Annotated in this window: 42 protein-coding genes and 2 pseudogenes; 19 read left to right on the top strand and 25 right to left on the bottom strand. The window is 73.8% G+C overall.

Annotation, left to right across the window (positions count from 1 at the left end; genetic code table 11):
• Window positions 1-49: 49 nt before the first annotated feature.
• Window positions 50-922 carry a polysaccharide deacetylase family protein gene (locus ACFVU3_RS38000; RefSeq protein ID WP_390073357.1) on the bottom strand — a complete coding sequence of 291 codons (873 nt, stop codon included), beginning with the start codon at window positions 920-922 and terminating at the stop codon, window positions 50-52.
• A 69-nt stretch (window positions 923-991) separates the two neighbouring features.
• On the opposite strand from ACFVU3_RS38000, the gene ACFVU3_RS38005 reads away from it, so the two are divergent.
• Entirely contained in the window at window positions 992-1,474 is a 483-nt protein-coding gene (locus ACFVU3_RS38005; protein ID WP_390073358.1) for a universal stress protein, read from the top strand.
• A gap of 13 nt (window positions 1,475-1,487) precedes the next feature.
• On the opposite strand, the gene ACFVU3_RS38010 is transcribed toward ACFVU3_RS38005, so the two are convergent.
• Window positions 1,488-2,696 carry a CapA family protein gene (locus ACFVU3_RS38010; protein ID WP_390073359.1) on the bottom strand — a complete coding sequence of 403 codons (1,209 nt, stop codon included), beginning with the start codon at window positions 2,694-2,696 and terminating at the stop codon, window positions 1,488-1,490.
• A 279-nt stretch (window positions 2,697-2,975) separates the two neighbouring features.
• Between ACFVU3_RS38010 and ACFVU3_RS38015 the strand changes: the two genes are divergently transcribed.
• From ACFVU3_RS38015 to ACFVU3_RS38030, 4 genes are all read left to right on the top strand, one after another.
• Window positions 2,976-3,545, top strand: a complete 570-nt coding sequence (locus tag ACFVU3_RS38015) for a sigma-70 family RNA polymerase sigma factor (protein WP_390073360.1) — start codon at window positions 2,976-2,978, stop codon at window positions 3,543-3,545.
• Between the two features lie 22 nt (window positions 3,546-3,567).
• On the top strand, window positions 3,568-3,981 hold the full coding sequence (locus tag ACFVU3_RS38020) for a PaaI family thioesterase (RefSeq protein ID WP_390073395.1): 414 nt from the start codon (window positions 3,568-3,570) through the stop codon (window positions 3,979-3,981).
• A 181-nt stretch (window positions 3,982-4,162) separates the two neighbouring features.
• Complete coding sequence (locus tag ACFVU3_RS38025; RefSeq protein ID WP_390073361.1) at window positions 4,163-4,666, top strand: hypothetical protein; 504 nt, start codon at window positions 4,163-4,165, stop codon at window positions 4,664-4,666.
• Between the two features lie 94 nt (window positions 4,667-4,760).
• Window positions 4,761-5,234, top strand: a complete 474-nt coding sequence (locus ACFVU3_RS38030) for a hypothetical protein (protein WP_390073362.1) — start codon at window positions 4,761-4,763, stop codon at window positions 5,232-5,234.
• Window positions 5,235-5,238: 4 nt separating this feature from the next.
• On the opposite strand, the gene ACFVU3_RS38035 is transcribed toward ACFVU3_RS38030, so the two are convergent.
• The 7 genes from ACFVU3_RS38035 to ACFVU3_RS38065 all read right to left on the bottom strand — a co-directional run bounded on the left by ACFVU3_RS38035 (window position 5,239) and on the right by ACFVU3_RS38065 (window position 13,770).
• Window positions 5,239-6,450: a histidine kinase gene (locus ACFVU3_RS38035; protein WP_390073363.1), complete on the bottom strand. Its 1,212-nt coding sequence runs from the start codon at window positions 6,448-6,450 to the stop codon at window positions 5,239-5,241.
• Window positions 6,447-8,198 (bottom strand): cation acetate symporter, encoded by a 1,752-nt coding sequence (locus ACFVU3_RS38040; protein ID WP_390073364.1) that lies wholly within the window; start codon window positions 8,196-8,198, stop codon window positions 6,447-6,449. Before ACFVU3_RS38040 ends, ACFVU3_RS38035 begins: the two co-directional genes overlap by 4 nt.
• 21 nt (window positions 8,199-8,219) lie before the next feature.
• Complete coding sequence (locus tag ACFVU3_RS38045) at window positions 8,220-8,603, bottom strand: hypothetical protein (RefSeq protein ID WP_390073365.1); 384 nt, start codon at window positions 8,601-8,603, stop codon at window positions 8,220-8,222.
• A gap of 77 nt (window positions 8,604-8,680) precedes the next feature.
• Window positions 8,681-9,436: a LytR/AlgR family response regulator transcription factor gene (locus tag ACFVU3_RS38050; protein WP_390073366.1), complete on the bottom strand. Its 756-nt coding sequence runs from the start codon at window positions 9,434-9,436 to the stop codon at window positions 8,681-8,683.
• A gap of 40 nt (window positions 9,437-9,476) precedes the next feature.
• Complete coding sequence (locus tag ACFVU3_RS38055) at window positions 9,477-10,349, bottom strand: Fpg/Nei family DNA glycosylase (RefSeq protein ID WP_390073367.1); 873 nt, start codon at window positions 10,347-10,349, stop codon at window positions 9,477-9,479.
• A gap of 46 nt (window positions 10,350-10,395) precedes the next feature.
• Window positions 10,396-12,480: a SpoIIE family protein phosphatase gene (locus tag ACFVU3_RS38060; protein ID WP_390073368.1), complete on the bottom strand. Its 2,085-nt coding sequence runs from the start codon at window positions 12,478-12,480 to the stop codon at window positions 10,396-10,398.
• Window positions 12,481-12,528: 48 nt separating this feature from the next.
• Complete coding sequence (locus tag ACFVU3_RS38065; RefSeq protein WP_390073369.1) at window positions 12,529-13,770, bottom strand: DUF6777 domain-containing protein; 1,242 nt, start codon at window positions 13,768-13,770, stop codon at window positions 12,529-12,531.
• Window positions 13,771-13,955: 185 nt separating this feature from the next.
• On the opposite strand from ACFVU3_RS38065, the gene ACFVU3_RS38070 reads away from it, so the two are divergent.
• Genes ACFVU3_RS38070 through ACFVU3_RS38080 form a run of 3 tightly spaced genes read left to right on the top strand, consistent with a single transcriptional unit; the run spans window position 13,956 to window position 16,844 of the window.
• Entirely contained in the window at window positions 13,956-14,861 is a 906-nt protein-coding gene (locus ACFVU3_RS38070; RefSeq protein ID WP_390073370.1) for a YndJ family protein, read from the top strand.
• Window positions 14,858-15,400, top strand: a complete 543-nt coding sequence (locus ACFVU3_RS38075; protein WP_390073371.1) for a DUF1990 family protein — start codon at window positions 14,858-14,860, stop codon at window positions 15,398-15,400. Before ACFVU3_RS38070 ends, ACFVU3_RS38075 begins: the two co-directional genes overlap by 4 nt.
• A gap of 25 nt (window positions 15,401-15,425) precedes the next feature.
• Window positions 15,426-16,844 carry a lipase maturation factor family protein gene (locus tag ACFVU3_RS38080; RefSeq protein WP_390073372.1) on the top strand — a complete coding sequence of 473 codons (1,419 nt, stop codon included), beginning with the start codon at window positions 15,426-15,428 and terminating at the stop codon, window positions 16,842-16,844.
• A 106-nt stretch (window positions 16,845-16,950) separates the two neighbouring features.
• On the opposite strand, the gene ACFVU3_RS38085 is transcribed toward ACFVU3_RS38080, so the two are convergent.
• The 3 genes from ACFVU3_RS38085 to ACFVU3_RS38095 form a co-directional block, all read right to left on the bottom strand.
• Window positions 16,951-17,121 (bottom strand): hypothetical protein, encoded by a 171-nt coding sequence (locus ACFVU3_RS38085; protein WP_390073373.1) that lies wholly within the window; start codon window positions 17,119-17,121, stop codon window positions 16,951-16,953.
• Window positions 17,122-17,467: 346 nt separating this feature from the next.
• Window positions 17,468-18,943 (bottom strand): SDR family NAD(P)-dependent oxidoreductase, encoded by a 1,476-nt coding sequence (locus ACFVU3_RS38090; RefSeq protein ID WP_390073374.1) that lies wholly within the window; start codon window positions 18,941-18,943, stop codon window positions 17,468-17,470.
• Window positions 18,944-19,006: 63 nt separating this feature from the next.
• Window positions 19,007-19,744: an IucA/IucC family C-terminal-domain containing protein gene (locus ACFVU3_RS38095; RefSeq protein WP_390073396.1), complete on the bottom strand. Its 738-nt coding sequence runs from the start codon at window positions 19,742-19,744 to the stop codon at window positions 19,007-19,009.
• 370 nt (window positions 19,745-20,114) lie between these two features.
• Here ACFVU3_RS38095 and ACFVU3_RS38100 point away from each other — a divergent pair, with 370 nt between their 5' ends.
• Window positions 20,115-21,110 carry a DMT family transporter gene (locus ACFVU3_RS38100; RefSeq protein WP_390073375.1) on the top strand — a complete coding sequence of 332 codons (996 nt, stop codon included), beginning with the start codon at window positions 20,115-20,117 and terminating at the stop codon, window positions 21,108-21,110.
• Here ACFVU3_RS38100 and ACFVU3_RS38105 read toward each other — a convergent pair.
• The 3 genes from ACFVU3_RS38105 to panD form a co-directional block, all read right to left on the bottom strand.
• Complete coding sequence (locus ACFVU3_RS38105) at window positions 20,991-22,478, bottom strand: transglycosylase family protein (RefSeq protein WP_390073376.1); 1,488 nt, start codon at window positions 22,476-22,478, stop codon at window positions 20,991-20,993. The genes ACFVU3_RS38100 and ACFVU3_RS38105 overlap by 120 nt on opposite strands.
• 572 nt (window positions 22,479-23,050) lie before the next feature.
• The gene (locus tag ACFVU3_RS38110; protein ID WP_390073377.1) at window positions 23,051-23,410 is read right to left on the bottom strand and encodes a GNAT family N-acetyltransferase; all 360 of its coding nucleotides are present in this window, start codon (window positions 23,408-23,410) and stop codon (window positions 23,051-23,053) included.
• A 17-nt stretch (window positions 23,411-23,427) separates the two neighbouring features.
• The gene (gene panD / locus ACFVU3_RS38115) at window positions 23,428-23,853 is read right to left on the bottom strand and encodes an aspartate 1-decarboxylase (RefSeq protein ID WP_390073378.1); all 426 of its coding nucleotides are present in this window, start codon (window positions 23,851-23,853) and stop codon (window positions 23,428-23,430) included.
• A 367-nt stretch (window positions 23,854-24,220) separates the two neighbouring features.
• On the opposite strand from panD, the gene ACFVU3_RS38120 reads away from it, so the two are divergent.
• Genes ACFVU3_RS38120 through ACFVU3_RS38130 form a run of 3 tightly spaced genes read left to right on the top strand, consistent with a single transcriptional unit; the run spans window position 24,221 to window position 25,739 of the window.
• A complete protein-coding gene (locus ACFVU3_RS38120) occupies window positions 24,221-24,619 on the top strand; it encodes a hypothetical protein (RefSeq protein WP_390073379.1) in 399 nt (132 codons plus the stop codon).
• Window positions 24,620-24,670: 51 nt separating this feature from the next.
• On the top strand, window positions 24,671-25,099 hold the full coding sequence (locus ACFVU3_RS38125) for a hypothetical protein (RefSeq protein ID WP_390073380.1): 429 nt from the start codon (window positions 24,671-24,673) through the stop codon (window positions 25,097-25,099).
• Between the two features lie 10 nt (window positions 25,100-25,109).
• Window positions 25,110-25,739 carry a hypothetical protein gene (locus ACFVU3_RS38130; protein WP_390073381.1) on the top strand — a complete coding sequence of 210 codons (630 nt, stop codon included), beginning with the start codon at window positions 25,110-25,112 and terminating at the stop codon, window positions 25,737-25,739.
• 244 nt (window positions 25,740-25,983) lie between these two features.
• Here ACFVU3_RS38130 and ACFVU3_RS38135 read toward each other — a convergent pair.
• Window positions 25,984-26,775, bottom strand: a pseudogene (locus tag ACFVU3_RS38135) (APC family permease); the annotation flags it as partial.
• 192 nt (window positions 26,776-26,967) lie between these two features.
• Between ACFVU3_RS38135 and ACFVU3_RS38140 the strand changes: the two are divergent.
• Window positions 26,968-27,150 carry a hypothetical protein gene (locus ACFVU3_RS38140; RefSeq protein ID WP_390073382.1) on the top strand — a complete coding sequence of 61 codons (183 nt, stop codon included), beginning with the start codon at window positions 26,968-26,970 and terminating at the stop codon, window positions 27,148-27,150.
• A 105-nt stretch (window positions 27,151-27,255) separates the two neighbouring features.
• On the opposite strand, the gene ACFVU3_RS38145 is transcribed toward ACFVU3_RS38140, so the two are convergent.
• The 5 genes from ACFVU3_RS38145 to ACFVU3_RS38165 form a co-directional block, all read right to left on the bottom strand.
• A complete protein-coding gene (locus ACFVU3_RS38145; RefSeq protein WP_390073383.1) occupies window positions 27,256-27,672 on the bottom strand; it encodes a universal stress protein in 417 nt (138 codons plus the stop codon).
• Window position 27,673: 1 nt separating this feature from the next.
• A complete protein-coding gene (locus ACFVU3_RS38150) occupies window positions 27,674-29,176 on the bottom strand; it encodes an APC family permease (protein WP_390073384.1) in 1,503 nt (500 codons plus the stop codon).
• Between the two features lie 149 nt (window positions 29,177-29,325).
• Window positions 29,326-30,408, bottom strand: coding sequence for a PP2C family protein-serine/threonine phosphatase (locus ACFVU3_RS38155; protein ID WP_390073397.1), 1,083 nt, complete (start codon window positions 30,406-30,408; stop codon window positions 29,326-29,328).
• 165 nt (window positions 30,409-30,573) lie between these two features.
• Window positions 30,574-30,798, bottom strand: coding sequence for a hypothetical protein (locus tag ACFVU3_RS38160; protein ID WP_390073385.1), 225 nt, complete (start codon window positions 30,796-30,798; stop codon window positions 30,574-30,576).
• Window positions 30,799-31,187: 389 nt separating this feature from the next.
• Window positions 31,188-31,433: a hypothetical protein gene (locus ACFVU3_RS38165; protein WP_390073398.1), complete on the bottom strand. Its 246-nt coding sequence runs from the start codon at window positions 31,431-31,433 to the stop codon at window positions 31,188-31,190.
• On the opposite strand from ACFVU3_RS38165, the gene ACFVU3_RS38170 reads away from it, so the two are divergent.
• The 5 genes from ACFVU3_RS38170 (at window position 31,321) to ACFVU3_RS38190 (ending at window position 37,126) form a co-directional block, all read left to right on the top strand.
• The gene (locus ACFVU3_RS38170; protein ID WP_390073386.1) at window positions 31,321-32,451 is read left to right on the top strand and encodes an MFS transporter; all 1,131 of its coding nucleotides are present in this window, start codon (window positions 31,321-31,323) and stop codon (window positions 32,449-32,451) included. The two genes, ACFVU3_RS38165 and ACFVU3_RS38170, sit on opposite strands and share 113 nt — an antisense overlap.
• A 170-nt stretch (window positions 32,452-32,621) precedes the next feature.
• Window positions 32,622-34,472 carry an asparagine synthase (glutamine-hydrolyzing) gene (gene asnB, locus ACFVU3_RS38175; RefSeq protein WP_390073387.1) on the top strand — a complete coding sequence of 617 codons (1,851 nt, stop codon included), beginning with the start codon at window positions 32,622-32,624 and terminating at the stop codon, window positions 34,470-34,472.
• A gap of 159 nt (window positions 34,473-34,631) precedes the next feature.
• Complete coding sequence (locus tag ACFVU3_RS38180; protein WP_390073388.1) at window positions 34,632-34,841, top strand: hypothetical protein; 210 nt, start codon at window positions 34,632-34,634, stop codon at window positions 34,839-34,841.
• On the top strand, window positions 34,828-36,309 hold the full coding sequence (locus ACFVU3_RS38185) for an amidase (RefSeq protein WP_390073389.1): 1,482 nt from the start codon (window positions 34,828-34,830) through the stop codon (window positions 36,307-36,309). Before ACFVU3_RS38180 ends, ACFVU3_RS38185 begins: the two co-directional genes overlap by 14 nt.
• Window positions 36,299-37,126 carry a thioesterase family protein gene (locus ACFVU3_RS38190; RefSeq protein WP_390073390.1) on the top strand — a complete coding sequence of 276 codons (828 nt, stop codon included), beginning with the start codon at window positions 36,299-36,301 and terminating at the stop codon, window positions 37,124-37,126. The genes ACFVU3_RS38185 and ACFVU3_RS38190 overlap by 11 nt, the downstream gene beginning before the upstream one ends.
• A gap of 77 nt (window positions 37,127-37,203) precedes the next feature.
• Here ACFVU3_RS38190 and ACFVU3_RS38195 read toward each other — a convergent pair whose 3' ends face one another.
• Window positions 37,204-38,418, bottom strand: coding sequence for a cytochrome P450 (locus ACFVU3_RS38195; protein ID WP_390073391.1), 1,215 nt, complete (start codon window positions 38,416-38,418; stop codon window positions 37,204-37,206).
• A gap of 125 nt (window positions 38,419-38,543) precedes the next feature.
• Between ACFVU3_RS38195 and ACFVU3_RS38200 the strand changes: the two genes are divergently transcribed.
• Window positions 38,544-39,458: a LysR substrate-binding domain-containing protein gene (locus ACFVU3_RS38200; protein WP_390073392.1), complete on the top strand. Its 915-nt coding sequence runs from the start codon at window positions 38,544-38,546 to the stop codon at window positions 39,456-39,458.
• A 139-nt stretch (window positions 39,459-39,597) separates the two neighbouring features.
• On the opposite strand, the gene serA is transcribed toward ACFVU3_RS38200, so the two are convergent.
• The 3 genes and pseudogenes from serA to ACFVU3_RS38215 all read right to left on the bottom strand — a co-directional run.
• Window positions 39,598-41,187 carry a phosphoglycerate dehydrogenase gene (gene serA, locus ACFVU3_RS38205; protein ID WP_390073393.1) on the bottom strand — a complete coding sequence of 530 codons (1,590 nt, stop codon included), beginning with the start codon at window positions 41,185-41,187 and terminating at the stop codon, window positions 39,598-39,600.
• A 77-nt stretch (window positions 41,188-41,264) separates the two neighbouring features.
• The gene (fdxA, locus tag ACFVU3_RS38210) at window positions 41,265-41,588 is read right to left on the bottom strand and encodes a ferredoxin (protein WP_390073394.1); all 324 of its coding nucleotides are present in this window, start codon (window positions 41,586-41,588) and stop codon (window positions 41,265-41,267) included.
• Between the two features lie 32 nt (window positions 41,589-41,620).
• Window positions 41,621-41,835: pseudogene (locus tag ACFVU3_RS38215) on the bottom strand (2-oxoacid:ferredoxin oxidoreductase subunit beta); the annotation flags it as partial.

Here is a 41,835-nt window from a genome sequence, read left to right on the forward strand (position 1 = left end):
GGCTCCGGGGACGCCCCCGGGGCCCGATCCGCGCGCGGGGGCGGCGCGGTCAGCGCCGCGGCACGGTGAGGGTGTATCCGGCGTCGAGGAGCGCGGGCAGGTAGCGGCCCAGGGCGGCGACGCTCTGGGAGCGGTTCCCGCCGGCGTCGTGCGAGAGGACGATGACGCCGGGGCCCGCGCCGTCGAGGACCCGGCGGACGATGGTGTCGCTGCCGGGCTCCTTCCAGTCGAGGGTGTCCACGGACCAGGCGAGCGGCTCCATGCCCAGTTCGGCGCCGATCTCGAAGGAGTGCCGGTTCCAGGCGCCGTAGGGGGCCCGGTACCAGAGCGGCGCGGCCCCCAGGGCGCGCTCCACCACCTCGCTGGTGGAGCCGAGTTCGTCCCGGATGCGGGAGGGCCGCAGTCGGGGCACGAGCGGGTGGGACCAGGAGTGGTTGCCGACCACGTGCCCGTCGTCGGCCATCTCCCGGAGCAGGTCCTGGTTCTCCACGGCCATCTCGCCGCAGACGAAGAACATCGCCCGGCAGTCGTAGCGGCGCAGGGTGGCCAGGATGCCGGGGGTGTAGCGGGGGTCGGGGCCGTCGTCGAAGGTGAGCACCATGGAGCGGCCGACGCCGGTGAGCGAGAGGAAGGGCCGCCGCCGGACCGGGGGGAGGGCCCGGGGCCGGGCGGCGGGGGCGTACGCGGTCATGGGCTGGAGCCGGTACGCGGAGGGGCGCAGCCGGGGCGAGGAGGCCGGGGGGCCGGCGGCGGGGCCCGCGGCACCGGGCGGGCCCTGGGGCCCGGCGGCGGTTCCGGGTCCCGCGCTCCCGTCGGCGCCGAGGCGGTCCAGGGCGAACGCGCCGGCCGCGACGGTGGCGCCGAGGGCGGCGGCCAGGCGCAGCACCGACCTCCGCCCGGTGGGCAGCTGATCGTTTTTCATGACCAATGGTTCGTACGGGGAGGGTCCCGGGCCCCTCACCGACACCGGGCCGCCGTCCGATTGCACCCGATGGGCCGATACTCTCGGAGGGTGAGCGCACACCAGCCCGAGCGGTTCGAACGCGGCACCGACGGACCCAAGGTGATCATGGCCGGGGTCGACGGCTCGGCCTCGTCCCTGCGGGCGGCGGCGTACGCGGCCGGGCTGGCCCGCCGGCAGAACGCCCTGCTCGCGCTGGTCTACGTGCAGCCGCTCCTCGCGGCCGGCGCCTCCCTCGGCGCCCCGGTGACCGGGGCCACCGAGGAGATCGCGGAGGAGCTGGCCGAGGAGATCCGCACCTCGGCGGAGCGGGTGAAGGACCTGTGGCAGGTGCGCTGGGAGTTCCGCACCTTCAAGGGCGACGCCTACACGGGTCTGGTGCGCGCGGCGGAGGAACTGCGGGCGGACGCCGTGGTGGTCGGCGCCTCGGAGTCGGCGGGGCACCGCTTCGCCGGATCGGTGGCCGTGCGGCTGGTGAAGGCGGGCCGCTGGCCGGTCACGGTCGTCCCCTGACCGGCCGGCGCCGTCATCCGCCGAGCGTCAGGCCGTCCTTGTCGGCGCCCCGCCCGAGGACGACCTGGCGGATCGTCTCGCGGATCTCCGCGTGGCGCGGGTCGGAGGCGTCGGCGGAGACGAGGTCCACGACCCGGCCGCGCGCGGTGTCGAACCACTGGGGCATGAACTCGGCCCTGGTGACCTCCCAGCGGGCGCCGGGCTTCTTCGGCGGGGCGAAGGTGAAGCGGCCGATGCTGCTCTGGTTGCCGCGCGGGTCGAAGACGCCCTCGTGGTTGATCATGTCGCCGGCGATCTGGTCGCCCATGCCGTAGATCACCCAGGTGCCGTTGACCTTCTCGTACGCCTGGGGGACATGGGCGTGGGTGCCGATGATCAGGTCGATGTCCGGACGGCCGCCGGTGCGGGAGGCGGTGAGCGAGCGGGCGAGCGAGAGCTGCCGGTCGTCGGGGGCGGTCTGCCACTCGGAGCCCCAGTGGACACTGACCACGACGACGTCGGCGCCGGCGGCGCGGGCCGCCCGGGCGTCGGCGATCACCTTCTCCTCGTCGAGGACGTTCACCGCCCAGGGCTGCCCGGCGGGGAGCGGATAGCCGTTGGTGTCATAGGTGTAGGCGAGCTGGGCGACGGTGGCGCCGCCGGCCCTGAGCAGGGTGGGGCGGGCGGCCTCGGCGGCGGTGCGGGCCGATCCCGCGTGCTTCACGCCCGCCGCGTCGAGGGCGTCGAGGGTGCGGCCGAGTCCGGCGGCGCCGTCGTCGAGGGTGTGGTTGGAGGCGGTGGAGCAGGAGTCGTATCCGGTGGCCTTCAGCGCGGTGGCCACCTCGGGCGGGGACTTGAAGGCGGGATAGCCCGTATAGGGCCCGCCCTCCTCGCCGTACACCGTCTCCATGTGGCAGATCGCGACGTCGGCGCGGGAGACGACCGGTCGCGCCCCGGCGAGCATGGGCCGGAAGTCGTAGCCGCCGCTGTCGCCGGCGTCGGCGGCGGCGCGCCGGATGATCGAGTCGTGCGGGAGGACGTCCCCGGAGGCCACCAGGGTGAAGCCGGCCGGCCTGGGGGCCGGTGCGGCGGGCCGGGGCGCGGTGGAGCCACCGGGCGAGGGGGCGCCGCCGCCGAGGCCGCCCTGGCTGCACGCGGCGACGACGGCGAGCAGGGAGCCGGCGAGGACGGTGGAACCGGCACGGGCGAGCCTGGCGCGTACGGGTCTGGTGCCTGCGGTCATGACGACTGCCACCCCGATCATAGGAAGAACATCTGTTCTGCCGAATTCATCCCTCGGGGAGGGCCCAGTCAAGGGACCCCGCCGGGCCGGACGGCGAACCCCACCGAATCGGACGTACGCCCCCCGCCCGGCCGCCGTCCGACCGCTCGCCGCGCCATTCGCCGCTCGTTACGACCGTTCGTCGCAGACCGTTGTCCGCTCCCTGTCCCCTTCCGCCCGGATGCGTTCGTATACGGCGCGGACGACGAACCGCTGAGCGGGCGGGGAAGGGTGGCACTCATGACGACCGCGACCGTGACGGCGACGACCGACGAGCGGACGCTCCAGGAACTGCAGCGGGAGCACGGCCCGGCCCTGCTGTCGTTCCTCCTGGGACTGACCTACGGGGACCGCCAGCGCGCCGAGGACCTCGCCCAGGAGACCCTGGTCCGGGCCTGGCTCCACCCCGAGGCGTTCAGCGGCGCGTACGCCTCGATGCGGCCCTGGCTCTTCACCGTCGCCCGCCGGCTGGCCATCGACGCCCGCCGTTCCAGGCTGGCCCGGCCCGCCGAGATCGGCGACGGGGTGCTCGCGGTCACCCCCGACCCCTCGGACGCCACCGAGACCGCCGAGGCCGCGCTCGACGTACGGGCGGCGGTACGGGAGCTGAGCCCCGAGCACCGCGCGGTCCTGGTCCGGCTCTACTTCCACGGGCTCACCGTCAACGAGGCCGCCGTGGACCTCGGGATCCCGGCCGGCACGGTCAAGTCCCGTTCGCACTACGCCCTTCGCCAGCTCGGCCGGTCACTCCCCGGCTACCGGCCGCGTCACGGCGTCATTGCCCGGGCCCGGGCCGCGGCCGCACAATGACGCCGTGACGCTCCCTGACACCGTGGCGCTGACTCCCGCCGCCGCCGAGAAGATCCTCGCCGACAACTTCGCCCCCTGGGTCCTGGACCTGGGGCTCACGGTCGACTCCGTCGACGGCCACGAGGCCGTCCTCCGCCTCCCCTGGTCCGACCGGCTGGCGCGGGAGGGCGGCGGGATCTCCGGCCAGGCCCTGATGGCCGCGGCCGACACCGCCACCGTGATCGCCGTCTCGGCGGCCCGCGGCGGCTTCGTCCCCATGACGACCGTCCAGCAGTCCACCAGCTTCCAGCGCGCGGTCCTCGGCACCGACGTCCTGATCCGCGCCCGCCTCACCAAACTGGGCAGGCGGATGGCCTTCGCCGACATCACGATGACCGCCGAGGGGAGCACCGAGCCCGCCGCCCACGCCACCGCGGTCTACGCGCTGCTGGGCTAGGCCAGGCCGTTTCCTTCGGATCGCGCCGGAGGCGACGGCCTGGACGTTCGTCCCGGTCGTACGGCCTCCGGCCGGTTCGTCGGTCCGTCCCGGTGGACGGGCGCGGAGCGCGCCCGGGCGCGAGGGGAAAGCTCCGGGGGGCTATGCACTGCATGTATACACCGTGCGTATAGTCGCGTGCATGTCCTCACGACCTCACACCCCGCCCCTCCCCCGCCTGTTCAAGGCCGTCGTCGTCACCGGGATCGCCGTCGTCGCCGCGCACGTCGTGCTCTCCGACACGCTGCGGTTCGCGCTCGTCGGGCAGGCGTCGGCCGCCCTGGGGGCGCCCACCGGGTACGGGGAGGCCCAGGTCTTCACCACCGCGCTGCTCAACACCGCGCTGGTGATGCCGCTCGTGCTCTGGGCCGGGATGCGGATGGGCGGGGAGCGGCGGCTGGGGGCGATGCTGCTCGCGGGGAGCGTGGGGTGGATCGTCGCCGTCTGGAACGGGATCGACGGCCTGGACGACTCCTTCGGCGCGATCCTGCCCCTGTCGTCGCTCGCGCTCGTCGTCGGCGTCACCGCGCTCGCCTCGCTCGTCCGCCGCCGCCCCTCTCCGGTCCCTTCCGCACCGCGCGTCCCGTCAGACCCGCCGGCACCGATCCGGCCGGGGAACGTATCCGAAACCACACCGGCGAGTTGAGCAAAGCGGTCCACGCGGACGCCCCGAGCGGAGGAGGCTCTGCTCCGGGTCCCGAGAACCGCGGGTCCCCGACGTCCGGGAGAAGGTGGGAGCGTTGCCGCCCGAGAGCACGAACGGCGCCGGCCGCAGGAGCGGCGGGGGCCTGGCCGTTCCGATGGCCTGGCTGTGCGCCGAGTACCTGGCCGACCAGTACCTGACCGCGGCCGGCCTGGCCGAGCCCGGCTCGCTGGAGCACCGCGCCTCGCTGCGGGCCCTGGCCCTCACGGTCCATCTCTCCGGGGAGCCCGCGGCCGACGAGTGGCTGCACCTCACCGCGTACGAGGCGGGCTGGCCCGACTGGGTGGAGGAACGGCTCGCCGCCGAGGAGGCCGAGGACCCCGGCGGGGCCGATCTGGCGCTCGCCCGGGACACCTGGCGGGCGCTGCGGGAGACCTGGGTGCACGCCGCCGACCTGGACGGTCCGGCCGCCGCCGGGCCGGGCCTCCTGGTCGACGAGACCGCGCGTGCCTGGCTGCCCGCCTGGCAGCTGGGGCTGCCGCTCGCCCACCTCGCCGTGTGGCTCTCCTGAGGGGTCAGCGCGTCGGCGAAGGGTGCACGCCCGGGCGGTACTTGGGGAAGCGCGCGGTCACCTTCATGCCGGCGCCGACGCCGGTCTCGATGACGAGTCCGTACTCCGCCCCGTACACCTGGCGCAGCCGCTCGTCCACGTTGGACAGGCCGATGCCGGAGCCCCCCGGGTGCTCGCCGCGCAGCACCGCCCGCAGCCGCTCCGGGTCCATGCCGACGCCGTCGTCCTCGACGGTCACCACCGCCTCGGAGCCGGCGTCCCGCGCGGCGATGGTGACCCGGCAGCCCCGCTCCCGGTCCTGGAGCCCGTGCTTGACCGCGTTCTCCACCAGCGGCTGGAGGCAGAGGAAGGGCAGCGCGACCGGAAGCACCTCGGGCGCGATCTGGAGCGTCACCTTCAGCCGGTCGCCGAAGCGGGCCCCGGCCAGCGCCAAGTACTGCTCGATCGCCCGCAGTTCGTCGGCGAGCTGGGCGAAGTCGCCGTGCCGGCGGAACGAGTAGCGCGTGAAGTCCGCGAACTCCAGGAGGAGGTCCCGGGCCCGCTCGGGATCGGTGCGGACGAACGAGGCGATCGCGGCGAGGGAGTTGAAGATGAAGTGCGGGGAGATCTGGGCGCGCAGCGCGCGGATCTCCGCCTCCACCATCCGCGTCCGGGAGCGGTCCAGCTCGGCCAGCTCCAGCTGGACCGAGACCCAGCGGGCCACCTCGGTCGCGGCCCGCACCAGCACCGCCGACTCCCGGGAGCCGTAGGCGACCAGCGCGCCGAGGACGCCCTCCTCGCCGGTGAGCGGGGCGGTCACCGCCCACCGCAGGGCACAGCCGGGATCGTCGCACCCGGTGGGCGCGGAGCTGCTTCGGCCGGTCTCCAGGGTCGCGGCCGCCAGCTCGGGCACCCCCGCGTGGTGGTGCGCCTCGCCGGGCCCGTCCCAGGCGAGGACGGCCGCCCCGTCCGTGAGGCAGAGGGCCTCGGTGCCGAGGAGCGAGCGCAGCGGGCGGGCCGCCCTGCGGGCGGTCTCCTCGGTCAGCCCGGCGCGCAGCGGCGGGGCGGCGAGCGAGGCGGTGTGCAGAGTGTGGAAGGTGGCGCGTTCGACGGGGGTGCCGAGGTCGAGGTCGGCGGAGCGGGCGCCGCGCCGGGCGGTGAGCCGGCCGAGGACGACGCCGGCGGCGAGGAGGACGGCGCCGGCGGCGCTCGCCGCGGCCAGGGCGATGCCGCTCACCGGCGGGCCTCCTGGGCGGGGACGGGGGCGGTGAACTCCCCGGGCGCGGTGAACTCCTCGGGCAGGTGGAGCCGGGCGAGGGTCGCGGCGGTGCCGGGCGGGACGCTGCGCGGGGTGGCGAGGGAGACCAGCACCATGGTGAGGAAGCCGAGGGGGACGGACCAGACGGCGGGCCAGGCCATCAGGGTGTGCGGCCAGCCCGCCGGGGCGAGCCCGGCCCGGGTGGCCATGACGGCGGCCAGCGCGCAGCCGCCGCCGAGGACGAGGCCGGCGGCCGCGCCGGGCGGGGTGAGCCGCCGCCACCAGATGCCGAGGACAAGGAGCGGGCAGAAGGAGGAGGCGGAGACGGCGAAGGCGAGCCCGACGGCGTCGGCGACCGGCACCTTGGACGCGGCGACGCCGACGGCGAGCGGGACGGCGGTGGCGAGCAGGGTCGCGAGCCGGAAGTGCCGGACGGCGCGGGAGGGCAGCACGTCCTGGGCGAGGACGCCGGCGACGGACATGGTGAGCCCCGAGGCGGTGGAGAGGAAGGCGGCGAAGGCGCCGCCGGCGAGGAAGGCGCCGAGGAGGTCGCCGAGCGCCCCGCCCACGATCCGGTCGGGGAGGACGAGCACAGCCGCGTCGGCGGACCCGGTGAGGGCGAGCTCGGGGGCGTAGATCCGGCCGAGCGCCCCGTAGAGCCCCGGCAGCAGGTAGAAGGCGCCGACCAGTCCGAGGACGACGAGCGTCGTGCGGCGGGCGGCGCGTCCGTGGGGGCTGGTGTAGAAGCGGACGGCGACGTGCGGGAGCCCCATGGTGCCGAGGAAGGTGGCGAGGATCAGCCCGTACGTGGCGTACAGCTGGTGCCCGTCGCGGCCGCCGGCCAGCGGCTGGGACCAGCCGAGGGGATCGGCGCCGTCGGCGCGCCGCTCGGGGACGGGGGTGCCCGGCGGGAGCGCGAGGACGGTGCCGCCCTTCACGTGGTGGGTGCCGGGGTCGAGGGTCACGGACCGCTCCTCGTACCGGACGGCGTCGACGGTGCCGGTGACGGTGAGGGTCAGCGGGGCGTCGAGCCCGATGCGTACGGTGTCGGCGACCCGGACGACGGTGTGTTCGCGGAGCACGGCGGGCGCGTCGAAGCGGGCCCGCGGCGCCCCGTCGCCGTGCCAGGCGGCCACCAGGAAGAAGGCCGGCACCAGCAGGGCGGTCAGCTTCAGCCAGTACTGGAACGCCTGGACGAAGGTGATGCTGCGCATGCCGCCGGCGGCGACCGTGCCGGTGACGACGACGGCGACGAGGAGGCCGCCGACCCAGTCGGGGGCGCCGGTGAGGATCTCCAGGGTGAGCCCGGCTCCCTGGAGCTGCGGCAACAGGTACAGCCAGCCGATGCCGACGACGAAGAGGCTGGCGAGCCGCCGGACCTGCGGGGACTCCAGCCGGGCCTCGGCGAAGTCGGAGAGGGTGTACGCGCCGGAGCGGCGCAGCGGGGCGGCGACGAGGACGAGCAGCACCAGGTAGCCGGCGGTGTAGCCGACCGGGTACCAGAGCATCGCCGGGCCCTGGACGAGGACCAGTCCGGCGATGCCGAGGAAGGAGGCGGCGGAGAGGTACTCGCCGCTGATGGCGGCCGCGTTGAGCCGGGGTCCGGCGGTGCGGGAGGCGACGTAGAAGTCGGAGGTGGTGCGGGAGACGCGCAGGCCGAGGGCGCCGATGAGGACGGTGGCGAGGACGACGGCGGTGACGGCGGCGACCGCGTAGGTCTGGTTCATGCGGGGCGGTCCACCGGTTCCTCAGCGCTCGACGAGGCCGGTGAAGTCGCGCTCGTTGCGCTCGGCCCGGCGGACGTACCAGAGGGCGACGGCCCAGACGACGGGGTAGACGCCGGCGCCGAGGGCGGCCCAGACCAGCGCCTCGGGGGCGGGCAGGGCGAGGACCAGCGGCAGGGTGCCGACGAGCAGGGCGAGGGCGCCGAGCGCGGTGAGGGCGGCACGGAGCTGGCTGCGCATCAGGGAGCGGACGTAGGTGTGGCCGAGGGTGGTCTGCTCGTCGATCTCGGAGCGGGCGGGCGGGTGCAGCGGGCGGGGCCGGATCCGGGCGCCCGGGAGGTCGCCGTGGGCGGTGGCGTGGGTGACGGTCTCGCGCCGCGGCCGGCGCGGCTCGGGGTGCTCCGGCATCGGCGTCGCTCTCTGACGGGCGGGTGGGCCCGTGGAGTGTAAGCGGAACGGGCCGGTCGCCGGTAGGGCCCGGCCGGTCAGCCGCCGGCCCGGCGCATCAGCAGGTCACGGAGGTGGCGGGCGTGCCGGCGGCTGACGGCGAGGTCGGCGGCGCCGACCCGGACGGAGGTGGCGCCGCCGTCGAGGCGCAGCTCCTCGACGCGGTCGAGGGCGACGAGGTGGCTGCGGTGGATGCGGACGAAGCCCCGGTCGGCCCAGCGCTCCTCCAGGGTGGAGAGCGGGATGCGGACGAGGTGGCTGCCGTGGTCGGTGTGGAGGCGGGCGTAGTCGCCGTGGGCCTCGACGTAGGCGATGTCGTCGACGGTGACGAAGCGGGTGACGCCGCCGAGTTCGACGGGGATCTGCTCGGGGGCGGTCGCGGCGGCGGGCGGCGCCGTGGTGGCGTGGACGAGTTCGTGGACGCGGCGGACGGCCTCGGCGAGCCGTTCGCGGCGGACCGGCTTGAGCACGTAGTCGACGGCCTTGAGGTCGAAGGCGGTGAGCGCGAAGCCCTCGTGGGCGGTGACGAAGACGACGAGCGGGGGGCGGGCGAAGCCGGCGAGCAGCCGGGCCACGTCGAGGCCGGTGAGGCCGGGCATGTGGATGTCGAGGAAGACGACGTCGATCTCCTCCTCGCCGTCCGGCCCGGAGTCCAGCGCGCGCCCGATCCGGCGCAGCGCGGCGGTCGCGTCCCCGGCGCCCTCGGCGGTCCGGACCCGGGGGTCGGCGCGCAGCAGGTAGAGGAGCTCCCCGAGGGCGGGCTCCTCGTCGTCGACGGCCAGTACGCGCAGCATGCGCGGGAGCCTACTTCAGGTGCGGGCGGCGCGGTCCGGGCTACTTGAGCAGCCGGGACATGCGCCGGTCGGCGAGGATCTTCCCGCCGGTCTGGCAGGTGGGGCAGTACTGGAGGGAGGAGTCGGCGAAGCTGACCTCGCGGACGGTGTCGCCGCAGACGGGGCAGGGTTCGCCGGTGCGGCCGTGGACGCGCAGGCCGGTCTTCTTCTCGGCCTTGAGCTCTCCGGCGGCGAGGCCGCGGGAGCGGGCGACGGCGTCCTGGAGGGTGGTGCGCAGGGCCGTGTAGAGGGCGGTGGTCTCGTCCGGGGTGAGGGTGGCGGTGGGTTTGAAGGGGGACATCCGCGCGGCGTGCAGGATCTCGTCGCTGTAGGCGTTGCCGATGCCGGCGAGGAGGCTCTGGTCGCGCAGGGCGCCCTTGATCTGGCGGCGTTCGCCGGAGAGCGCGGCGGCGAAGTCGCCGGGGCCGAAGTCCTCGGCGAGCGGGTCGGGGCCGAGGCGGGCGACGCCGGGGACGTCCTGGGGGTCGTGGACGAGGTGGACGGCGAGGCGTTTGGTGGTGCCGGCCTCGGTGAGGTCGAAGCCGTCGCCGCCGGTGAGGGCGGCGCGCAGGGCGAGGGGGCCCTTGCCGGGCCGGGGCGGCCCGGAGGGCAGCGGGTCCTGCCAGCGCAGCCAGCCGGCCCGGGCGAGGTGGACGACCAGGTGGAGCGGGCCCGCTCCGGTGGCGGCGGTGATGTCGAGCCATTTGCCGTGCCGGTCGACGCCGGTGACCCCGGCGCCGTCGAGGACGCCGAGCGGCGGGTCGTACGTCTTGAGGACGCTGATCGCGACGGGCAGCACGCGGGCGAACTCCTTGCCGACCAGGTGCTCGCCGAGGAACGCGCGGAGGGCTTCCACCTCGGGCAGTTCGGGCATGGCTCCACCCTGCCGCACGGGGGCGCGGCCCGCGCGGCAGGCCGGGTCAGTCCGTGACGGCGAACTCGCACCAGACGCATTTGCCGCCGCCCCGGGACTCGACGCCCCAGCTGTCGGAGAGCTGGTCGACGAGGAGGAGGCCCCGGCCGGAGACGCCCGCCTCGCCGGCCTCGCGGCGGCGCGGCAGGGCGCTGGAGCGGTCCTCGACCTCGACCCGCAGCCGCCGTTCGGCGCCGGGCAGCATCCGCAGGGTGATGATGGCGCCGCCGTCGGTGTGCATGAGGGCGTTGGTCATGAGTTCGTCGGCGACGAGTTCGATCTCGTCGGCGACGGAGCCGGCGCCCCAGGCGCGGACGGCGGCGCGGATCATGTGGCGGGCGGCGCTGAGGGCTTCGGGGTCGCTCTGGGCGACGTGCTGGCGGAAGCGGCCGCCCGCGGGGGTGTAGGCGCCGAGACGGCGGAGCAGCAGGATGGCGACGTCGTCCTCGCCGCCGCGCTCGGAGACGACGTCGCAGAGCAGGTCGGCGAGCTCCTGGAGGTCGGAGGGGCCGCGGCGGACGAGGGAGGAGAGCCATTCGAGGCCCTCGTCGAGGTCGGCGCCGGGCTTCTCGACGAGGCCGTCGGTGTAGAGCATGAGGGTCTGGCCGGGGTCGAGTTCGAGGGTGGTGACGGGGTAGTCGAGGCGGCCGAACTCGGCGGAGAGGCCGAGCGGGAGGCCGCCCTCGACGGGCACCCGGCGGCAGGTGCCGTCGGGCTCGCGGACCAGCGGGTCGACGTGTCCGGCGCGGACCACCTGGACGACTCCGGTGCCGGGGTCGGCCTCGGCGTAGGTGCAGGTGGCGAAGCGTTCGGTGTCGAGTTCGTGGAGGAAGACGGAGGCCCGGGCCATGACGGTGGCGGGGGTGTGGCCCTCGGCGGCGTAGGCGCGCAGCACGATGCGCAGCTGGCCCATGACGGCGGCGGCGTGGGTGTCGTGGCCCTGGACGTCGCCGATGACGGCGCCGACGCGTCCTCCGGGGAGCGGGATGACGTCGTACCAGTCGCCGCCGATGTCGCGGCCGAGGCGGGCGGAGCGGTAGCGGACGGCTATGTGGGCGCCGGGCACGTCGGGGATCCGGCGGGGCAGCATCGCCTGCTGGAGCCCTTCGGCGAGGTCGTGCTCCTGCTCGTACAGCATGGCGCGCTGGAGGCTCTGGGCGATGCTGCTGCCGAGGGCGACGAGGAGGGTCCGCTCGTCCTCGCTGAAGCCGGTCCGGTCGCTGTAGAGCAGGCCGAGGGCGCCGATGGGGCGGGCCTGGGCGATGAGCGGGAGGTAGGCGGCGGCGGTGATGCCGAGGCCGCTGATGTGCGGCCAGAGGACGGGGAAGGAGGTGGCGAAGTCCTCGGCGGTGTCGATGAAGCGGGGCCGCAGGGTGCGGATGACCTCGCTCATCGGGTAGGGCTCGTCCACCCGGGTGAACCGGGTGCCGGGCACGAAGGCGCCCGCGGGTCCTTCGGCGACGAGGTGGATGCGGCCGGCCTCCAGCAGGCCCATGACGAGGCTGGCGGCGCCGAAGTGCTCCAGGGCGTGCGAGTCGTTCAGCAGGTCGATGACGTCCTGCACGGTGCGGGCGTGGGCGAGGGCGGCGGTGGTGCCCTCGACGACCCCGGCGCGCCGGCGGCGGCCCTCGTCGAGGCCGAGGCGGGCGGCGGACTCGGTGAGCTCGTGGGTGGCGTCGCGCACGACGCCGACGATCCGCACGGGGCGGCCGGTGGCGTCGCGGTAGACGAGGCCCTGGGTGTGGGTCCACTGCTGGGAGCCGTCGCGGCGCCGGATGCGGAAGTAGGCCCCGTACTGGTCGCTGCCCTCCTTGAGGGCCTGGGCGACGAGGGTGTCGAGGCGGCGGCCCTCGTCGGGCAGGACGCGGCTGCCGAGGGTCTCGGGGTGCCCGTCGTACTCGTCGGGCTCGAAGTCGAAGACGTCGAGGGCGGCCTCGTCCATCTCCATGGTCCCGGTGGTCAGGTCCCAGTCGAAGCCGCCCATGCGGAAGGCGGCTCCGAACGCGCTGAGGATCGGCGCCGCCGCGCCGTCCGTGGCCGGTGCCGTGCCCGGACGGCCCGCCGTGTCCGCTCCCCCGCTGCCCACGCTCATGGGGGCCACGCTAGGGCCAGCGGGTTCCTCGCGCACCATGAAGATCTTTCAGCCGGCGAAGGTGTCGGGCTGGGTGGGCCCGGGATCGACGGGGAAGAGGTCCTCGGGCAGGGGGTCGCCGCCGTCGGGGTTCGCGTAGGGGTCGGCCTCCGGGTCGGTGTACGGGTCCGGGTACGCCTCGCCCGGGGGTTCGGCGTACGGGTCGGCGGGCGCGTCCGGGACCACGGGCTCGTCCGGGGTGGCGGGCGGGTCGGGCGTGACGGGGGTGTCGGGCGCGGTGGGGGTGGTCGGGGTGTCCGGTACGACGGGGGCGTCGGGCTCCGCGGGCCGGGACGGGGTGGTGGGGCGCACCGTCGGGGGCTCGGGGGTGGCGCCTTCCGGCGTGCCGGGGTCCTCCGTGCCGGGGTCCGGGGTGACGGGGTCGCTGAGGGCGCAGGTGTCGGGGTCGCAGTCCGGTTCGGTGTCGGGCTTGCGGTCCTGGTCGCCGTCGCTGCCCGACTTCCGCTCGATCCAGCTGTCGTCGGAGACGTTCACGATGACCAGGCTGGTGACGACGGTGGTGGTGGGCTTGACGATGATCACGCGGTCGGGGTCGAAGCCGGTCCAGGGGTCGCCGTGGTGGACGGCTCCCGAGACGCTGACGGGGGTGCGGAGCGGGTTGCCGCAGGCGCAGCGGACGCGGGGGGCGCCGTAGGGGTCGACGAGGACGGCGGTGCCCGCCTGGAGGACGGACTGGAAGGCGTTGGCCTTGCCGTCGCGGAAGCCGTGGTTGGTGACGCGGGCGTCGGCGCGCAGCAGGACGGGGGTGAGGTCGCGCAGCCAGTCGGCGACGCCGCCCTCGGGGATGCCGGCGGCCTCGGCGAAGGCGGTGAGCTTGGCGGGCTCGGCGGCGAGGTAGGCGACCTGCTGCTCGACGTCGCAGCTGGCCTCGGCCCGGGTGCCGCCGTAGAGGCCGGGGGTGGAGCCGGCGACCTCGCGCACGCCGGGGGCGCTGACGGGCTGGGCCGCGGGGTCCGGTTCCTGGAGGGCGCGGAGTCCCGCGCCGCGCGCGGTGGAGGCGGTGAAGGGGTCGGGGCCCTGGGCGGCGACCGGCTGGAGGTGCACCTCGTGGGCGGCGGCGAGGGCCGCGCGTCCGGCGGCGCCGCCGGACGGCTCCGAGGAGCAGCCGGCGAGGAACAGGGCGGCGCCAAGCGTGGCGGCGAGGGCGGTGCGGCCCTGGTGGCGGGCGGCTCCGGGGGCGGGGCGGACGGCGGCGGGGTTGCTCCGCGTCCGGCGCTGCGTGGGGCGCACGTTGCTTCTCCCGGTCGGCGTCGGGTGGGTTCCTCCCGTTCTGTCGCAGTCGGTGACGGGGTGCAAGCGGAGCGCGTCCGACCGGGCGTCCCGATCGGCCGCCCAGCGGACTTGAACACGTTCAACAGAGGCTCTACGCTCGGCCCCATCACCGTTGAACATGTTCAAGTCGGGGGTTGGACGCCATGAGCACCCTGTCTCTCTTCGTCGTCCCGGTCGTGACGATCGGGATGCTCTGGGTCGTGCCGACCGGGCTCGGGCTCGTCGGAGGCCCCCGGCCGCCCGGCTGGGACGCCCTGCGCCGGGCCTGGCCACTGCTGGCCCTGCCCGGCGCGGTCTCGCTCTGGCTCCCCCGCTCCGGCACGGCGACCGCGCTCGCGGCCTGCTACGCGCTCGCCACCCTGGCGCTCGCGCTCCAGGCCCCGGCCCGGCTCCTCCTCACCCGCTCCCGGCCCGCGGCCGGAAGGACCCCCGCCCCGCCGCCACCGGGCGAGATCGCGGTCCTCACGGCCCTCGTCTCCCCGTCCGTCGCCGGACTGGCGCTCGTCGCCGAGCGGGCCGCGTACCCGCTCTTCGGCTTCGAGCTCGACCTGCTGGCGCTGACCGTGCCGCACTTCCACTTCGCCGGCTTCGCCGCCGCCCTGGTCGCCGGACTGCTCTGCCGCGCCTCCGGCGAGGGGCCGCTGGCCAGGACCGCCGCGCTCAGCGTGCCCGCCGGCACCCTGCTCGTCCTGATCGGCTACTTCGTCGACGACTGGGCCGAGCTGGCCGGCGCGGTCGTCCTCACGGCCGGCATGGCCGCCGTCGCGGTGCTCACCCTGCGCGAACGCCGCGAGCTCGCCGCCGACCCCGCCACCCGGACCCTGCTCGGCGTCTCCGCCCTGGTCCTCGTCGCCACCATGGCGCTCGCGCTCTGGTGGGCCCTGGGCGAGGCGACCGGCCTCCCGCACCCCACGCTGACCTGGATGGCCGCCACCCACGGACTCGGCAACGCGCTCGGCTTCGCCGTCTGCGCCCTGCTCGCCCACCGCCGGCTCCGGTCCACCGACCCCCGTACCACCCCTCTCCCGCGAACGGAGCTCCCGGCATGACCCGCATCCTCGGTGATCTGACCCCGCGCCGCCGCACCCTCACCTACCGCGAGGCCGGCGCCACCCGCACCCCCGACGCCCTTCCCGCCGGCTACCACCACCTGCGCCACAGCACCCCCGTCGGCCACGGCCCCGCCGACTTCCGGGCCGCCGCCGAGGCCGTCACCACCTGGCGCATGCACCGCGCCACCGGCGCCAGGATCCGCTCCGCGGCCGGCCGGGCGGCGCCGGGCGTCACCGTGGAGGTCGCGCTCGGGATCGGTCCGCTCGCCTACGCCGTCCCCTGCGAGGTGATCTGGGTCCCCGAGGGGGAGCACCGGGCCGGGTTCGCGTACGGCACCCTCACCGGGCACCCGGAGTGCGGCGAGGAGTCCTTCCTCGTGGAGCTGGAGCCCGATGGCACGGTCCGCTTCACCGTCACCGCCTTCAGCCGGCCCGCCACCTGGTACACCCGCCTCGCCGGGCCCCTGGTCCCCCGCCTCCAGCTCGCCTACGCCCGCCGGCTGGGCCGCGCCCTCGCCCGGATCGCCGCGGGGTGACCCCGCCGGGCCGATACTGGAGGCGATGGAGTGGTTCACCGCGCCGGAGCTGTGGCTCGGCCGGACCGTCTTCCAGCGCGGCCTGGCCGTGCTGTACTGCGTGGCCTTCCTGTCGGCCGCCCTGCAGTTCCGGGCGCTCATCGGCGAGCGCGGCATGCTCCCCGTACCGGAGTACCTGCGCCGGACCACCCCGCTCCGCTCGCCCTCGCTCTTCCACTGGCGCTACTCGGACCGCCTGTTCGCGGCCGTCGCGTGGACCGGCGCCGGCCTCGCCGCGGCGCTCGCCGCCGGGGCCGGGGACGCGGTGCCGCTCGCCGCCGCCATCCCGCTGTGGCTGCTGCTGTGGGGCCTGTACCTGTCGATCGTGAACGTGGGCCAGACCTGGTACGCCTTCGGCTGGGAGTCGCTGCTCCTGGAGACCGGATTCCTCGCGGTCTTCCTCGGCAACGACGACGTCGCCCCGCCGCTCCTCGTCCTCCTCCTGCTCCGCTGGCTGCTCTTCCGCGTCGAGTTCGGCGCCGGCCTCATCAAGATCCGCGGCGACGCCTGCTGGCGGAACCTGACGTGCCTCTGCCACCACCACGAGACGCAGCCGATGCCCGGCCCGCTGAGCTGGTTCTTCCACCGGCTCCCCCGGCCCCTGCACCGCGTCGAGGCGGCCGCCAACCACGTCGTCCAGCTCGGCGTGCCGTTCCTCCTCCTCACCCCGCAGCCGGTGGCCTCGATCGCCGCCTGCCTGATGATCGTCACCCAGCTGTGGCTCGTCCTGTCCGGCAACTTCGCCTGGCTCAACTGGCTCACCATCGTCCTCGCGGCCTCCGTCCTCGACCTCTCGGCGTTCACCGGGGACTCCGGCGGCCACCCCCGCCCCGACCCCCCGGTCTGGTACGTGGTCCTGGTCCTCGCCGTGACGGCCCTGGTCCTCGTCCGCAGCCACCGCCCCGTCCGGAACCTGCTCTCCCGGCACCAGGCCATGAACCGCTCCTACGACCCCTTCCACCTGGTCAACACCTACGGGGCCTTCGGCACGGTCGGCCGCGTCCGCGACGAGATCGTGGTGGAGGGCACGAGCGACCCGGAGCCGGGCCCGGACACGGAGTGGCGGGAGTACGGCTTCAAGGGCAAGCCCGGCGACCCCCGCCGCCTCCCCCGCCAGTTCGCCCCCTACCACCTGCGGCTGGACTGGCTGATGTGGTTCGCGGCGCTCTCGCCCGGCTACGCGCGCGAGTGGTTCGGGCCCTTCGTCGAACGGCTGCTCGCCGGGGACCGGGACACCCTGCGGCTGCTGGCGCACAACCCGTTCCCGGACGCCCCGCCCGTCCACGTCCGCGCCCGGCTCTACCGCTACCGCTTCTCCACCTGGCGCGAGCTGCGCGCGACGGGGGCGTGGTGGCAGCGCCGGCTGCTGCGCACGTACCTGCCGCCGGTCCGGCTGCGGGGCTGAGCCGGGACACGGCGGTGCCCCCGGTCCGGGAGGGACCGGGGGCACCGGAGCCGTACGGGCCGCGCGGGGCGGCCCGGGGACGACGCCTTACGTCGGGGCAGCGGTATCAGTCGATGCCCGGCAGGATGTGGGGCTCGGCGAGGTCGTCCTCGTAGCCCGCGAGCCGGATCGGGGCCGACCGGGCCCAGACTTCGAGGTTGCCCAGCTCGCCTTTGGGCCGCTGCCGTTCGGAGGGTTCCGACGGTCGCGGTTCCTGCTTCGTCAGTTCGGGTGTCACCGCGCACTCCTTTGTGTCGCGTTCAGTTGAGGACGTGGGCCGTTCGGTCGCGGTGGCGCCGTTCTTCGGGCGGGACCGCGGCCGAGGTGGGTGGCCAGTCCCCTGACCGGCTGTGGAGCGGGTGTGTCGCTCCGGTGGCCGACCGTGGGCATCAGAGTAACCAAATGAGCGCGCCCGCGCTCTACCGGGCTCAAAAGTGTGACGCGTTCGGGTGACGAAGACCGAAAGAGCGCCCTTTCCGGAGGGAAAGGACGCTCTCTCCGCACACGGGACGGTGCGGACGGGGGTGGTGCGGATGGGGGTGGTGCGGGTGCGGACGGGGGCGGGTGAGGTGGCCGGGTGCGGCCTACCACTTGCCGGGGGCGTAGTCCTTCATGAAGACGCCGTACAGGTCCTCGCCGGCCTCGCCGCGCACGACCGGGTCGTAGACGCGGGCGGCGCCGTCGACCAGGTCCAGCGGGGCGTGGAAGCCCGCCTCGGCGAGGCGCAGCTTCTCGAAGTGCGGCCGCTCGTCGGTGATCCAGCCGGTGTCGACCGAGGTCATGAGGATCCGGTCGGACTCGAACATCTCCTGGGCGCTGGTGCGGGTCACCATGTTCATGGCGGCCTTGGCCGCGTTGGTGTTCGGGTGCCCGGCGCCCTTGTAGCCGCGGGAGAAGACGCCCTCCATGGCGGAGACGTTGACGACGTACGCCCGGCCGCTCGCCGCCTTGGCGGCGGCCTCGGCCATCGACGGGCGCAGCGCGCTGATCAGGATGAACGGCGAGGTGTAGTTGCAGAGCTGGGTCTCCAGGAGCTCCACCGGGGTGATCTGGTCGATCGTCTGCACCCAGGTGTTGGAGTCCACCACGTCCGGGAGGAGGCCGCCCGCGTCGATGGCCGTGCCGGCGTGGTGCCGCTCCAGGCTGGCGTTGCCCGCGACGAGCGCGAGGTCGGCGACCTTCTGGGCGTCGAGGCCGCTGGTGCCGACGGGCAGCGCGGCGAGGCCGTCGACCGCGCCGGAGTTGAAGGCGCCGATGACGTGGTGGGCGGGCAGCTCGCCGGCCGGAAGCGGCGCGCTCTCGCCGTCGACCAGGGCCGCGTACGCGGAGGGCAGCCGGCGCACGGTCTGGGTGGCGTTGTTGATCAGGATGTCCAGCGGCCCCGCGGCGGAGACCTGCTCGGCGAGGGCCACGGCCTGGCCCGGGTCGCGCAGGTCGATGCCGACGACCTCCAGGCGGTGGATCCACTCCGCCGCGTCCTCCATCGCCTTGAAGCGGCGGATGGCGTCCTTGGGGAAGCGGGTGGTGATCGTGGTGTGCGCGCCGTCGCGGAGCAGCCGCAGCGCGATGTACATGCCGATCTTGGCCCGGCCGCCGGTGAGCAGGGCGCGCTTGCCCGTGAGGTCGGCGCGGATGTCGCGCTTGGACCGGTTCAGGCTCGCGCAGTCCTGGCAGAGCTGGTGGTAGAAGTAGTCGACCTCGACGTACCGGGTCTTGCAGGTGTAGCAGGACCGGGGGCGCTGGAGTATGCCCGCGATCCGGCCGGCCTCGGTGACCGAGGAGGGCAGGATGCCCTCGGTCTCGTCGTCGATCCGCTGGGCGGAGCCGGTCGCGGTGGCCTCGGTGACCGCCCGGTCGTGGGCGGTCTTGGCGGCCCGGCGCTCCTGGCGGCGGCGCTGCTTCACCATGCGGTAGATGCCCGCGGTGGCGCGCCGGACGGCGATCGCGTCGGGGTGGTCGACCTCGATCTTCTCCAGCTCGTCGAGCACGCTCAGGCAGACGGCCAGGCGCTCGGGGTCGATGCCCGGCCCGTACTCCTGGGTTTCTTCAGTCACCGTCATGGCCTTCGTCGTTCCTCGATCGCTCGCGGGCGGGGTGCCGCCGGGGGATTTGACGTGTCAACTTTACGGAGCCGGGGCCCGCCGCTCCAAACCCGTTCCGGGGGCGTGGTCGAACACACAGTCGCCGCAGAGGCCGCCGGAGGGGCAGCGGTAGTAGAGGCAGCAGCTCGTGCGGCGCAGCGCGGGGCCGCGGACGGTGCGGGCCAGATCGGGATGGTCGAAGAGGCCCCGGACGAGCACGGCGGCCCGGTCGGCGACCTCCGGCCGGTCGTGGGCGCGGGCCCATCGGGTCAGTTCGCGCAGCGCGCCGGCGAGCGCCGATCCGGCGTTGCCCCACAGCAGCCGGGGCGAGATCCGCCCGTCGCGGGCGAAGGCTTCGTGCAGCGGGACGAGGTGCGCCTCGTGGACGGCCTCGCGGAGCGCGGCGACGGTGCCGGGACGGGTGCCGGCGCCGTCGCCGGCCCACCAGAGGTCGTCGGGCGAGGTGAGGGCCGGGTCCCAGTGCAGGGTGGCGGGGTCGAGGGCGGGGAAGCGGCCGTGCAGGGCGGCCGGTCCGAGCGCCGTGGACCAGAGGCGGGCGGCCAGCCCGAGGTGGGCGACGGAGGCGCCGACGCGCCGCTCGGGCGCGCCGAGCCGGGCGGCGACCCGGTCGACGCGCGCGTGCAGGGGCGCGTCGTCGGCCGGGTCCTCGCCGGCGTAGAGCCGGGCGAGGGGGCGGTGGTCGCCGCCGGCGGGCGGCGGGGCGGTCCTGAGGGCGAAGAAGCCGCCGAGGGAGGCGGCCTCGGCGAGCTCCTCCGAGATCGTCCCGGAGACGCGCTCCCGCGTCCCGGCGGGCGGGTTGTCGTCGGGATCCACCGTCTCCCTCTCGGTCTCCCCCGCCGGTACGGCTCCGGCGGCGCGGGCCCACCGTATCCCGGGGGCACCCGGGGCCCCGCGGGCCAAAGTGGACCGCTCGGTGCGGCCAGTGGCTCGGGATGTGGCTCCCGCCGGGGGGACGCGCGCGGGCTCGGTACCGCTTTCCCGGACCGGTTCCTCCTGATTCGACCCACTCTGACCTGCGGTGGCGTACGCCTCCGGGTGTACGCGATCTCCGCGTACTGCGTCGGCGGTACCGGTGAGGGGGTTCCCTGGTCTGACGACGGGAACGGTCCGGCGAGCGATCGTGGAGGGTATGAGTCCCCTGCTGCTGTCCGTCGTCCTGTCACTGGTCTCCGCGGTCGCGTACGCGGGTGCGGCGATCGTGCAGGAGCGGGTCGCGGCGACCGCCTCCGGGCCGACGTACGCGCCGCTGCGCAATCCGGTCTGGTGGGGCGCCGTGCTGCTCAACGGGCTGGGCGCGGCCCTGCACGTGGTCGCCCTCGCCTATGGACCGCTCAGCGTGGTACAGCCGCTGGGCGCGCTGACCATCGTCTTCGCGCTTCCCATGGCCGCCCTGTTCGTGCGCCGGCCGGCGGGGCGGCGGGCCTGGCACGGGGCGCTGATGGCCACGGCCGGGCTGGCCGGTCTGTTGAGCGTGACCGACGGCGGCGAGGGCCGCACCCCCGACGGCGGGGAGCGCTGGCTGCTGGCCGGGGCGACGTTCGCCGCGGTGGCGGCGCTGTTCGTGCTGGCCCGGCTCGTCGGACGGTCCGTGCTGCGCGGGGTGGCGCTGGCGGCGGCCGCCGGTGTGGCCTTCGGGGTGGCGTCGGTCTTCACGAAGGCGGTGGCCGAGGAGTGGTCGGCGGACGCGCCGCTCGCCGAGTGGGGCTCGGCGCTGGTCCTGTCGGCGCTCGCCGTCACCGGGCTGCTGCTCTCCCAGGCGTCCTACCGGGGTGCCGGCCTTGCCGCCCCGCTGGCCACGGTGACGGTGGTGAACCCGGTGGTGGCCGCCACCGTCGGCCTCACCCTCTTCGGCGAGGGCTTCCGGTACGGGGCGGCGGGCACCGTGGCGGCGCTGGTCTGCGGCGCGGTCGCGGCGGGCGGGCTGGTCGAGCTGACCCTCGACCGGCTGGCCCGCCCGGGCGCGGACGGGCCCTCCGCGTCAGAGGGGTCAGAGGCGTCAGAGGCTTCAGATGGAGACGCCGCGGGCCCTGAGGTAGGCGAGGGGGTCGATGTCGGAGCCGTACCCGGGACCCGTCCGTACCTCGAAGTGGAGGTGCGGTCCCGAGCTGTTGCCGGTCGATCCTGAGCGCCCGATGCGCTGACCGCCGGTGACCCGCTGCCCCTCCCGGACCGAGAGTGCGGAGAGGTGGGCGTACTGGCTGTAGCGGCCGTCGTCGTGGCGGACGACGATCTGGTAGCCGTACGCGCCGCCCCAGCCGGCGGAGACGATCCGGCCGTCCGCGACGGCCTTCACGGTGGTGCCGGTGGGCACGGGGAAGTCGACCCCGGTGTGGTACCCGCTGGACCAGGACGAGCCGGGCTTGCCGTACCGGGTCCCGACGCCGGCGGCGACGGGGGCGGAGTAGCGGTCCTCGCGGGACGCGGCCGGCCTGGACTCGGGCTTGCTCTGCGGCCGGGGCTTGCTCTGCGGCTTCGCCTGGCTCTGGGGCTTGGGCCGGCTCTGAGGCTTCGCCTGGCTCTGCGGCTTCGGCCGACTCTGCGGCTTCGCCTGGCTCTGGGGCTTCGCCTCCGGCCTGGTCACCGGCTTGGTCACCGGCTTGGGCCGGGGCGTGACCGGGGGCTTCGCGGCGGGCTTGGCCGGCGCCTGGGCCGCCGCCTTGACCGGGGGCTTGGCCTGCGGACGGGCGTCCGCCGTGGCGGTGTGGCGCTGCGCGACCGGCTTGACGGCCGGGAGCTTCGCGGTGGCCGGCGGCTTCGGGTCCGCCGGCGGACGGGCGGAGGGCAGGCGCGGGGACGACGGGCGGGCGCTCGGCGTGGCCGCGGGGCGGGGCGGGGCGGCGATCCGCAGGGTGAGGCGCTGGCCGGGGAGGATCAGGTCGGGGTCGTCCCCGACGACCTTGCGGTTGATCTCGTACAGGCGCTGCCAGCCGCCGCGGACGCGCTCGTCGCGGGCGATCTCGGAGAGCGAGTCGCCGGGCGTGACCGTGTACATCTCGCGGACGGTCGGCACGGTCGTCGGCCCGGCCTCCGCGGGTTCCTTCGGCAGCGCGCGCTGCGCGGGCAGGGAGGTGGTCCGTACGTCGTTCCCGCCGCCGGAGGCGTCCGGTGCGGGGCCGCCGCGGGCGAGTCCGGCACGGCTGCCGCAGGACGGCCAGGCGCCCGGACCCTGGCCCTTCAGGACCCGTTCGGCGACGGCGATCTGCTGGTCCTTCGAGGCCAGGTCGGCGCGGGGAGCGAACTCGCGGCCGCCGTACGCCTCCCAGGTGGACTGGCTGAACTGGAGGCCGCCGAAGTAACCGTTGCCGGTGTTGATGCGCCAGTTGGAGGAGGACTCGCAGGACGCGACCTTCTCCCACACGTCGAGCGAGGCCGCCTCGGCGGCGCCTGCGCCGATGAGCGGCAGCGCGATGCCGGCCCCTCCGACGGTGGCGGTGAGCGAGGCGCGGTTGATCCGGCTCGGCTGGTGGCGGCGGTGACGTCCGCGTACGGCCATGGGCCCCCCTAGAACACAGCGACAGCGGTCCAAGTTACGGGGGTCGCACGCTGCGTGACAAGCCGGTTGCGGAAGTCCGCCAGGTCGGTGGACTGCCCTGCGTCACCCGGGTGTTGACGCTCGCGCCCGCCCTTCGCCGGCCCCGCCGAGCCCGGCGGGGCCGGGCTGCGGCTGGGGTTCCGGAGAAGGCACGGGCCCGCCGGGCTGAGGCGGCCCGGGCGGGGCCGGCTCGGGCGGCACGGGCACCGGGTTGGGCGGCGGCACCGGCGGGGGCGACGGCGTCGGCGGCGGGATGGGCGAGGGCGGCAGCGGGTCGGGATACGGATGGGTCATGACGGACCTCCCGGTCGACGGCCCCCCGCGGTCTCCCCCTACCCTCCAGGGTGGCACCGGCGGCGGGGCCCCGACCCGCGAACGCCTCCGTACGGGTCACGCGCGCGGGCGCACCGCACCGCGAGGCGGGCGGCGGCCAGTGGGCGAGGGCCACGCGCGGGCGCGGCCTCACCCGGCGGGCCGAGCCCTCGCGGCCCTCCTGGCGTGCGGGGGCCCCGTGCGCGGGCGCCGACGCGGGCTCACCACAGACCGGGCGTGGCGGCCAGCTGCCGCTTCGCCGCGCGGACCACTTCGCCGGAGGCCGGCGGGGCCTCCTCGGGATGACGCTCGGCCCACTTGGCGGCGTACGGGCAGAGCGGTACGACGGGGACGCCCTCGCGGGCGGCGATCGCGTAGAACTCGCGCACGAGCGCGCCCGCGATCCCCCGGCCCTCGTGGTCGGCGTCGACGACCGTGTGAACGGCGACGAGCGCGTGCGGCTCCTCGTCGAGGGCGAAGAAGACGATCACGCCGGCGAAGACGTCGTCGACGTACGCCTCGAGGCGCCCCTTCTCCCGCACGTCCCGAATGACGGGTCCGGCCGACTGCTGCTCCGCCATGCGCCGCTCTCCCTGGGTCAGGCCGGTGCCGGCACCGCGTGCGGCGGGCGCACGGTGTCGCTGCCGGGCACGGGCGCCGAGGTGTCGGCACCCAGCTCCACGATGCGGTTCGCGCCGTCGACGTGCACGACGCGCGGCACGTACGCGCGCGCCTCGGCGTCGTCCATCTGCCCGTAGCTGATGAGGATCACCAGGTCCCCCGGGTGCACCAGGTGGGCGGCGGCACCGTTGATGCCGATCACCCCGGACCCCCGCTCCCCCGCGATGGTGTACGTCTCCAGCCGCGCGCCATTCGTGATGTCGACGATGTGGACGAGCTCGCCCGGCAGCAGATCGGCGGCGTCCAGCAGATCCGCGTCGACGGTCACGGAACCGACGTAGTGGAGGTCCGCCTGGGTGACGGTCGCGCGGTGGATCTTGGACTTGAATATCGTTCGAAGCATTGAGGTACTCCTGGACATAGGCTCCCTGCCTGCGTTTTTGCAGGTCAAGGGCTGTTTCCACACCTTACAGCGAGTCGCAGGTTCGGGCACCTGCCGCTAGGTTCTTCAGGGCTCACGCTGACCACTTGCCGACTTTCCTGACAGGTCATCAGGCATACGGGAAGAGCCTCGCCCACCCGTCCGACCTCCGCCGCGGTGACCCCCACAAGCCTACGCACCCCTCCCCTACGAGCCCTCGTGACCATCGTCACCCTGACAGCGCAACGGCGCCCCGGCGTACACGCGAACTCAGCCGCAGCACTCTTCGAAGCAGCGCGGCCACCTACGAGTGAATCCCGGTTCCGCACAGCCGACGCCTCTCGCGACGATGACGGGCGATGCGAACACGGCACAGCGGGCCGAGCTGCGGCGGCTGTGGACATCGCTGAGCCCCCAGGCCCGTGCGGAGTTGTGGACCGGGCACAGGGACGGCCTTCTCGCGGCGGGACTGCTCGCTCCGACCATCAAGAAGGCCGCCCCCGACCGGGGCTCCGGGCCCCACGGTGTCGAAGATCCGGGAGCCGAGGAGCGCAGAACCCGGGAGAAGATGAACCTGATCGCCGAGGCCGCCGACTGGAAGGGCGACAACGACGCCGCGCGGCACATGGCGCACTACCTCGGGAACAGCGGGACGGACATGGATCTGCCCGTCGACACAATGATGTCGGACGTGCCCCACTTCAACGCGCACATCGAGGACGGCATCAGGGAACATCAGGCGGCTTGACGCGACGACGCTCTCGCGGAGTTCCGGCGCAATGGCGGACAACCCGTCTCGATGCCGGTGGAGACCGGAAACCGCGACTTCTCCTTCACACAGGACGTCGACAACAACTGGTTCTACGCAGTCGGGTCCACCCGGTCGAACGTGACCGGGGTGGTCACCGTCATACCGGACGAGAACGGGCAGCCCAGGGTCGGTCTCGACTACCAGGCCAACGCCTGGGACCGCTACAACTGGGACGAGAGCAAAGGCGTGACCATCGATCTCCCGTGGGGCGGCGAAATGAGCAATCCGGACGGTCAGATGGCCCGTCTCCACACCACGGGCATCGCCCAGGAGTTCGACATGGCGGGCAGCAGCTCCGTCAAACACGACGATCTGGGCGGACCCGCCCCGAACCAGGGCTCTCTGCCACAGCCGGACCAACCGGGCCGCGAGGGCGACCGGACGGATCCGGGTCGCGAGCAGCAGGAAGCGCGATAGAGGATCACAGATGGACACCTCCCCCCGGACCGCTGCCGACACCCGGCCCGTGCGCCGCCGTCGTGTGCCGGTCGCAGTCGTCGTCGCTGCGGTCTTCCTCGGCTGCGTCGCCACCGCCATCGGTGTGGTGTCCTGGGTCGCCGATGACGTGTCGTCGGATCTGGCGGACCAGGAAATGACGTGCTGCTGGGAAGATGGGGCCACACCCGCCTGGATGAGCGACCAGCTCGGTATCCGCATTCCGGAGGGAGCCTCGGACCGGCGGTCGGGCTACAAGACCGGCCGGCGTTACGACACCGGCCTGCTCGCCTTCGTCCTGCCGAGCGAGGACGCCGAGCGGTACACGGGCAGACTCATCCGGAGCGGCACCGAGATGATCGGGAACGCGCACCCCGAGGAGAAGGGCTACCGGCCCGCCGCCGCCTTTGGTCACCTCGGACTGCCCGAACCCGAGACGCTCGTCCAGGGCCTCCGGAAGGCCAGCCTGTGCCCGGACGACCTGGCGTCCCCGGAGGGCGAATACCTCCAGCGCTGCGTCGACCTCTTCGCCCACGAGTTCACACCCGGCACCACGCGGATCTACGTCCGGTCGACCATCGAACCGTCCATCACGCCTCCACCCGCGAGCAGCGCTCCGTAAGCCCGTCGCGCGGGCATCGCGGAAAGGCCGGCGGAACCCCTGCTCTGTACCGCTGTCACCGCCAGGAGCACGGGCGCGGCCAGGACGACGGCGTATGAGCGCACTGCGGCCGAGTGGGAGCGGGTGCGGCTGGTGCCGCCGATCCGGGCGCACTCGGGGTGGCGCGGAGCGCTGCCTCGCCCCGCCGGCCGGCTCACCGAAAGCCTGCTCGTCATCGCCGCACGCCCGATCCTGCCGAGCATCACAGCCCGCCCAGCGCCACCTCCGCCCGCATCGCCCGCCGGGCGGCCGGCGCCCGGAAGGACGGCACCGCGTTGGCGATGGCCTCGACTCCGGTCAGCGCGGAGCAACCGGAGGCGAACGCCTTCAGCAGGAGCAGGGCGCCGACGGTGGTGGCGTCGCCGGCGAGGACGGAGGCGTGTCCGTCGGAGGCGGCGGTGGAGACGGGGGCGTCGCGGAACAGGCCGACGGCGATCAGGACGAGGATCGCGACGACGAAGACGGCGGTCGGGAGGAGGAACGCGCGGGCGGAGTCGACGATCCCCCGCAGGTTCACCGCCGTGACGAGCGCGAGGACCGCCAGGCAGAGCCACAGCCGTTCCCCGTGCAGCCCGGGAAAGGCCGAGGTCAGGGCGGCCACGCCGGCCGTCACGGCCACGGCCACGTTCAGCACGTAGTCCAGGACCAGCGAACCGGCGGCCACCAGGCCGGTCCGCCGCCCCAGGTACGCCCTGGCGACGGCGTAGGAGCCGCCGCCGTCGGGGAAGGCGGCGATCACCTGCCGGTACGAGGCGACCAGCACGGCCAGCAGGCCGGCGATCGCCAGCGTCACCGGGAGCGTGAACCCGAGCCCGTACCCGCCGGCCGCCGCGAGCACCAGGACGATCGCCTCGGGGCCGTACGCCACCGACGCCATCGCGTCCAGGGAGAGCGCGGCGAGGCCGGTGACGGCGGTCAGCTTGTGCCGCGCCCCGGGATCGGGCGGCTCCTCGGCGCCGGGTACGGCGCCCTTCTCGGCGGTCACGGTGGTGGTCATGCGGAGGAACTCCTTCGGATCGGACTCCGCTCAGCGTCCGCCCCGGCCCGGGCGTGTCGGCGCTTCCTGGCGCGTTCTTGGCGCCGCCCGCCGTTCCTCTGACAACTCCTTGACGGATGCGGGGCGTCAGGGACGCGTGAAGACTTCACGGGCGACGGCCGCCCCGCCCGATCGCGCCCTACAGTGCGCCCCATGAGCCGAAACGACGGGCGCCTGCCTTCCGATCACCGCGTGCGCCGGTACTCGGTCGCGTTCGGCGGCGGCGCCCTCCTCGCGAGCTCGCTCGGGCTCGGCCTCGACGCCCTGTGGCTGCTCGGCGCCGGCGCGTGGCTCCTGATCGCGGCCGTCCTCCTGGAACTGGTCTACCGTCCTTGATCACCCGCGCCGGCCGGCTCCAGGGCCCCGTCCTTCGCGGATCGGCTCCAGCGAACCCCGGCGCGCCGGGAGGGGCGGCTCCGGTGTGCCGCGGGCAGGCAGCGCTCACTCCTCGGGCGGGACGCAGAGCACGGGGACCGTGGACATGTGCAGGAGCTTGTGGGGCGTGGAGCCGAGGAGGGCGCCGCGGATCGGGCTCTCGCCCCAGCTGCCGACCACGATGACGCGTGCGGCGTGGCGGTTCGCCGCTTCGATCAGGGCCTGGGCGGGCTTCTCGTCGATCACCTCGACGACGGTCGGTACGCCCGCCCGGTCCGCCTCCGCGACCGCGTGCTCCAGGCCGGTGCGGCCGGCCTGGCGGATGGCCTCGTAGTGGGACGCGTACTCCTCGCCCGTCGGACCGGGTGCCGCGGCTCCGTAGACCAGGACGAGTCGCTCGCCGAAGGCGGCGGCCACCTCCACGGCGATGCGCAACGCCCGGGCGGCTCCGGGGGATTCGTCGTAGCCCAGGACGATCGACATCTCAGGACTCCTTGCCGTGGCCGTGGACCAGGTCGGGGTCGGCGACGCCCGGCCGCTCGCGCCAGAACACGGGGGAGCGCAGGCGCCACACGAACATGATGAGCACGCCGGTGACGGCGATGCCGATGCCGATGACGAGCGGGGGGCCGAGCCCGAACCACGACGTGCCGCTGTAGGAGTTCTCGGGGTCGGCCATGTCGGAGACCGACCGCACCAGGAGCCACGCCAGCAGTCCGGCACCGATCAGGGGGCCGAGCCCGATCAGCAGGAAGTTGTGGACGCTTTCGAGGAGATGGCGGCGGTAGTAGACCGCGCAGGCCAGGCCGGTGAGGGCGTAGTAGAAGGAGATCAGCAGCGAGAGCGCGGTGAGCGAGTCGAAGAGGGCGTTCTCGCTGATCTGGCTGACCACGAGGTACCAGGCGATGGCGATGCCGGCGACCCACCACGTGCTGACGTCGGGGGTGCGGAAGCGCGGGCTGATGTGGCTGTAGTGCGCGGGCAGCGCCCGGCGGCGCGCCATGGACAGCGCGGTGCGCGAGGCCGGGATGATCGTGGTCTGGGTGGAGGCGATGGCGGAGGTGGAGACGGCGAGCAGCAGGATCCAGTCCCAGCCGCCCAGGACGTCCCCGGCAAGCTGGGCGAAGACGAACTCCTCCTCGCCGGCGTTCTCCGACAGGAACGCCGGGCCGGCGTACGCCACGACCGCGAACCCCACGGAGACGTAGGTCACGAGGAGGACGACGGTCGACCAGAGCCCCGCCTTGCCGGGCGCGCTCGCGGAGTCCTTGACCTCTTCGGTGAGGTTGACCGCGGACTCCCAGCCCCAGTAGATGAAGACACCGAGCAGCAGCCCGCCGGTCAGTGCCGCGCCGCCGGCGCCGAACGGATTGAGCCAGCTGAATTCCGGTTCGGCCGAGGGGTACTTGCTCGTCCCGTTGTAGACGGCGTAGAGGGCCACGGCCACGAAGATCAGCAGACAGGCGACCTGCGCGAGGATGAGGACGTTCTGCACCTTGGCCGACAGCTCGGTGCCGATGACGCACACGGCCGTCATCACCAGGATGAGCAGCACGGTGAGCAGTTGGCGTACGAAGGTGTTGTCCACCCAGCCGTCGAGGCCGAAGGCGAGCAGGGCGAAGCTCACGGCCACGTCCGCGAGCGAGCCGACGACCAGGACTCCGGTCATCGCGATGGCCCATCCGCCGAGCCAGCCGGCCCAGGGACCCATGGCGCGGGTGACCCAGGAGAAGGTCGTCCCGCAGTCCTGGTCGACCTTGTTGAGGTAGTAGAACGCCGAGGCGATGAGCAGCATCGGCACGAAGGAGGCGACCATCACGCCCGGCGCGTAGATGCCGACGAGGGCGACGATCGGGCCGATGACGGCCGCGAGCGAGTAGGCGGGGGAGGTGGAGTTGAGTCCGATGACGAGCGCGTCCACAAAACCGATCGCGTCGGACTTCAGACCCACGGGGCGCCCGGCGGGCGCGGCATCCTCGGCGGCCATGTTCCCTCGCTCTCGACGAGCCCGTCAGAACGGCGAGACCTACGCCTTCATCGTAGGGAGGGTCGACCTGACGCGCATGTGCCGTCGGCCGTCCGGTCACGGCTCGCGCGGCCTTCAGAGTGCCGTGAACCCCTGTGCACGGGCGGAGCTCAGGCGCCGGCCGGGCCCTGTGGCGCGGGGGCGACCCGCTGTACCGCGACGAGCGCCGCGTCGTCGCCGAGATGGCCACCGGCATATGCCTGGAGGTCGGCCCGCAGCCGGTCGAGCAGGACCGCCGGGTCGTCCCCGGCCCAGGCGGCGAGCCGCTCCGTCAGGGGGTAGAAGGCGCGCGTGCGGTCGCGCGCCTCGGTCACCCCGTCCGTGTACAGGAGCAGCACGTCCGAGGCGGCGAAGGGGAAGGTGTCGACCCTCGCGTCCGCCGCGAGGACGTCCGAGAGCCCGAGCGGCGGACTCGCGCCGGCCGTGTCGAGCGGGATCACCCGCCCCCGGCTGAGGAGCAGCGGCGGCGGGTGACCGCAGTTCACCAGCCGGACGACCGGCTCGTGGTCGGGGATGTCGAGGACCAGCGCGGTGACGAACGCTTCGTCGGCGGCGTCGGGACGGGCCGGCGTCGCCTCGCGGTCCCGCCCGTCCGGGCCGACTCCCGCTTCCAGCTGTGCGACCAGCTCCGGCAGTCCCGGTTCCCGGCGGGCCGTGACGCGGAAGGCGCCCAGGACGAGCGACGCCTCGCTGATCGCGTCGAGCCCCTTGCCCCGGGCGTCGCCGATGAGCAGCCGGGTCCCGGACGCCGTACGGGCGGCGGCGTACAGGTCGCCGCCCATCTGCGCCTCCTCCTCGGCCGCCAGATAGACCGAGGCGATCCGCAGGGGGCCGGCCCGCGCGGGAAGGGGGGGCAGGACGACGCTCTGGGCGGCGTGGGCGATCGAGCGCAGGCGCGCCACCCGGCTCTCGCTGCGTTCGCGCAGGTGGGCGAAGAACGTCGCGATGACGGAGATCAGGACGAGGGCGACGATCTGGTAGGTGTGGTTGAGGTCCGTGACGCTGGTCCGGGCGACGGCCACCACCGTCTGCGCGACGACCGCGACCGCCCCGACGAACGCCGTCGCCCGGGGACCCGCGAAGGACGCGGTGACCGCGGGCGCGGCGATCAGGAACGGCCCCAGATGCACCTCGGGCGGGACCAGGACGTCCACCACCGTGACGACCGCGATCAGGGCGAACGGCACCGCCAGCAGCAGCCGCCTCCCCCCACCCCGTGGAGGGCGGGCGGCGAGGGCTCGACGGAAACGGTGCACAGAGAAGGCATACCCCAGGTGCCGGGGTCTGTCCTGTCGTCCCCCGTACGACGTGCCCGGCGCGGCGGCGGACACGGCGTGCGCCGGTTCGCCCGGGCAGGGTCAGCGGGGCGCCGGGCCCCGTCCGGTCATCTCGTCGAGGACGCGCTCCCACTCGACGGCGTACCGCTCCAGCCGTTCCCGCCGCATGGCCGTCTCCCCGCAGTACACGCGGGTGCTCCCGCACCGGCTTCGCGCCTCGTCCTTCCTCAGGACGACCTCTTCACGAGGGAGCCCCCCGGCCATTTCCCGCACTTTTCTCCGCACCACCTCGTCGGACTCGAACACGCTTCCCCTCCATTCGGCAGCGGGCCTCCGCGGAGCATCTCGACCGCACGACGGCGCGCCGACACCATAAGCGCTGCGGAACGCACTGAACAACAACGGACGGATTCCCCGCCCGGCAGATTCGCGACATGAACCTTCGTCCGCGGAATAGGGAAGTCGCCCCCGGCACCGACAGATGAGCGACTTGGCTAAGTCGTCACGGGTCTCGGAGGGTTCCCGTGCCCCATGCCTCCATCTGTCGCCCCGTCACACTCTCCCAAGGTCCCATCTGACCTGTGCAAACGTGCCGCGACGGGGCCGCGTCGGCGGAGCTGGGCCGCGCCGGGCCGCCCGAGGAGTGGTTGATGGTGTCGGGAATCTGCCAGAGGATGGCGCCCGTTCCTGCTGGACTAGAGAGCACGCTCCGCATGTGAGGCCCAACTCAGGACGGAAATCATGTCCACAGCAACCACCTCTTCTGTCCGGTCCCCCGCAGCACCGGATCGCTCGCCCCTGGTTTCCTGGCTCGCGGTCATCTCGATCATGCTGGGGATTTTCTCCATCGTCACCACCGAAATCCTTCCGATCGGACTGCTCACCTCGATCGGATCGAGTTTCACCATCTCGGACGGAATGGCTGGTCTCATGATGACCATGCCCGGATTCCTGGCCGCGATCTCCGCTCCTGTCGTCACGGTGGCCACGGGACGGATCGACCGGCGGGTCATGCTGGGTGTGTTCATCCTCCTGTTGGCGCTGGCCAATTTCCTCGCCGCCGTCGCGACGAGCTACTGGCTGGTCCTGGTCTCCCGTGTCATGGTCGGCATCACCATCGGCGGTTTCTGGTCCATCGGAGCCGGGCTCGCGAGCCAGCTCGTGCCCGCGAAGTCCGTGGGCCGGGCGACCTCGGTGATCTTCTCCGCGGTACCGCTCGGCTCCGTGCTCGGCGTACCGCTGGGCACGTTCATCGGTGACATCGCGGGCTGGCGGACCGCGTTCCTCGTCATGGGCGTCTTCACGCTGGCCGTCCTCGTCCTCCTGCTCGCGGTCGTCCCGCCGCTCCCCGCCCACCAGGCGACCCGCCCGGACGTCCTGCGCGGCATGCTCCGCAGCGTCAACACCCGCTTCGCGCTGGTGATGACCTTCCTCGTCGTCCTCGCCCACTTCGGCACGTACACCTACGTCACCCCCTTCCTGGAGCAGGTGACCCACGTGAGCTCGGGTCTCATCACGGTCTACCTGCTCATCTACGGAGCGGCCGGCATCGCCGGCAACTTCCTCGGCGGATCGACGGTCGGCCGCTACCCGCGGGCCACCTTCGCCGCGGCCGCCGCCCTGATCGCCGGCTCGACCCTGCTCCTCCCCGTCCTCGGCGGGTCGGACGTGGGCGCGGTCGCCCTCCTGGTCGTCTGGGGCGTCGCCTACGGAGCCGTACCGGTGTGCTCGCAGACGTGGTTCTCCAAGGCCGCCCCCGACAACCCCGAGGCGTCCTCCGTCCTCTTCACCGCCTCCTTCCAGGCCACCATCTCCATCGGAGCCCTGGTCGGAGGAGCCGTGCTCGACCGCTCCTCGCCCTCCACCGTCATGGTGCTGGGCGGTCTGGCGGCCCTCCTGATGGTGCTGGTGGCCTGGGCGCACCGGGCGGGACGGCACACGTGGCCCGAGGCCGCCTAGCCCGACCGCACCGAGGCGCCCGGTCCCTCCCGCACCTGTCCCACAGCGTGCGTGCTCTCGTCCCGCCGCGGCCGGCCCAATTGGCCGCGGCGGGCCGCACCTTCCCTTTCCTCTCCCGGATCCTCTCGATGAGCCAGGTGCTCACGTCCTACCTAAGGAGAACGTCGCTTATGTGCGGCATTGCGGGCTGGATAGATTTCGGGCGCGATCTCACCCAGGAGCGCGCGGTCGTCGACGCCATGACGCAGACGATGGCGTGCCGCGGTCCCGACGCCGAGGGCGTGTGGATCGAGCGGCACGCCGCCATCGGACACCGCCGGCTCTCCGTCATCGACCTGGAGGGCGGGCGCCAGCCGATGACCGCCGAACAGGACGGGCGCACCCTGGCGGTGCTGACCTTCAGCGGGGAGATCTACAACTACCGCGAGCTGAGGGCCGAACTGATCTCGCGCGGACACCGCTTCCGCACCGAGAGCGACACCGAGGTGGTCCTCCAGGGCTACCTGGAGTGGGGCGAGGGCGTCGTCGACCGGCTCAACGGCATGTTCGCCTTCGGCGTCTGGGACGTCCGGACGCAGGAACTGCTCCTGGTGCGCGACCGGATGGGCGTGAAGCCGCTGTACTACTTCCCCACGGCGGACGGCGTCCTGTTCGGCTCGGAACCCAAGGTCATCCTGGCCAACCCGGAGATCCCCCGCCGGGTGGACGCGAACGGCCTGCGCGAGCTGCTCGACATGGTGAAGACCCCGGAACACGCCATCTTCACGGGCATGTACGAGATCCGTCCGGGGCACACCGTCCGGGTCCGCCGCCAGGGGCTCGTCAAGCGCCGCTACTGGGCGCTGGAGGCGCGGGAGCACACGGATTCCCTGGAGACGACGATCGAGACGGTCCGGGGGCTCCTGGACGACATCGTCGGCCGGCAGCTCATCTCCGACGTCCCGCTGTGCAGCCTGCTCTCCGGCGGTCTGGACTCCTCCGCCGTCACCGCGCTGGCGGCCAAGGCGCTGGCCGCCCGGGGCACGGGGCCGGTGCGCTCGTTCTCGGTCGACTTCGTCGGCGCCGAGGAGAACTTCGTCCCGGACCCCCTGCGGGCGACGCCGGACGCCCCGTTCGTCCGCGACCTGGCCCAGCACGTGGCGGCGGAGCACAAGGAGATCCTGCTCAACAGCGACGACCTCAGCGACCCCGGCGTCCGGGCCGCCGTCCTCGCCGCCACCGACCTGCCGCCCATGTGGTACGGCGATCTGTGGCCGTCCCTGTACCTGCTCTTCAAGGCGGTCCGGGAGCGGTCCACCGTGGCCCTGTCCGGCGAGTCGGCCGACGAACTCTTCGGCGGGTACAGCTGGTTCCACGACCCCGAGGTCCTCACGGCCGAGACGTTCCCGTGGCTCACCTCGACGCCGGGCCCCTTCTACGACGGGACGCCGCTCTTCGACGGCGGGCTGCTGCGCACGCTCGACATCCCCGGCTACCGGCGGTCGAGCTACGGCGACGCCCTCGCCGAAGTACCGGTCCTCCCGGGCGAGACGGGCCTGGAGAAGCGGATGCGGGAGATCAGCTACCTGAACCTGACCCGCTTCCTCAACACCCTCCTCGACCGCAAGGACCGGATGAGCATGGCCGTCGGCCTGGAGGTGCGCGTCCCCTTCTGCGACCACCGGCTCGTGGAGTACGTGTTCAACGCCCCCTGGGCCATGAAGACCTTCGACGGACGCGAGAAGAGCCTGCTGCGCGCGGCCACCCGCGACGTGCTGCCCGAGTCGATCGTGCGGCGGGTGAAGGCTCCGTACCCGAGCACCCAGGACTCCGGGTACGAGAAGAAGCTCCGCGACCGGCTCGCGGAGATCCTCGGCCGCGGCGACGCCCCCGTCCTGCCGCTCCTCGACGAGGAACGCGTCCGCGGCCGGCTCGACGGCGGCATCAGCACCGCCAGCACCCAGATCACCCGCATCGATCTGGAGGTGCCGCTGTGGCTGAACGCCTGGCTGGAGTCGTACGGCGTCACCGTCGACCTGTAGGCGCGGTTCCCGCACAGCCCCGTGATCGGCCGGCCCGCGTCCGGCCGTAGGGCACGCACTCTCCCGGTGGCCCCCGCATCCCCCGTCGGGGGCCACCGGGCTTCTTCGCGCCGGCGAGGAACCCGGCATCCGGCTCCGCTCACCCGGAAGGCATCCCCGATGGACGCTGCGAGACCGTACCGCCCGTCCGCGCGATCCGTACCGCCGCCGCGAGGCCGTTCCCGGGAAGCGGCCGAGTTCGCCGCCCACCTCGGGCGCCTCATCGGGCGGCTGCGGACCCTGGACCTGCACGGCGCCGCCCCCGCTCCCGTCTTCCGGGTCCCGGCCGGCCCCGCTCCCGCCGCGGGAGGCTCCGATGCGGCCCTTTGAGCTCACCGTCGAGGAGGCCGCGGCGGCCATCGCGGCGCGCGCCCTGTCCCCCGTCGAACTCGTCGACTCCGTACTGGAACGGTGCGACGCCGTGGAGGACCGGCTCCACGCCTACGTGACCGTCAGGGCGCAGCAGGCGCGACGGGACGCACGGCGGGCGGAGCGGGAGATCCTCGGCGGTCTGCACCGCGGGCCGCTCCACGGCATCCCGTACGGCCTCAAGGATCTGATCGACGCCGCCGGGATCCCCACCGCCGCCGGCTCGCGGGCGTGGGCGGACCGGACGCCGGGACGGGACAGCACGGTGGCCGCGCGGCTCAGGGCCGCCGGCGCGATCCTGATCGGCAAGACCCACACCCATGAATGCGGCTACGGGCTGCTCACTCCGCAGACGGCCAATCCGTGGCACGCGGACGCCGTCGCCGGAGGATCCAGCGGCGGTTCCGCGGTCGCGGTGGCGGCCGGATCGGCGCTGTTCGCGCTGGGCACCGACACCGGGGGTTCGATCCGCGTCCCCGCGGCGCTCAACGGAACGGTCGGTCTCAAGCCCACCTACGGCCTGGTCTCCCGTCACGGGGTGGCGCCCCTGTCATGGTCCCTGGACCACGTCGGTCCCCTCACGCGGACCGTACGGGACGCCGACACCGTGCTGCGGGTCCTGGCCGGCCACGACCCGTCGGACCCCGCCAGCGCGACCGCGCCGGCCCACCGGTCCGCGGCGCGCCCGGACACGCCCGGGGTGCGCGGGGTGCGCGGGCTGCGCGGGGTGCGCGTCGGGGTGCCCGGCAACTACTGCTTCGACCACGTCGATCCGCAGGTAGAGGCCGCCGTCCGGGCCACGGTCGACCTGCTGGGAGAGCTCGGTGCCACGGTGGTGCCCGTGGAGCTTCCGCTGGTCGAGTACGTCGAGGCGACGCAGTGGGGCCTGATGGCGCCCGAGGCGTCGGCGGTCCACGAGGAGACGCTGCGGGCGACGCCCGACCTGTACGGCCCGGACGTCCGGCTCCTCCTGGAGGCGGGACGCCATGTGTCCGCCCTGGACTATCTGCGGGCCCAGCGCACGCGGTCCCTCATCGGCGACGCGTGGACCCGGCTCTTCGACGGCGTCGACGTGGTCGTCGCCCCCACGACCCCGATCACGGCGGCGCGGCGCGGCCAGGAGACCGTGCGCTGGCCGGACGGCGTGACCGAGACGGTCACCGACGCCTACGTCCGGCTGTGCTCCCCCGCCAACATCACCGGTCTCCCCGCGCTCTCCCTCCCGGTCGGCAGGGACTCCGCGGGTCTTCCCATCGGCGCGCAGCTGATCGCCGCCCCGTTCGCGGAGTCCGTGCTCTTCCGGGTGGGGACAGCGGTCGAGGATCATCGGACGGACGCCGTCGGCCTCGCCGGCGTACCCCAGGCGGACCTCATCCACCGTCCTCAGACGTCTGAGGCAGGACCCGGAGGCTCAACCCGTGAACAGTGAGTTCGTCCCGTCGCCCGAGGCGCTCCCCGCGGCCTTCTACCGTGCCCTCGGGGACGGCCGGTACGAGAGTACCCCGGCCACCGCGGGCCCGTGGAGCGCGAAGTCGCAGCACGCGGGGCCCCCTTCGGCCCTCGTGGGGCACGTGATGGAGCGGCACGCTCCCCGGCGGGGCATGCGGATCGCCCGCGTCACCGTGGAGCTGCTGCGCCCGGTGCCGGTCGCGGACCTGACGGTCGACGTGCGGACGGTGCGGTCCGGCGGCAGTGTCGAGCTGCTGGAGGGCGAGGTGTCGGCGGCGGGCGCCACGGTGCTGCTGGCCCGGGCCTGGCGGCTGGTCGCCGGCCCGGACGACACCCCGTCGCTGCGGCCCGTCCCGCCCGCCCCGGACCTGCCCGGGCCACAGCCGCCGCACACCATGGCCGACGCCCACCTGGACGGCTACGTCTCGGCGATGGAATGGCGGTTCGCGGACGGCCTCGGCTTCGACTCGCTCGGTCCGGGGACCGCCTGGGCCCGCCAGCGCATCCCGCTGGTGGCCGGCGTCGTGGACTCTCCGCTGACGAGGGCGCTGACGGTGGCCGACAGCAGTTGGGCCGTCGGCTTCGAACTGGACCACCACGCGCGGCTCGTCATCAACACCGACGTGACGCTCGCGCTGCACCGCGATCCCGTCGGGGAGTGGCTGTGCCTGCGCTCGCACACCGCCGCCAGTCCGGGCGGTTCGGGGCTGGCCCTCGGGCAGCTCGACGACGCGTCGGGGAGCTGCGGGCAGGTGGTGCAGACCCTGCTGGTCACCGAGCGGCGCGTCGGGCCGTGACCGGCCGTGCCGGGGGGCCGGCGGCGGCCGGCGGGGTGCGGCGCGCGCCCCGCCGGCCGCCGTTCGGATCCGGGGGGTCAGCCGGGCCACTCGACGAGGAGGCTCCTGGGGCCGCGGAAGGAGACGTTGGCGGGGAAGTCGAAGTCCTGGTCCTCCACCAGCCGCATGCCGGGGGCCCGTTGCGCCAGCAGGTCCAGGGCGACGCGGGCCTCCATCCGCGCGAGCGGCGCCCCGATGCAGTAGTGGATGCCCTTGCCGAAGGCGAGGTGCCGGCGGGCGTCGCCCCGGTGGATGTCGAAGGTCTCCGGGTCCTCGAAGTAGTTCGGGTCCCGGTTGGCCGCGCCGAGGAGGATCAGGACCTTGGCCTCGGCCGGGATCCGGACCCCGCCGACATCGACCGCCCGGGTGGTGATGCGCCGCCACGCGGGAATGCTGCTGTCGTAGCGCAGCAGTTCCTCGACCGCCTTGGCGACGAGCCCGCGGTCGGAGCAGATCGCGGCCCACTGCGCGGGATTGGCGAGCAGCTGGCGGATCGCGTTGCCGGTGAAACTGGTCGTGGTCTCGTGGCCGGCGAAGCTCAGCCCGTAGGCGACGTTCGTGATGTCTTCGAGGGACAGCGTGCCGGGGTTCTCCTGGTGGATGCGGATCAGGTCGCTCGTGAAATCGTCCACCGGTTCCGCGGCCCGCTTGGCCACGAAGTTCTCGCAGTATTCCCAGTAATGGGTCATGTTCGTGGCGATCTCGCGCTGCTCATCGCCGCTCGGCCGCCCCCAGCTGAACGCGATGCGGTTTCCGCACCAGCTCTTCAGCATGTCCATGTCCTCGTCGGGGAATCCGATGAAGGTGAAGATCATGTACGCGGGCAGCGGATAGGTCAGCGCGTCCACCAGGTCCACCCGCCCGGGCTCGATGGCGTCCACGAGCTCCGTGGCCTTGGCCCAGACCTTCGGCTCCAGCGTGGCGAGCCGCTTCGGTGAGAAGCCCGTCATGTTGTGCTTCCGGATGCGGGTGTGCCGGGGCGGGTCGCAGTCCGACATCACCGGATAGGCACGGAATCCGTTCCTCAGGATCTCCTGCGCCTCTTCCGACAACGGAAAGACCGGCCTCTGCCCGACGGCGGCGGAAAAGGTCCCCGGATCCTTGAGAACGGCCTCGATGTCGTCGTAGCGGGTGATCACCCACATGTCGATGGCGGCCGCGTAGAACGCGGGAGTCTCCTCCCTGACCGCGGAGTGGATCGGATAGGGATCGGATATGTAGGCGTCGCCAAGCGGGTCGAAACTGTGGTGCACCGGGCACCCAGAAGCCGAATTCATCGGCATCATCGCGCAACCTCCTCGACTTGGTCCTCCAAGTCTCCGTCATGACCCTCGCGTTGAAAAAGGGAGAATGATGAAGCGTGTTATGGGATTCCCTAATGACTGAGCGCATCAGCCTGCGCCGCCTGCACGCGTTCGTGGCGTGCGCCGAGGCCGGAACCATGACGGGCGCGGCACGGCGGCTGTTCGTGTCGCAGGGGGCGGTGTCGGTCGCGATCGCCCAGCTGGAGCGCCAGGTCGGCGTGCAGCTGCTGCTGCGCTCCAAGGCGAAGGGGCTGACGCTCACCGCGGCCGGCCGGCTGCTCCTGCCGGAGGCCCGGGCGCTGCTCGCCCGCGCCGACGAACTGCAGGCGGGGATGCGCGACCTGGGCGAGGCCCCGTCGGGTCGTCTGGTGATCGGCTGCTTCACCACCCTCGCCCCGTTCTTCCTGCCCCGGGTGCTGGAGGAGTTCCAGGCGGCCCATCCACAGGTGACCCTGGACTTCGTGGAGGGCTCGCTCACCGATCTGCAGCGGCGGCTGCGCGAGGGGGAGTGCGAGGTGGCCGTGGTGTACGGCGTCGACATCCAGGCCGGCATCGAGTACGACACGCTCTACCCGACCCGGCCGTACGTCCTGCTGCCGGCCGCTCATCCGCTGGCGGAGAAGGAGGAGATCCGGCTGGCCGATCTCGGCGACCACGACATGATCGCCCTCGATGTCCCGCCCAGCCTGCGCTACTTCAGCGAGGTGCTCGGTTCCGCCGGGGTGTCGCCCCGCATCCGGCACCGCACGGAGAGCTTCGAGACGGTGCGGAGCCTCGTCGCCCGGGGCGTCGGGTACTCCCTGCTCATCCAGCGCCCCGTCGCGGACGTCAGCTACGAGGGACGCGGCCTCGTGACCCGCGGGATACGGGACGGGATACGCCCGCTGGACGTCGTGCTGGCCCGCCCGGCGGGCGTCCGGCTGACCCGCCGGGCGGCGGCGTTCACCGCGTTCTGCCACGCCGCGGTGACGCGCCTGCCGAGGGAGTGACGGTCCCCGGGCCGCGGCTGCCGCGCGCTCCGGACGCCCGTACTCCCCCGCGCCGGGTCCGGCGCGAGGGAGTACGGGTTCCGCGGCGGGCGTGCGCCGGGCCGCGCCGTCGCCGCGACGACCGGGCGAGGGCGCCGGCCTACGGCTCCAGCCGTACGAAGCGCGCGGACGCCTCGTCGAGCGCGGCCACGAGCGCGTGCACGACGCCCTCGGGGACGTCGCTGTCGACGGACATGGCCGCCATCGCCCGTCCGGCCGCCCGGGCGACCTCCATGCCGGCGATGTTGACGCCGGCGGCGCCGAGGATCCGTCCCGCCCTGCCGATCGCGCCGGGTTCATCGGCGTACCAGAGGAAGAGCATGCGGCCCGCGAGGTCCAGGTCGGTCTCGTGCTCCCCTATCTCCACCAGCTTGTGGGTGCGCTTCCGGCCGGACAGCGCGCCGGCCACCGCCAGGGACGTGCCGTCGGGCAGAAGACCGCGGATCGCGAGGGCGTTGCGGTGTCCGGTGCTTTCGGAGCTGGTCGAGAAGCGCACGGAGACGCCGAGCTCGCGGGCGACCTCCGACGCGTTCACCGGCGACGGCGGCACGGAGGCCAGCCGGGTCAGCACCCCCGTGAGCGCGCATGCCTCCAGGACCGTGACGTCGCGACGGGTCACCTCCCCGCGGACCTCGACCTCCAGCCGAGCGGGCCGCCGGCGCCCCGCGAGTTCGGTGAAGACGCGCCCGAGGTCGCCGGCGAGCGCCAGATAGGGATGGACCTCCTCCGCGACCGGGCCTCCTCCCGGGGCGTTCACCGCGTCGGGCACCAGCTCCCCCGCGAGGGCCCGGCGCACCGAGTGCGCCACGGCGGTCCCGGCCTTCTCCTGCGCCTCATGGGTCGACGCGCCCAGATGCGGGGTGACCACCACGTTGTCGAGCCCGAACAGGGGGGAGGCGGTGCACGGCTCCACGGCGAACACGTCCAGCCCCGCTCCCGCGACGCGTCCGTCCTTGAGGGCCGCGGCCAGCGCCTCCTCGTCCACGATGCCGCCGCGCGCCGCGTTGACGATCCGTACCGAACGCTTGACGAGAGCCAGCTCCCGCTCGCCGACCAATCCGGCCGTCTCCGGTGTCCGGGGCAGGTGCACGGTGACGAAGTCGGCCTGCCGGAGCAGCTCGTCGAGCGGGACGAGGCGCGCGCCCGCCCGCACGGCCCGCTCCTCCGTGGCGTACGGGTCGTGGGCGAGGATCCGCATGCCGAACGCGGACATCCTCTGCGCCACCAGGGTGCCGATGCGGCCGAGGCCGATGACGCCCAGGGTCTTGTCCGCCAGCTCGACGCCGACGTACCTCCCCCGGTCCCACTCACCGCTCTTGAGCGAGAAGTCGGCCTGCGGGATGGTGCGGGCGGTGGACAGCAGGAGGCCGCAGGCCAGTTCGGCGGCGCTGACCACGTGGGAGACGGGCGCGGTGACGACCAGGATTCCGGCCCTGGTGGCCGCGGGGACGTCGATGTCGTCGAGGCCGGCGCCGGCCCGCGCCACGACGCGAAGGCGGCGCGCGGCGCCGATCACCTCGGCGTCCACGCGGGTGGCACCGCGCACCAGGAGGGCGTCCGCGTCGGCGACGGCGGCCAGCAGGGCCCGCCGGTCGGCCCCGGCGCAGTGCCGGACGTCGACGTCCGGGCCGAGCGCGGTGAGGGTGGCGGGCGAGAGTTCGTCGGCGATGAGGACGAGGGGCTTGGCCATGAGGGGAACTCGATCCGTGAAGGGCTCGCGCGGGCAGGAGTTGTCGAGCGGGGGCGGCGGTCCCGGCACCGGTCCGCTCAGCTCGGGGAGGGCTCGGGCACGGCCCGCACGACCGCGTGGTCCGTGGCGAGCGGGGCGGCGTCGCGCGCGCCGCCGGGGAGGCCCAGGCCGTCGAACGCCTCCCGGTCCACGACACGGAAGGCGCTGAAGTCCTCCGGCAGGTCGTCCTCGTAGAAGACCGCTTCGACGGGGCAGACCGGCTCGCAGGCTCCGCAGTCGACGCACTCGTCCGGCTGGATGTACATCTTGCGCGGACCCTCGTAGATGCAGTCGACCGGGCACTCCTCCAGGCATGCCTTGTCCTTGATGTCCACGCAGGGCTGAGCGATGACGTAGGCCATGGGTACCTCCGGTGTGAGCGTCCGCCGGGCTGTCAGCCGGCGACGGTCCAGGTGTCGTTGCCGGTGAGGAGCCGGGCGAGGTCGCCTTCGCCCTGGCGTTCTGTCGCGTGGTCGAGCTGCTCGGTCATGAGGGTGTCGTAGACCGGGCGTTGGACGGAGCGGAAGACGCCGATGGGGGTCTGGTGGAGGGTGTCGGGGTCGGCGAGGCGGGAGAGGGCGAAGGCGGTCGTGGGTGAGGCGGCGTGCG

The sequence above is a fragment of the Streptomyces sp. NPDC058052 genome (assembly GCF_042885515.1).
Lineage (GTDB): Bacteria > Actinomycetota > Actinomycetes > Streptomycetales > Streptomycetaceae > Streptomyces.

Bases quoted from the DNA above. Each gene is read 5' to 3' on its own strand.
- ACFVU3_RS38080 (WP_390073372.1), top strand. From the start codon at position 15,426: ATGGAGTGGTTCACCGCGCCGGAGCTGTGGCTCGGCCGGACCGTCTTC.
- ACFVU3_RS38130 (WP_390073381.1), top strand. From the start codon at position 25,110: ATGGACACCTCCCCCCGGACCGCTGCCGACACCCGGCCCGTGCGCCGC.
- ACFVU3_RS38180 (WP_390073388.1), top strand. From the start codon at position 34,632: ATGGACGCTGCGAGACCGTACCGCCCGTCCGCGCGATCCGTACCGCCG.
- ACFVU3_RS38045 (WP_390073365.1), bottom strand. From the start codon at position 8,603: ATGCCGGAGCACCCCGAGCCGCGCCGGCCGCGGCGCGAGACCGTCACC.
- ACFVU3_RS38070 (WP_390073370.1), top strand. From the start codon at position 13,956: ATGAGCACCCTGTCTCTCTTCGTCGTCCCGGTCGTGACGATCGGGATG.
- ACFVU3_RS38145 (WP_390073383.1), bottom strand. From the start codon at position 27,672: ATGTCGATCGTCCTGGGCTACGACGAATCCCCCGGAGCCGCCCGGGCG.
- ACFVU3_RS38040 (WP_390073364.1), bottom strand. From the start codon at position 8,198: ATGAACCAGACCTACGCGGTCGCCGCCGTCACCGCCGTCGTCCTCGCC.
- ACFVU3_RS38100 (WP_390073375.1), top strand. From the start codon at position 20,115: ATGAGTCCCCTGCTGCTGTCCGTCGTCCTGTCACTGGTCTCCGCGGTC.
- ACFVU3_RS38000 (WP_390073357.1), bottom strand. From the start codon at position 922: ATGAAAAACGATCAGCTGCCCACCGGGCGGAGGTCGGTGCTGCGCCTG.
- ACFVU3_RS38110 (WP_390073377.1), bottom strand. From the start codon at position 23,410: ATGGCGGAGCAGCAGTCGGCCGGACCCGTCATTCGGGACGTGCGGGAG.
- ACFVU3_RS38150 (WP_390073384.1), bottom strand. From the start codon at position 29,176: ATGGCCGCCGAGGATGCCGCGCCCGCCGGGCGCCCCGTGGGTCTGAAG.
- ACFVU3_RS38025 (WP_390073361.1), top strand. From the start codon at position 4,163: ATGTCCTCACGACCTCACACCCCGCCCCTCCCCCGCCTGTTCAAGGCC.
- ACFVU3_RS38165 (WP_390073398.1), bottom strand. From the start codon at position 31,433: ATGGTCATCATGAGACCAGCCATTCCGTCCGAGATGGTGAAACTCGAT.
- ACFVU3_RS38010 (WP_390073359.1), bottom strand. From the start codon at position 2,696: ATGACCGCAGGCACCAGACCCGTACGCGCCAGGCTCGCCCGTGCCGGT.
- ACFVU3_RS38140 (WP_390073382.1), top strand. From the start codon at position 26,968: ATGAGCCGAAACGACGGGCGCCTGCCTTCCGATCACCGCGTGCGCCGG.
- ACFVU3_RS38090 (WP_390073374.1), bottom strand. From the start codon at position 18,943: ATGACGGTGACTGAAGAAACCCAGGAGTACGGGCCGGGCATCGACCCC.
- ACFVU3_RS38050 (WP_390073366.1), bottom strand. From the start codon at position 9,436: ATGCTGCGCGTACTGGCCGTCGACGACGAGGAGCCCGCCCTCGGGGAG.
- ACFVU3_RS38105 (WP_390073376.1), bottom strand. From the start codon at position 22,478: ATGGCCGTACGCGGACGTCACCGCCGCCACCAGCCGAGCCGGATCAAC.
- ACFVU3_RS38170 (WP_390073386.1), top strand. From the start codon at position 31,321: ATGCTGGGGATTTTCTCCATCGTCACCACCGAAATCCTTCCGATCGGA.
- asnB (WP_390073387.1), top strand. From the start codon at position 32,622: ATGTGCGGCATTGCGGGCTGGATAGATTTCGGGCGCGATCTCACCCAG.
- serA (WP_390073393.1), bottom strand. From the start codon at position 41,187: ATGGCCAAGCCCCTCGTCCTCATCGCCGACGAACTCTCGCCCGCCACC.
- ACFVU3_RS38125 (WP_390073380.1), top strand. From the start codon at position 24,671: ATGCCGGTGGAGACCGGAAACCGCGACTTCTCCTTCACACAGGACGTC.
- ACFVU3_RS38185 (WP_390073389.1), top strand. From the start codon at position 34,828: ATGCGGCCCTTTGAGCTCACCGTCGAGGAGGCCGCGGCGGCCATCGCG.
- ACFVU3_RS38015 (WP_390073360.1), top strand. From the start codon at position 2,976: ATGACGACCGCGACCGTGACGGCGACGACCGACGAGCGGACGCTCCAG.
- ACFVU3_RS38005 (WP_390073358.1), top strand. From the start codon at position 992: ATGGGCCGATACTCTCGGAGGGTGAGCGCACACCAGCCCGAGCGGTTC.
- fdxA (WP_390073394.1), bottom strand. From the start codon at position 41,588: ATGGCCTACGTCATCGCTCAGCCCTGCGTGGACATCAAGGACAAGGCA.
- ACFVU3_RS38200 (WP_390073392.1), top strand. From the start codon at position 38,544: ATGACTGAGCGCATCAGCCTGCGCCGCCTGCACGCGTTCGTGGCGTGC.
- ACFVU3_RS38055 (WP_390073367.1), bottom strand. From the start codon at position 10,349: ATGCCCGAACTGCCCGAGGTGGAAGCCCTCCGCGCGTTCCTCGGCGAG.
- ACFVU3_RS38120 (WP_390073379.1), top strand. From the start codon at position 24,221: ATGACGGGCGATGCGAACACGGCACAGCGGGCCGAGCTGCGGCGGCTG.
- ACFVU3_RS38075 (WP_390073371.1), top strand. From the start codon at position 14,858: ATGACCCGCATCCTCGGTGATCTGACCCCGCGCCGCCGCACCCTCACC.
- panD (WP_390073378.1), bottom strand. From the start codon at position 23,853: ATGCTTCGAACGATATTCAAGTCCAAGATCCACCGCGCGACCGTCACC.
- ACFVU3_RS38060 (WP_390073368.1), bottom strand. From the start codon at position 12,480: ATGAGCGTGGGCAGCGGGGGAGCGGACACGGCGGGCCGTCCGGGCACG.